The 48,952-nt window shown below is 71.6% G+C and carries 37 protein-coding genes and 1 pseudogene (1 of these 38 running past the window's edge); 14 read left to right on the top strand and 24 right to left on the bottom strand.

The window, feature by feature from the left end:
- A partial coding sequence (locus tag ACFP2T_RS43755) for an arabinofuranosyltransferase (protein WP_377433005.1) occupies positions 1-987 on the top strand: 987 nt, incomplete at its 5' end.
- A gap of 64 nt (positions 988-1,051) precedes the next feature.
- Here ACFP2T_RS43755 and ACFP2T_RS43750 read toward each other — a convergent pair.
- From ACFP2T_RS43750 to ACFP2T_RS43735, 4 genes are all read right to left on the bottom strand, one after another.
- Positions 1,052-1,876 (bottom strand): class I SAM-dependent methyltransferase, encoded by an 825-nt coding sequence (locus ACFP2T_RS43750; RefSeq protein WP_377433004.1) that lies wholly within the window; start codon positions 1,874-1,876, stop codon positions 1,052-1,054.
- 200 nt (positions 1,877-2,076) lie between these two features.
- A complete protein-coding gene (wecB, locus tag ACFP2T_RS43745) occupies positions 2,077-3,168 on the bottom strand; it encodes a non-hydrolyzing UDP-N-acetylglucosamine 2-epimerase (protein ID WP_377433002.1) in 1,092 nt (363 codons plus the stop codon).
- Positions 3,169-3,394: 226 nt separating this feature from the next.
- Positions 3,395-4,225, bottom strand: coding sequence for a hypothetical protein (locus ACFP2T_RS43740; protein WP_377433000.1), 831 nt, complete (start codon positions 4,223-4,225; stop codon positions 3,395-3,397).
- 55 nt (positions 4,226-4,280) lie between these two features.
- A complete protein-coding gene (locus ACFP2T_RS43735; RefSeq protein WP_377432999.1) occupies positions 4,281-4,925 on the bottom strand; it encodes a class I SAM-dependent methyltransferase in 645 nt (214 codons plus the stop codon).
- 245 nt (positions 4,926-5,170) lie between these two features.
- On the opposite strand from ACFP2T_RS43735, the gene ACFP2T_RS43730 reads away from it, so the two are divergent.
- From ACFP2T_RS43730 to ACFP2T_RS43715, 4 genes are all read left to right on the top strand, one after another.
- Positions 5,171-6,424, top strand: coding sequence for a glycosyltransferase family 4 protein (locus tag ACFP2T_RS43730; protein ID WP_377432997.1), 1,254 nt, complete (start codon positions 5,171-5,173; stop codon positions 6,422-6,424).
- Complete coding sequence (locus tag ACFP2T_RS43725) at positions 6,421-7,005, top strand: hypothetical protein (protein WP_377432996.1); 585 nt, start codon at positions 6,421-6,423, stop codon at positions 7,003-7,005. Before ACFP2T_RS43730 ends, ACFP2T_RS43725 begins: the two co-directional genes overlap by 4 nt.
- A 286-nt stretch (positions 7,006-7,291) precedes the next feature.
- Entirely contained in the window at positions 7,292-8,863 is a 1,572-nt protein-coding gene (locus ACFP2T_RS43720; protein ID WP_377432995.1) for a glycosyltransferase family 2 protein, read from the top strand.
- A 5-nt stretch (positions 8,864-8,868) separates the two neighbouring features.
- Positions 8,869-10,152 carry a nucleotide sugar dehydrogenase gene (locus ACFP2T_RS43715; protein ID WP_377432993.1) on the top strand — a complete coding sequence of 428 codons (1,284 nt, stop codon included), beginning with the start codon at positions 8,869-8,871 and terminating at the stop codon, positions 10,150-10,152.
- Positions 10,153-10,242: 90 nt separating this feature from the next.
- Here the strand turns inward: ACFP2T_RS43715 and ACFP2T_RS43710 are convergent, their stop codons facing one another.
- Entirely contained in the window at positions 10,243-10,800 is a 558-nt protein-coding gene (locus tag ACFP2T_RS43710; RefSeq protein WP_377432992.1) for an acyltransferase, read from the bottom strand.
- Positions 10,801-11,177: 377 nt separating this feature from the next.
- The gene (locus ACFP2T_RS43705; protein ID WP_377432991.1) at positions 11,178-14,501 is read right to left on the bottom strand and encodes an AfsR/SARP family transcriptional regulator; all 3,324 of its coding nucleotides are present in this window, start codon (positions 14,499-14,501) and stop codon (positions 11,178-11,180) included.
- Between the two features lie 433 nt (positions 14,502-14,934).
- On the opposite strand from ACFP2T_RS43705, the gene ACFP2T_RS43700 reads away from it, so the two are divergent.
- A complete protein-coding gene (locus ACFP2T_RS43700; RefSeq protein WP_377432989.1) occupies positions 14,935-15,783 on the top strand; it encodes a fumarylacetoacetate hydrolase family protein in 849 nt (282 codons plus the stop codon).
- Positions 15,784-15,831: 48 nt separating this feature from the next.
- Here the strand turns inward: ACFP2T_RS43700 and ACFP2T_RS43695 are convergent, their stop codons facing one another.
- Positions 15,832-17,472: a hypothetical protein gene (locus ACFP2T_RS43695; protein ID WP_377432988.1), complete on the bottom strand. Its 1,641-nt coding sequence runs from the start codon at positions 17,470-17,472 to the stop codon at positions 15,832-15,834.
- 212 nt (positions 17,473-17,684) lie between these two features.
- Between ACFP2T_RS43695 and ACFP2T_RS43690 the strand changes: the two genes are divergently transcribed.
- Complete coding sequence (locus ACFP2T_RS43690; protein ID WP_377432987.1) at positions 17,685-18,740, top strand: App1 family protein; 1,056 nt, start codon at positions 17,685-17,687, stop codon at positions 18,738-18,740.
- A gap of 51 nt (positions 18,741-18,791) precedes the next feature.
- Here the strand turns inward: ACFP2T_RS43690 and ACFP2T_RS43685 are convergent, their stop codons facing one another.
- A complete protein-coding gene (locus ACFP2T_RS43685; RefSeq protein ID WP_377433011.1) occupies positions 18,792-19,145 on the bottom strand; it encodes an ArsR/SmtB family transcription factor in 354 nt (117 codons plus the stop codon).
- Positions 19,146-19,293: 148 nt separating this feature from the next.
- Here ACFP2T_RS43685 and ACFP2T_RS43680 point away from each other — a divergent pair, with 148 nt between their 5' ends.
- Positions 19,294-20,181, top strand: a complete 888-nt coding sequence (locus ACFP2T_RS43680) for a PhzF family phenazine biosynthesis protein (protein ID WP_377432985.1) — start codon at positions 19,294-19,296, stop codon at positions 20,179-20,181.
- 12 nt (positions 20,182-20,193) lie between these two features.
- Here the strand turns inward: ACFP2T_RS43680 and ACFP2T_RS43675 are convergent, their stop codons facing one another.
- The 9 genes from ACFP2T_RS43675 to ACFP2T_RS43635 form a co-directional block, all read right to left on the bottom strand.
- Positions 20,194-21,837, bottom strand: a complete 1,644-nt coding sequence (locus ACFP2T_RS43675; RefSeq protein ID WP_377432983.1) for a thiamine pyrophosphate-binding protein — start codon at positions 21,835-21,837, stop codon at positions 20,194-20,196.
- A 15-nt stretch (positions 21,838-21,852) separates the two neighbouring features.
- Positions 21,853-22,614: a cyclase family protein gene (locus ACFP2T_RS43670; RefSeq protein ID WP_377432981.1), complete on the bottom strand. Its 762-nt coding sequence runs from the start codon at positions 22,612-22,614 to the stop codon at positions 21,853-21,855.
- Between the two features lie 198 nt (positions 22,615-22,812).
- On the bottom strand, positions 22,813-23,394 hold the full coding sequence (locus ACFP2T_RS43665; protein ID WP_377432980.1) for a hypothetical protein: 582 nt from the start codon (positions 23,392-23,394) through the stop codon (positions 22,813-22,815).
- Between the two features lie 198 nt (positions 23,395-23,592).
- On the bottom strand, positions 23,593-25,719 hold the full coding sequence (gene glgB, locus ACFP2T_RS43660; RefSeq protein WP_377432979.1) for a 1,4-alpha-glucan branching protein GlgB: 2,127 nt from the start codon (positions 25,717-25,719) through the stop codon (positions 23,593-23,595).
- Entirely contained in the window at positions 25,707-27,764 is a 2,058-nt protein-coding gene (locus ACFP2T_RS43655) for an alpha-1,4-glucan--maltose-1-phosphate maltosyltransferase (protein WP_377432977.1), read from the bottom strand. Before ACFP2T_RS43655 ends, glgB begins: the two co-directional genes overlap by 13 nt.
- Before the next feature lie 187 nt (positions 27,765-27,951).
- Positions 27,952-28,887: a hypothetical protein gene (locus tag ACFP2T_RS43650; protein WP_377432975.1), complete on the bottom strand. Its 936-nt coding sequence runs from the start codon at positions 28,885-28,887 to the stop codon at positions 27,952-27,954.
- A gap of 187 nt (positions 28,888-29,074) precedes the next feature.
- A complete protein-coding gene (gene glgA, locus ACFP2T_RS43645; RefSeq protein ID WP_377432974.1) occupies positions 29,075-30,307 on the bottom strand; it encodes a glycogen synthase in 1,233 nt (410 codons plus the stop codon).
- Positions 30,308-30,357: 50 nt separating this feature from the next.
- Positions 30,358-31,539 carry an ABC transporter substrate-binding protein gene (locus tag ACFP2T_RS43640; RefSeq protein ID WP_377432972.1) on the bottom strand — a complete coding sequence of 394 codons (1,182 nt, stop codon included), beginning with the start codon at positions 31,537-31,539 and terminating at the stop codon, positions 30,358-30,360.
- Positions 31,540-31,721: 182 nt separating this feature from the next.
- On the bottom strand, positions 31,722-32,330 hold the full coding sequence (locus tag ACFP2T_RS43635) for a LysE/ArgO family amino acid transporter (protein WP_377433010.1): 609 nt from the start codon (positions 32,328-32,330) through the stop codon (positions 31,722-31,724).
- Positions 32,331-32,438: 108 nt separating this feature from the next.
- Here ACFP2T_RS43635 and ACFP2T_RS43630 point away from each other — a divergent pair, with 108 nt between their 5' ends.
- The 3 genes and pseudogenes from ACFP2T_RS43630 (at position 32,439) to pgm (ending at position 36,446) form a co-directional block, all read left to right on the top strand.
- Positions 32,439-33,335 carry a LysR family transcriptional regulator ArgP gene (locus ACFP2T_RS43630; protein ID WP_377432971.1) on the top strand — a complete coding sequence of 299 codons (897 nt, stop codon included), beginning with the start codon at positions 32,439-32,441 and terminating at the stop codon, positions 33,333-33,335.
- A gap of 144 nt (positions 33,336-33,479) precedes the next feature.
- Positions 33,480-34,715: pseudogene (gene glgC / locus ACFP2T_RS43625) on the top strand (glucose-1-phosphate adenylyltransferase); the annotation flags it as partial.
- 84 nt (positions 34,716-34,799) lie between these two features.
- A complete protein-coding gene (pgm, locus tag ACFP2T_RS43620) occupies positions 34,800-36,446 on the top strand; it encodes a phosphoglucomutase (alpha-D-glucose-1,6-bisphosphate-dependent) (RefSeq protein WP_377432970.1) in 1,647 nt (548 codons plus the stop codon).
- Between the two features lie 15 nt (positions 36,447-36,461).
- Here the strand turns inward: pgm and ACFP2T_RS43615 are convergent, their stop codons facing one another.
- The 4 genes from ACFP2T_RS43615 to ACFP2T_RS43600 all read right to left on the bottom strand — a co-directional run bounded on the left by ACFP2T_RS43615 (position 36,462) and on the right by ACFP2T_RS43600 (position 40,232).
- Positions 36,462-36,896 (bottom strand): hypothetical protein, encoded by a 435-nt coding sequence (locus tag ACFP2T_RS43615; RefSeq protein ID WP_377432968.1) that lies wholly within the window; start codon positions 36,894-36,896, stop codon positions 36,462-36,464.
- A gap of 75 nt (positions 36,897-36,971) precedes the next feature.
- Entirely contained in the window at positions 36,972-38,357 is a 1,386-nt protein-coding gene (mycP, locus tag ACFP2T_RS43610; RefSeq protein WP_377432967.1) for a type VII secretion-associated serine protease mycosin, read from the bottom strand.
- Positions 38,354-39,814, bottom strand: coding sequence for a hypothetical protein (locus tag ACFP2T_RS43605; protein WP_377432965.1), 1,461 nt, complete (start codon positions 39,812-39,814; stop codon positions 38,354-38,356). Before ACFP2T_RS43605 ends, mycP begins: the two co-directional genes overlap by 4 nt.
- A complete protein-coding gene (locus tag ACFP2T_RS43600) occupies positions 39,807-40,232 on the bottom strand; it encodes a hypothetical protein (protein ID WP_377432963.1) in 426 nt (141 codons plus the stop codon). The genes ACFP2T_RS43605 and ACFP2T_RS43600 overlap by 8 nt, the downstream gene beginning before the upstream one ends.
- 371 nt (positions 40,233-40,603) lie before the next feature.
- Here ACFP2T_RS43600 and ACFP2T_RS43595 point away from each other — a divergent pair, with 371 nt between their 5' ends.
- A complete protein-coding gene (locus ACFP2T_RS43595; protein WP_377432961.1) occupies positions 40,604-42,658 on the top strand; it encodes a glycerophosphodiester phosphodiesterase family protein in 2,055 nt (684 codons plus the stop codon).
- Positions 42,659-42,711: 53 nt separating this feature from the next.
- Here ACFP2T_RS43595 and ACFP2T_RS43590 read toward each other — a convergent pair whose 3' ends face one another.
- The 3 genes from ACFP2T_RS43590 to ACFP2T_RS43580 form a co-directional block, all read right to left on the bottom strand.
- Positions 42,712-43,836, bottom strand: a complete 1,125-nt coding sequence (locus ACFP2T_RS43590) for a DegT/DnrJ/EryC1/StrS family aminotransferase (protein ID WP_377432960.1) — start codon at positions 43,834-43,836, stop codon at positions 42,712-42,714.
- A 57-nt stretch (positions 43,837-43,893) separates the two neighbouring features.
- Complete coding sequence (locus ACFP2T_RS43585) at positions 43,894-45,009, bottom strand: Gfo/Idh/MocA family protein (RefSeq protein WP_377432959.1); 1,116 nt, start codon at positions 45,007-45,009, stop codon at positions 43,894-43,896.
- A gap of 273 nt (positions 45,010-45,282) precedes the next feature.
- A complete protein-coding gene (locus ACFP2T_RS43580) occupies positions 45,283-47,178 on the bottom strand; it encodes a polysaccharide biosynthesis protein (RefSeq protein WP_377432957.1) in 1,896 nt (631 codons plus the stop codon).
- Positions 47,179-47,442: 264 nt separating this feature from the next.
- Between ACFP2T_RS43580 and ACFP2T_RS43575 the strand changes: the two genes are divergently transcribed.
- On the top strand, positions 47,443-48,375 hold the full coding sequence (locus ACFP2T_RS43575) for an NAD-dependent epimerase/dehydratase family protein (RefSeq protein ID WP_377432955.1): 933 nt from the start codon (positions 47,443-47,445) through the stop codon (positions 48,373-48,375).
- An 87-nt stretch (positions 48,376-48,462) separates the two neighbouring features.
- A protein-coding gene (locus ACFP2T_RS43570; RefSeq protein ID WP_377432953.1) for an oligosaccharide flippase family protein crosses the window boundary here: on the top strand, positions 48,463-48,952 show its 5' portion. The gene runs 899 nt beyond the window's last position; 490 of the gene's 1,389 nt are visible here — the first part of the coding sequence; the start codon lies at positions 48,463-48,465; the stop codon falls past the right edge of the window.

Below are 48,952 nucleotides of genomic sequence, written 5' to 3'. Positions count from 1 at the left end.
CCCTATCTCTACGGCACCTTCACCCTTCACGGTGAACGGGTCAACGACTACTTCATCTCGCCCTCGATCGTCGAGGACCCGCTCGGTGTCTGGTTCCTGACCAGTCCCTTCGGCGCCCCGCTCTACATGGTCGAACTCGTCGGGCTGCTCGGGCTGGTCTGGTACTGGAAGACCCGGTGGTGGGCCCGTCCGATGCTGCTGCTCGTGGCGGGTGTCTACGTGTACCGCTGGGCGCTCGTGCTGATCTTCGTCGGCAACGGCCACACCCTCTACCTGCACTACACCACCCGGCTGATCGGCCTGGTGTTCGCCTCGGCCGGCGTCCTGACCGCCGTCACGGCGGTACCGGCGCTCGCCCGCCGGGTGACCAAACGCTCACTGCGCGGTGTCGCGCTGCTCAGCACGGCGACGCTGCTGGTGGTCGCGGGACTGGCCAGCATGAGCACCTGGATGCCCTCGCCACGGGGGATGAACGACGTCAGGCGGCCGGGGGGCCAGCCCGAGCCGAACCTGGTCACCTTCGCGCACGCGGAGCCGTTGCCGAACGGGAACCGGCCCCGGTACGCGGCGAAGGGGGTCACCGTCCCCTACTTCCCGGTCGAGTCGATCCGCGAGGTGGTCGAGGGGACGCTCGGCAAGGGAGCCCGGCCCTCGACGCTCGCCTACGACGAGCGGATGTTCGCCTACTACCCGTGGGACGGCTACATCGCCGTGGAGCGGCTGGCGTCCAACACCTTCTCGAGGTGGGACGAGCGGTACGCCGAACTCATCCGGATCGCGGCGATCAAGGACCCGGCCGAGTTCGCCCGCGCCTCGGCGGACACCGAGTTCGGCGGCATCGACGTCTTCGTACTTCGTCGGCGCGGGGAGGGCTGGGTGTGGGGTGGCGACGCGGTGTTCGATTCCGCGCAGTTCAGCCCGACCTACTGGCGGGTGGCCGCCGACCTGCCCAGCAACACCGCGGTGGCGGTACGCCTGCCGAACTGACCGGCTGCCCTGACCGAGCGGGGCGGGCGGCGTCGGACCCGACGCCGCCCGCCCCGGTTCAGTTCTACTTGCGGGGCGCCGCCAGCAGCTTGCGGGCCAGGCGGCGCAGCAAGGGCCGCTTCCGGGCGACGGGCGTCGGATCGATGATCGGTGTCGCGAGGTCGGTCCGGACGGGCCGGACCCGGGGTGGGCCGCCCGGCTTCTGGACCCGGAACGAGAACTGTCCGCAGTAGTGCAACTTGCGAAGATTGACCTGGGCGGCGTGCCGCTTGGTCGTGACACCCCACTTGTCGATCTCCATGTTCAGCGGCGAGCGCTTGAACCAGCTCCCGTGCTCGGGCCGACGGCCGAACCACTGGCGCTGCACCAGCGCGATCCCGTCGATGCCGGGCCGCACCTCGGTGAGCTCCAGGCCGGCGTCGGAGACGAGCACCTTGAAGCCGTAGACCGTGTAGTTCCACAGGCTCCAGTGGTGGTACGGCTCGAGCTGGGAGGTGCTGCCGATGAACAGCCCGCCGGGCTGGAGCACCCGGGCGATCTCGCGCAGCAACGGCTCCGGGTGGCGGACGTGCTCGAACACCTGGTTCGAGTAGATCAGCGGTAGCGAGTTGTCGGCGAACGGCAGGTTCACGCCGTCGTAGAAGAGCACCTGCTCGCCCTCGATGGCCTTGGTGGGATCGGACTGCAGGATGTCGATCCCGACCCACAGGACGTCGGACCGCCACTTGCGGGCCCATCCCGCGGAGGCGCCGTTGCCGCATCCGAGGTCGACGACGAGGGACGGCGAGTCCGGCCCGGTCAACTCCTCTTCCAGGTAGTACTGCGAGTGCACCTGGCGGGAATGGTCATCGGGAATGTGCTCGGCCATCAATTCCCACAGCGTTGCCACGACACCGTCCTAGCGATATACATATTCTTCCGGACCCCGGCGGCTGACTGTCCGCTCAGGTTTCCGGGGCGGGGAGCCGCACGATCCAACGAAGACTAGCCGCTGTGACGGTGCCGTGGTGAGCCCCACAACGGGATAAACATTCGCGGCCTGCCGGCCGGGTCGGGTCGACCCGGCCGGTGGAGGCGCCGGCCACAGGGTCAGGACGGCAGTCGTTCCTGGAGGACCTGCACCACCCGGACGGCGGCCCGGCCGTCGCCGTACGGCATGCTCCGCGCGGCGCCCGGCGCCGGCCGGGTGGCCGTCTCCGACCAGCCCGCCGGGCCCAGCCGGCCAGGCTCGGGAACCAGCCGGTTCCAGTCGTCGACGAGCGTCTCCGGCCACTCGGTCTCCGGACGGAGCGTGGTGCAGGGGCGGCCGAGCAGGTACGCCTCCTTCTGCAGCCCGCCGGAGTCGGTGACCACCCCGGCGGCGCGCAGCACCGCGGCGACCATGGCCGCGTACGGCAGTGGGCGCCCGACGTGCAGCGATCCCTGGGCCAGCTTGATGCCGTACTCCTCGGCCCGGGCGAGCAGCCGGGGATGGGCGAGCAGCGCCACCGGCAGGCTCAGTCCGGCCATTGCCTCGACGAGCCCGGCCAGCCGCTCGGGGTCGTCGGTGTTCTCCGCCCGGTGCAGCGTGGCGAGCAGGTAGGGGGCGTCGGCGTCGATCCCCTCGGGCAGGACGGGGGTGGGGTGCTGGCCGGCGAGTACGGCGTCCCGGATCCGCAGGCAGACGTCCACCATCACGTCACCGACGAGCACGGAGCGGCTGGCGAGTCCCTCGGTGGCGAGGTGCCGCATGGCCTCCTCGGTCGGCGCGAGCAACAGGTCGGCGGCGTGGTCGGTGAGGATCCGGTTGTGCTCCTCGGGCATCCGCCGGTTGAAGGAGCGCAGGCCGGCCTCCAGGTGGGCGACCGGGAGGTGCAGCTTGACCGCGGAGAGCGCACCGGCGAGCGTCGAGTTGGTGTCGCCGTAGACCAGCACCCAGTCCGGCCGTTCGGCGGTGAAGACGGAGTCCAGGGCGGCGAGGATGTTGCCGGTCTGCACGCCGTGACTGCCGGAGCCGACGCCGAGGTGGACGGCGGGATCGGGTATTCCGAGGCCGGAGAAGAACACGTCGGAGAGGTCGGCGTCGTAGTGTTGTCCGGTATGCACGATTACGTGGTCGTGCTCGCTGTTCGCGAACGCTGCGGCGATCGGTGCGAGTTTGACCAGTTGGGGACGGGCCCCGACGACACTGACTACCTTCACTGCGGTCTTCTCCTGGCGTGTGCGCTGACCTGGGATAGGTGGGTTTCGCCAGGTTCACGGGCGGGATGGTGCTCGTCGCCCGCACCGACGGTCTCCGCGGCCCCTGGCGCCAACACGCTACGTCACCCGGTCACCGGAGCACGCTCCCCGACTCCTCCGGAGCGTCACCTGGCCACCCGCAACGGTACCCGGCGCCCCCGGCGTGTCGCCCCGGCCGCTCGGCGCGTCAGGCGTCGGTGTCCGGGCGAGGGGAACCGTCCGGGGGAGCGGGCCGGCCGTTCCGGCCCGACTGCGGGAACGGCCACACCCGGGGCATCCGCCGCACGGCGCGCACGGGGCGGCGGATCCCTTTCGCCACCACGGCGCCGACCTGGAAGCTGAGCGACGACTCCAGGGTGGCGACCCGGGCCTGCGACCGGGCAAGCTCGCGCTCCAGCGCGGGTATCCGGGCGTTCCGGTCGGCCAGCTCACGCTCCAGCTCGATCATCCGGCGCCGCAGTGGCCGGGAGACCAGGTCGAGGAAGACGTACTCGTTCGCCATCCGGAGCAGGGCGGGCAGGGGATCGGCGGCCGGGCCGTCGGGTCCGGCGCCGGTCGCGGTGCCCGGGGCGGTGAGGTACGACGGCACCGCCGCCAGCCGTTCCACACACTCGACGGCGATCGCGCTCTGCGCCCCGGGTACCGGAGCACGCTCCACCGGGGCCGCCGCGAGGATCTGGCAGCGGCCGTCCACCAATGGCCCCAGCAGCCGGTGGTAGGGAAGCTCCCCGAGCCGCCAGCCGAGCACCGCGATCATCCGGGCGCCCGGACGCAGTTCGCGCAGCAGCGGTGCCAGCGCGTCGGGGTCGGTGTGTGCCGGCGGAGTGGGACCGGGCGCGCAGAGCAGCAGCGTGCCCCCGCCGAGGTCGGAACCCGTCACCTCGTCGAGTCCGGATCTGGTGTACCGCACCGACTCGGGCAGCCGCAGCGCGTCCCGCAGGTCGATCCGCTCGTCCGTGACGTCGACGACGTGTTCCACCCCGTCGAGGTGGGCGTGCAGCAGTTCGTGGATGCGCATGACCGTGTCTCGTCCCTTCGTAAGGGGTGAACTCCGTCGCGGCCGTGGTGGCCGCTCAGGCGGTACGGGTGAAGACGTAGAAGCCGATCTGGTTGTCCCGGAACCCGTACGGCCGCCAGGCGTCGAACCGCAGGCCGCAGTCCCGGAGCAGCGGCAGGTACCGGTCGCGGCCCCGGACCACCATGTAGTTGCCGTACACCCGGTCCTCGTCGGCGCCCCAGTCGGCGACGACGAGGCGGCCTCCCAACCGGACCAGCGAGGCCAGGTTCCGCAGCGACCGTTCCCACTCCTGGTCGTCGAGGATGTGGAAGACCACGTCGATCGAGAGCACCACGTCGTAGAGCCACGGGCTGCGCCAGCCGGCGAGCGTCGAGGAGAAGTAGCGCGGGCCGCCACCCTCGGCCCGGCACTGCGCCAGCGCGGACGGGCTCGGATCGATGCCGTCGACCGCGTGCCCGAACCGGGCCAGGGCCCGGCTGAACCAGCCCTTGCCGCAGCCGGCGTCCAGCAGGAACAGCGGCGCGACCGGGCTGGAGTGGTGACCGATGACGTCGAGCAGGATGCTGAGCCGCAGCGTGTAGAACATCTGGTTGGTGGCTTCGTCGTACGTCACGTCGCCGCCGGACCGCAGGGCACCCTCCCGCTGGTGCCGGGTGTCCCAGTAGGCGGCGGCCTCCTCGGTGGTGAGCAGATCACCCACGATCGCCACCCTCCTTCCAAGATTGGGAGGATAGGGCCGGTGTGGTAGAAAACCGGCGCAACTGAGCAGGTGACGTTACCAGGGATCGGCGAGATGTCCGTTCGAGGCGCGTTGCCGTACACTCGCCGGGGCCCTCCGCCTCGAGGTGGTCCCGGTCGTCCTCGGCGGCACCGACCCCGGTCCGGGGCGACGACGCCGTACAGCGACTCGCGGGCCAGGCCGACGACCAGGACGAGGAGAATTCGGTGAGGGTCTCCGCCACCCGAGACGTGGCCATCATCACGCCCTGGTACCCGACCAGACAGGTGCCGTTCGGCGGCGCGTTCGTCCGGGCGATGGTCGAGGCGACCGCGACGGTGCGGGACCGGGCCACGGTCTTCCACTGCGACGGGTGGGGTGCCCCGGTCTCGCGGCGCGGGGACAGGGCGATCGTACGGGCACACCGGGAACTGCTGACCCGAGGCGCCCGGGAGACCACCACCGTCACCGGAGCCGGCCTGGTCTACGTTCCGGTCCCGGTGCACTCCGGTCTCTCGTACGCCGAGGCCGCCCGGCGGCACTCGGCGGCGGTCGGGGTCGTGCTCGGCGGGCGACCGATCGACGCTCCGGTCGTGCACGGGCACGTCGGACTGCGGGGCGGCTGGACGGCCCTGGAGAACGCCCGCCCGGACGCCCGGGTCTTCGTGACGGAACACGCGACCTTCCTGCCGGCCGTGCTCCGGCAGCCTGATTCCCGGGCGATGTACGACGAGGTGATCCACCGGTCCGCCGGGTTCTTCGCGGTGGGCGAGGCGGTGCGCTCGGTACTGGTCGCGGCGTTCCCGCACCACGCCGACCGGATCGGGTTCATGCCCAACCCGGTGGACTTCGGCGTCGGCCGGGATCGGCCGGTCACCGCGCTGCGCCGCTGGCTGTACGTCGGATCGCTGAACGAGCGCAAGGGCGTGGCCCTGCTGCTGGAGGCGTTCGCCAGGTGCCGGGCCGAGGATCCGGCCCTGACCCTGACGTTCGTGGGTGACGGGCCGCTGCGGGCCAGCCTGACCGCGCGGGCGGCCGCGCTGGGGATCGCGGACGCGGTCACCTTCGCCGGCTTCGTGCTGCCGACGGCGGCGCTGGAACTCATGCACCAGCACGATCTGCTGGTCCACCCGAGCCGGCTGGAGACCTTCGGCATGACGGTGGTGGAGGCGATCGCCGCCGGCATGCCGGTGCTGGTCACCCGCTGCGGCGGACCGGAGGAGACGCTGGCCGGGATCGAGGACGCCGCGGGTGGGCTGATCGCCGTCGACGACGATCCCGACACCATCGTCGCCGGATACCGGCGGCTCCGCGATCGGTTCCCGCAGCAGGTGGACCTGCGGCACGCCCACGAGGTGCTGGCGGAGCGGTACGGCTACGCGTCCGTCGCCCAGGCGCACCGCCGGGTGTGGTTCCCCGATCCGGTCGGGTCCGGCCCGGCCCCGGTCGCGCCGGAAGCCGCCCTCAACTCGATGGAGTGACGACCGTGCAGGTGTTGTTCTTCGCCCTCGGCGCCCGGCGGATGCGCGCGGTCGCCGACGAATCCGCCCAGGTCGTCGCCGACGGTGGGCAGGCGGTCGTCCTGATCGATCACGCGAAGCTGTGGCGCGACGTCACCTTCGACCCGGCCGTCCGGGTGGTCGAGTTGTCGGGGATCGAGGCCGACCAGTTGCCGATGAGGATCGGTCACGGCCTGCTCTACGACGTCCCCCGGGGGCTGTTCCGGGCGGCGGGTCGGGGACCGCTGCGGCAGCGGGCCCGACGCGCGGCGGCGGCGTACGAGTTCCGGCTGGCGGACCGGGTACACCGCAGGGTGCTCGCGCCGTCGTACCGACTGGTCTGGGGCGAGGTGTCGCAGTCCCTGGTCCAGCGGCACGTCCTGGACGGTGCGTCCTTCGACCTTGTCGTGGTGACGGACTCGCCCTCGATGCCGTACGCGGCCCGGCTCCTGGAACGGTACGGCGCCAGTGGGTGGAATCCGCAGGTCGCCTTCGGGCTCGACTACGCGGCTCCGGACGCGGACTCACCGGCCGGGTCGGCCGACTCCGGCCGCCGAGGGTGAATGCCCGGAAACCGGCCGGTTGTCCTGGACGTCCGGGAGCGACACGGTCGGCCGGTCCGGGAGCGACACGGTCGGCCGGTCCGGGAACGGCATGTTCGGCCCGCGATAGCGGGGTAAAGCGGAACAGATCGGACAGGACGGTGGGCGGTGGGTTGCCGTACACTCGCCCAGGTCCGCTGGGAGAAGCCCCTGTGGGAGAGGCAGAGACACTCATCATGGACGTGAACGGGGCTGCCGGGGCGCGGCGGTCGACGGTGCGGCGGCGGGCCACGGAGGCCACTGCGCGATGAGCGAACCGGACGTCAGCGTGGTGGTCGCGGTCTACAACACCATGCCCTATCTCACCAAGTGTCTGAACTCCCTGCTGCGGCAGAGCATCGGCCGGGACCGGATCGAGGTCATCGCGGTGGACGACGGGTCCACCGACGGCAGCGGCCGGGAGCTGGACCGTTTCGCCCGGCTCTACCCGGACACCGTCAAGGTGATCCACCAGGCCAATTCCGGCGGCCCGGCCGCACCGAGCAACCGGGCCCTGGACCAGGCCACCGGCCGGTACGTCTTCTTCATCGGTGCCGACGACTACCTCGGCGCCGAGGCCCTCGAACGGCTGGTGAAGGCCGCCGACGAGTACGGCTCCGACGTGGTGCTCGGCAAGACCGTCGGGGTGAACAGCCGCAACATCCACCAGGCGGTGTTCGCCCGCAACGAGGTCGAGATCGGCCTCTTCGACTCGGCGCTGCCCTGGTCGCTGTCGAACACCAAACTCTTCCGGCGTGAGCTGGTCGAGCGCCACCACCTGCGCTATCCGGAGGACATGCCGGTCGGCAGCGACCAGCCGTTCACCCTGGAGGCCTGTTTCCGGGCGAAGCGGATCTCCGTGCTGGCGGACTACGAGTTCTACCACGCGGTGCGTCGGCTCAACGCGCACAACATCACCTACCGTTCCCGGCACGTGGAGCGGCTCCGGTGCGCTGAGTCGATCATGACCTTCGTGGCCCAGTTGATCGAGCCGGGCGAGCAGCGGGACGCCGTACTCCTGCGGCATTTCACCTGGGAGGTCGCCCGGCTGATCGAGGACGACTTCCTCCGGCTCGACCGGAGCGTCCAGGAGCAGGTCACGGCCGGGGTCCGGGTGCTGGCCGACGAGTACCTCACCGACCGGATCCGGACCCAGTTGGAGATCGAGCCGCGGCTGCGGATCTCCACCGCCCAGCGCGGCACCGTCGACGACCTCCTCGCGGTCATCAGGCAGGACGCCGAACACGGTGTGCCGCCGACGATCGTGGACGGGGTCCGCTGGTACGCCGGCTACCCCGGTTTCCGGGACCCCCGGCTGGACCTGCCGGACAGTTGGTTCGACGTCTCCGACACCGCCGCGGACTGGCTCGCCAGGCTGGAGGCGATCGCCGTCACCTGGGAGACCTGCCCCGACGGGGAACGGGCGCTGACGGTCACCGCCCGGACCCCGCGTCGGGACCTGGCGTCGCTGACCTCCGGCCCGATCGGGCTGACCGCCGGCGACGTCACCGGCACCACGCTGGAGACCAGCCGGGACAGCGCCGGCAGCACCGTACGCGCCCAGTTCCGGGTGAACCTGCTGCTCGCCGGTGCCGCGGCCGGCGGCGCGCTGCTCGCGGTCCGGTCCCAGTTGACCGCGTTCGGCGGGGTCGGCACCGCAGCGGTGCGGGCACCGACCCGTCCGACCGTGTCACGATTGATGTTCCGCCGGGGGATGCGGTTCTTCGTGATCACCCCGACGACGAGTCACCGAGGCCAGCTCGTGATCGCCATCGCGCCTGTCACGCCCCGTCGGGTCATGGCCCGACTGCGGCGCAAACTGCCCCACGGAGGAAAGTAGTAGGCATGAAGATCTGCGTCGTCGCTCTCGGAAAGATCGGTCTGCCGCTCGCCGTGCAGTTCGCCGACAAGGGGCACTCGGTGGTGGGTGCCGACGTGTCCGAGCGGGTCGTGAGGCTGGTCAACGACGGCGTCGTGCCGTTCCCGGGCGAGGCCGACCTGGACGTCAAGCTCAAGGAGGCGGTGGCGGCGGGCCGGCTCACGGCGACCACCGACACCGCGGCGGCGGTCGCCGGGTCCGAGGCCGTGGTCGTGGTGGTGCCGCTGTTCGTGGACGCCGACGGGGTGCCGGACTTCGGCTGGATGGACGACGCGACCCGGGCGATCGCGGCCGGGCTGAAGCCGGGCACGCTGGTCAGCTACGAGACCACGCTCCCGGTGGGCACCACCCGGAACCGCTGGGCGCCGATGCTGGAGGAGGGTTCCGGTCTCAAGCTGGGCCGCGACTTCACCCTGGTGTTCAGCCCGGAGCGGGTGCTGACCGGCCGGGTCTTCGCCGACCTGCGCCGCTACCCGAAGCTGGTCGGCGGGGTGGACGAGGCCTCGGCCCGGCGCGGCGTCGAGTTCTACGAGGCCGTGCTGGACTTCGACGACCGTCCCGACCTGACCCGGCCCAACGGGGTGTGGGATCTGGGCTCGGCCGAGGCGTCGGAGCTGGCGAAGCTGGCCGAGACGACGTACCGGGATGTCAACATCGGCCTGGCGAACCAGTTCGCCCGGTTCGCCGACACCGTCGGGGTGGACGTCGTCAAGGTCATCGAGGCCTGCAACACGCAGCCGTACAGCCACATCCACTCGCCGGGCATCGCGGTCGGTGGGCACTGCATCCCGATCTACCCCCGGATGTACCTCTGGAACGACCCGGCGGCCACCGTCGTCCGGTCGGCCCGGGAGGCCAACGCGGCGATGCCGGAGTACGCCGTCGACCTGCTCGCCGCGGCGGTCGGTGACCTGACCGGAGTCGACGTGCTGGTGCTGGGCGCGGCCTACCGGGGTGGAGTCAAGGAGACCGCGTTCTCCGGCGTCTTCCCGACCGTCGAGGCGCTGCGTCGCCGGGGCGCCCGGCCGTACGTCTCGGACCCGATGTACACCAACGACGAGCTGACCGCGCTCGGTCTGCCCGCCTACGCGGGTGAATCGGTGACCGCCGCGGTGATCCAGGCCGACCATGCCGAGTACCGCACCCTGGGCTCCGCCGACCTGCCCGAGGTCAAGGTGCTGGTGGACGGCCGTCGGGTGACCGACCCGGCGCGGTGGTCCACGGTCCGCCGGGTGGTGATCGGCGGCTGAACCCGCCGCACGACGACCGCGAGCCCTGGCCGATCCGCGTCGGCCAGGGCTCGCGTCGTCTGTTGTGCCGGTCGGGGGCGCGGCCGAGGATCAGTGCTGCTCGGCGTCGGCGAGGGCCGGCGGGCGCTCGGCGTCCCGCGAGACCACCTCGCCGCGGGCGTTGACCCAGCCCTTCGGCCGGGCCGGGTTGCCGGCCACCAACTGGTAGGGGGCGACGTCCCGGGTCACCACGGAGCCGGCGGCGATCATGGCGTACGAGCCGATCTCGACACCACAGACGATTGTCGCGTTGGCGCCGATCGACGCGCCCTTGCGGATCAGCGTCGGAGTGATCTCCCAGTCGGGATTCTGGGCGCGTGGGCGCAGGTCGTTGGTGAACACCGCGCACGGGCCGACGAAGACCTCGTCCTCGATCGTCACGCCCTGGTAGACGGAGACGTTGTTCTGGATCTTCACCAGGTCGCCGATCACGACGTTCGCGTCCACGTACACGTTCCGCCCGATGACGCAGTCGGCGCCCAGCCGGGCGGAGGAGCGGACGTGGGCGAGATGCCAGATCTTGGTACCGGAACCGATCTGGGCGCCCTGGTCGACCTCGGCCGAGGGGTGTACGAAGACCGTGGCGGGCAGGGAAGAAGGCTCGTTCATCGCTCGATTCACCGGCTCGGAGGAAGGTCTCCGGGCTCGCGGAAGCGCGTCCCGGAGCTGGTCGTGGCTCGCGATTCGCGGAGCCTCGCGGTCGTGGCGAAGCATAGCCGGCGGATCGGGCACTCCCGGCGCTCGGGGCAGCGGGGAGCGGGGCAGCGGGGAGCGGTCGGAAACCGGCACGTCGTCACGCGGGGCGTACCCCCGTTGGCCCACCCAGCGTGACGACGTACTTTCCCGTCGGGTCCGGTGCCCACGTCCCAGCCGGCCCGGTCCCGACGATCGCCGGTTCCGCCGACGCCGCTCCCGAAAGGCCCTGTCCCGGGCCTCCGGGAGCCGGATGGTGCGCCGGCTTCTACCAGTCAGCCTGCCGGTGCCGGCTAACCCGCTTCTTTCCGGAAGCTTTCCCGGGTCCGCGCGGCCGTCGCCTCGTCGTCGAGGGCGGCCAGCGAACCGGCGATCCGGGCCTGCTGCGGGAAGTCCAACTGCCGGTAGATGTCCAGTGCCGCCAGCCAGTACCGCCGGGCCGCCGGGATGTCGCCGAGCGTCCGGTGGACCATCGCCAGCCGGTCGAGCGCCCGGGCCTGCAACAGCGGGACACCCGCCTCCCGCCAGTACGCCAGCGACATCTCCAGGGACTGCCGGGCGGCCACCGGGTCGCCGCACTGCAACTCGGCCAGCCCCAGTGTCGACAGCGCGGATGCCTCGCCGAACAGGTCGCCGCGCCAGCGCAACTCGGCCAGGCACTCCCGCAGCAGTTCGCGGGCGGCCCCGGGATCGTCGAGCGTCAGCATCGTCTCGCCGATGTTGAGCTGGGTGTGCAGCACGCCGATCCGGTCACCGATCGACTCGTACCGCTGCGCGGCGCGGACGAGGTAGCCCCGGCCGGTGGCCGGCTCGCCCCAGTTCCCGTACGCCTTGCCCAGCGTCTCCAGCGTCAGCGCCTCGCCGTACAGGTCCCCGCTGCGCCGGGCCGCCACCAGGGCCCGGGCCAGGTGCTCCCGGGCCTCCTGTCGGGCACCGAGATCACGGTGCAACATGCCGAGGTAACGCAGCACGTACGACCGAATCAGATCGGTCTCCGGACCGGTCAGCAGGCGCAGCGCGGACTCGTGCGTGTCCCGGCACCGCGCCATGTCGCCCCGGACGTGGTGCAGGTAGCCGATCCGGACCAGCACCGATGCCCGGGTCGACGGGTCGTCGCGCGCCGCGAAGTACGTCTCGGCCTCGGCGAGGGCGTCCGCCGCCTCGTCGAAACGGTCCCGGGCGATCATCAGTTCGGCGTGCCCCCACAGCGACATCGCCACGCCCAGGTCGTCGCCCGCGCCTCGGGCGACCCGCAGCGCGGCCTCGGTCGTCCGCTCCCAGTCGTCCCAGTACCCGCAGAGGTAGAAGAACCCGGACAGGCTGGCGGCGAGTCGCCAGGCCAGCTCGGGCAGGTCCTCGGCGGCGGACTGTACGACCATCGTGGACATCGCCGCCCGCTCGGCCTCGAACCAGTCCCTGGCCGCCCGGATCAGCTCCGGCGCCGGCGCCCGCGACTCGTCGTCGAGCCCGGCGTCCTCGTCGACCGGCCGGTGTCCCGGCGGCAGCGGCGGACCCGGGAACCGCCGACCGGCCGGTTCCTCGTCCTCGACCGGCCGGTGTCCCTGCGGCAGCGGCGGACCCGGGAACCAGCGCCGGGCCAGCCAGGCCCGCCGGAGCCACTCCTGCGCGGCCCGGCCGATCGCCGATCGGCGCGCGACCGGATCCTCGCGCTCGCTGGCGAACTCCCGGGCGACCAGCCGGACCAGGTCGTGCATCCGGTACCGGAACTCGCCCGTGACATCCTCGCCGACCGACGTGACCAGGCAGACGTCGACCAGTTCCTCCAGCAGGGCCTCCGCCTCGGCGACCGGCACACCGAGCATCGCGGCCGCGGCCCAGACCGGGAAGTCCGGCACGTCCAGCAGACTCAGCAGCCCGAACAGTCTCCGTTGGGGTGGGTCCAGCGCCGCGACGCTCAATCCGATGCTGGCCCGGACCGCGAGGTCGCCCACGGTGAGTTCGTCGAGCCGGCGACGTTCGTCCGCGAGCAGCCGGGCGAGCCGGTCCAGGCGCCACTGTGGCCGGCTGGCCAGTCGGGCCCCGGCGATGTGGATGGCCAGCGGCAGCCGGGCGCAGTACTCGACGATCCGGTCCGCCTCCGCCCGCTCCGACGCGACCCGGGCCGGGCCGCAGAACCGGGCCAGCAGCGCCAGTGCGTCCCGGCGGTCCAGCATGCCGAGGTCGACCAGTTGTACGCCGGGCAGCGCGGCCGGGATCCGCCGCGAGGTGATCAGCACCGCGCAGCCGGTCCCGGCCGGCAGCAGTGGGCGTACCTGTGCCTCGTTCGCGATGTTGTCCAGCACCAGGAGCAGTCGCCGGCCGGCGGTGCGGCTGCGCAACAGGGCGGCCCGCTCGTCGGGTTCGGCGGGGATCGCGTCGTCCGCGACACCCAGTGCCCGGAGCAGCCGGCCGAGCGCCTCGGCCGGCTCGGCGGGCTGTGGTCGTACGCCGTGCAGGTCGACGAAGAGACGGCCGTCGGGGAACCGGTCCGCGATCCGCCGGGCCACCTCGACCGCCACCGTGGTCTTACCGGCGCCGGCGGGTCCGGTCAGGGCGATCACCGGCAACGCCGTCCGACCGGTGGCCTCCGGCCCGTCGTCGGAACCGGCCGTCAACAGGTCGGCCACCCGGGCGATCAGCTCGTCCCGGCCCACCACGTGGCCGGCACCGATCGGCAACTGCTCCGGTACGACGGGCGTGGTCACCGGCTCGGGTAGCGCCGGCCGGACGCCCGCCGGCACGGTCGTCGCCGGCTCGGCCGTTGCCGGCGTCGTGGTCGTCGTCGGCGTACGCGTCGCCGGCTCGACCGGACCGTCCCGGAGCGCGGCCGGCGGACCGGACCGCTCGTCGCGAAGCACCCTGAGGTACGCCTCGCGCAACTCCGGTGCCGGGTCGACGCCGAGCTCGTTGGCGAGCAGGTCCCGAATCCGCCCGTACGCCACGAGGGCCTGTGCCGGCCGTCCACTGTCGGCCAGGGACTGGATCAGTCCGGCCTGCAGTCGCTCGTCGAACGGGTGCGACTCGGCGAGTTCCTCCAGATGGGCCAGGCCACGGTCGGGCTGACCGGTGGAGCGGGCCGCCTCCGCCAGGGCGAGGACGGCGGCGATGCGCCGCTTGTGCCACGCCTCGGCACCGGCCGCCTCGCGTACCGGGTCGGGCAACCCGGCGAGCAACGGCCCGCGCCAGAGCAGGGTGGCCGTTTCGAGGAGGCGGAGCCGGCGGTCGGCTGGGCAGTCGTCGCGTTCGGACTCCGCGACCAGGTCGGTGAACTCGCTCGCGTCCAGCACGCAGCGCAGCGGATGGACCCGGTATCCGGCCGGTTCCCGGATCACGGCGAGCCCGCCCTGCCCGGTGCCGGCGGCCCAGGAACGCAGCCGCGACACCGCGATGTGCAGCGCCGGGGCCGGGTCCCGTTCGTGCTGGTCCGCCGACCAGGCCGCCTGGAGCAGCACCTGTCGGGACAGCCCGGCCGGACCGGCCGAGAGCAGCATGCCGAGGAGGGAGCGGAGCCGTTCCTGCCGGGGCGTGACGTCCTGACCGCGCAGGCTCACCCGGAGCGGGCCGAGCAACTGCACGTGCAGGGCCTGGGTATCCTCGCCGACGTCGTTACCGACCAACCTTCTCTCCCCCCGTTCCCCTCGGTGAGCTCCGGCAGGCGTGTGATCGGAGGTCCCACCGGGCGGCGGGACGGTACCGGTCCGATGCTGCCCGGAGCGGCGCCGGGTGGACGCCGTACCGGGGGCTGGCCGGTGGCACGGGCCCATTGTGGACGAACCGGCCGACCGGGGGTTGCCCAATTTCGGTGGCTCGCCCCGATCGAAGGCGAATCTTGACGTCCCGTGCGGACCGATCCGGCGGTACGTCGGATCTTTCGCCACCGTATCCCCGTTCGGCCGCCGGTGGGACCCTCGGGACTCCGCCGGCCGAGGTCCCGAGGAGCGGACCGGTACCGCCACCGGATTGTGCGGCCGAAAATGTCTCGGCTACGGTCGGCTGCGGCCGCCCGGACCAAGATCGGGCGGCGTCGACGAGGCGAGGCGAGGACGGCCCATGCGGTTGGCGAATCTGGCGGGACGACTGGTGGTGTTGACCGATGACGGGTCGGCCATCGATGTGGCGGCGGCGAGCGGAGGACGGTTCGGGCCGGATCCGCAGGACGCCTACGACCGCTGGGCGGAGTTCGTCGACTGGACGGTCGGGCTGGACCGGACCACCGGGACGATTCCGGTGCCGGAGGCGGAGCTGGGACCGGTGGTACCCCGGCCACGGCAGATTTTCGCGGTGGGGCTGAACTACCGCGACCACGCGGCCGAGTCGGGGCTGCAACTGCCGGCCCAGCCGATGGTCTTCACGAAGTTCGCGTCCTGCCTGACCGGACCGTTCGGGGACATCCGGCTCTCCGGCGAGCAGGTCGACTGGGAGGTCGAGCTGGTCGTGGTGATCGGCCGTACCGCCAGTGCGGTGGCCCCGGCGCAGGCCTGGGACTGCGTGGCCGGTCTCGCGATCGGCCAGGACCTCTCCGACCGGGCGGTGCAGATGCTCGGTACGCCACCGCAGTTCAGCCTCGGCAAGTCGTTCCCCGGATTCGGCCCGGTGGGCCCGTGGCTCAGCACCCTCGACGAGGTTCCGGACCGGGACGATCTGACGCTCAGCTGCGCCGTCAACGGTGAGACCGTGCAGTCGGGCAGTACCCGGGAGATGGTCTTCGGGATCCCGGAGCTGATCAGCTACCTGTCCGGGGTGTGCCCGCTCCAGCCCGGGGACCTGATCTTCACCGGCACCCCGGCCGGGGTCGGGATGGGCCGGAATCCCGCCCGGTACCTGGCCCCCGGTGACCTGCTGGAGACCCGGATCGACGGGCTCGGGGCGATGCGGCACCGGATCGTCGCGCCGTCCTGAGGCAGGCGGTCGGTCCACCGTCACCGCCGGCCGGCGGAGCGGTCCGGCTCAGCCGGGTGGCTGGATCGGCGTACTCGGCTGGTAGATCCGGTAAGTGCCGATCTCGGTCACCGTCGCGGTGGCGGCCCGGCGCCGCAGCAGGGCCTGGAACGCGGCCTCGGCCGGCCCGCCGACGGCGAAGACGAAGGCGGGCCGGGCCGCCGCGCGCACCCGCTCGGGGTACGGCGGGTAGCGGTTCTGCCCCGGTCGCAGGTTGTCGCCGAGCACCGCGCAGTTCACTCGCTCCCGGGAGTTGAAGACGAGCCGGTTGCAGGTCCAGTACTCGCCGTACACCTGGCGCAGGCCCGCTCGCCGCAACGTCGTCGCCAACTCCCGGAACTGCCGCTCCTCGGTGCGGATGGTCGGAATCTCGCCGATCAGCTGGGCGGTGGCGCCGAGCAGGAAGGCGACCAGCAGGGACAGCACCGTCGCGGCGAGTACCCCGGACGTCCGGGCCAGGGGTTTCGCGCTCACCCGACCGGCCCAGCGGGCGACCAGCCAGAGCGGCCAGAGCACCGCCGGCAGCGAGATCTGCAGGATCGACAGGTAGCGTGCGCTGGCCAGCGGCTGGGTCGCGGCGAGTGCGCTGCGGCCGTACGCGGCCAGGGTCAGCGCGGCGGCGACGAGCAGGGCGAGGTGGGTGACGTACCGGATGCGCTCGGTCCCCGGCGACCGGCCGGCGCCTGCGTCGGTTCGCTGGCCCCGGCGCAGCAGCCCGCGCACCGCCAGGACCACCGCCACCAGCAACAGCGCCAGATACAGCCAACCCCACCACATCTGCCAGGGTTGGCAGCGTTCGGGCGGGCAGAGCCCGGTCGCAAGCGGTACGCCGAGCAGCACCGCGCCGTGTACCCGGTCCGCGGCCGAGGTCACCACCGCGTCGCCCTCGCTGACCTGCATCAGCACCGAGACCGAGTCCTGGCCGGGCGGTGCGGTCAGGTTGTCGACGATCAGGGGTGCGACGCCGAGCAGGAAGCCGCCGACCAGCACGGCGCCGGCCCGACCGAACAGTTCCCGCCAGCAGCCGAACAGCAGCACCCCGAACGCGGTGATCAGGTACGGCAGCACCAGCCAGTCGTCCCAGACGCAGAGCCCGGAGATGACGCCGAGGAATCCGAAGGCCAGCCACCGGCGCCGGATCCGGCGCTGTCCGAGGGCGAGGGCGATCAGCAGCAGGCCGACGACGGCGGGTTTGATCTCCGGACGTCCGCCGACCGCCGTGATCTGGTCCCGGACCACCCGTTCGGAACCGAGCGCCAGCAGACCGACGGTGAACGTGGCCAGCCAGGGGGAGTAGAGGTGACGGGTGAGCCGGTACGTCAGGTAGACGAAGGCCGCGTACAGGAACAGCAGTGGCAGCCGCAGCAGGCTCCAACCGGGGCCGAACAGGACGAACAGCGGGGCGGCGAGGTAGCTTTCCACGGTGCCCATGTAGTGCTGCCCGTACAGGAAGACCGGCAGTTCGCGGCCCTGTGCGATGTGCAGCGCGGCCAGCCCGAAGGTGGCCTCGTCGCTGTTGGATCCCGGCACGGTGAGCAGGATCAGCGCCAACCGGTAGCCGACCCCGAGCAGGCCGAGCCCGAGCGCCACCAGAGCTGGCCGGTCGAGCGATCGGACCAGCCGACCGCCGCGCGGCATCGCCACCGACACGACCAACGCCCCCGTCGTCGTCCCGTTCCGAAGTCTTCCACAGCAGCCCGGCGCGGATGGCCGGATCGGCACAGGCGGGAGCGGTCGTCCGGCGGCGGAGTTGATCTCGTGGAGCGACCGTCCGACTCCACGCGGTCGACCTGTCGATTCGATCGGCACCGACTAGTCGATCTGTCGTGGCCCGGTCCGGAGGTCTGTGGCAGGGTGTCAAGGTGTCGCTGATACCCGCCGGTCCGGCGCCCGTGCCTCGGCTGCACCGGGCGGCCCGGATCGAGGACGCGGTGCACCAGTTCATCGAGCGTCGGCTGGGGCAGGGTGGGTGGGATGTCACGATCGTCCCGTACGCCGGCTACGGCGGGCCGGGCTGGGTCCGCGTACTGGGCCGGGTGCTACTGACCCGGCTTCGTCGCCGTCCCCGCCGCCGGCCCGAGAAGCTGCGCGGTTGGCGTACCTTCGCGACCCTGCCGGTGCAGCACGCGCCGGTGGTGATCGAGGCGGGAGGTCGCCGGCACGAGGCCAGGGCCGACCGCAGCGGGTTCATCGACCTCGTCCTGGACGCCGAGCTGGCTCCGGGCTGGCAGAGCGTACGGCTGAGCAGCCCCGGTGCCGAGCCGGTCGACGCGCCGGTCCGGATCGTCGACCCCGAGCTGAGGATCGGCGTCGTATCGGACATCGACGACACGGTGATGGTCACGGCGCTGCCCCGTCCGCTGCTCGCCGCCTGGAACACCTTCGTGCTGGACGAGCACGCCCGGATGGCGGTGCCGGGGATGGCGGTGCTGTACGAACGCCTGGTGAACGCGCACCCCGGGGCGCCGGTGCTCTATCTGTCCACCGGTGCCTGGAACGTCGCGCCGACCCTGACCCGGTTCCTGTCCCGTCATCTCTATCCGGCCGGTCCGCTGCTGCTGACCAACTGGGGCCCGACGGCCGACCGCTGGTTCCGCAGTGGCCGGGAGCACAAGCGGGCCACCCTGGAGCGGCTGGTCCGGGAGTTTCCCGAGATCCGGTGGTTGCTGATCGGCGACGACGGGCAGCACGACCAGGAGATCTACGCCGAGTTCGCCGCAGAGCATCCGGACAACGTGGCCGGGGTGTTGATCCGCCGGCTCTCACCGACCCAGGCGGTGCTGGCCGGTGGTTTTCCGGCCCCGGTCGAGAACGGCGACGGCGCCACGCCCGCCGCCGGCCTGCTCGGCGAGCGGTGGCTGTGCGCCCCCGACGGCGCCGGACTGTGGCGGCTGCTCCGGGAGGCCAACCTGGTCTGAGCCGGTTCGCCGGTCGGTCAGCTCGCCGTGCCCGACTCGTCCGTGCGGAGGTCAGCTCGCCGTGCCCGAATCGTCGGTGCGGCGGCGTTCGCGGCGGCCCCTCGCGATCTCGGTGCCGAGCGCGTCCAGACGTTGGGTCCAGAATCCCCGGTACCGGTCCAGCCACCGGTCGATCTCGCGCAGCGGGGCCGGGTCCACCGCGTAGAGTCGCCGGGTACCCACCGCCCGTACGGTGGTGAAGCCGTTCTCCCGCAGTACCCGCAGGTGCTGCGAGACCCCGGGTTGCGAGATCCCGAACTCCTCCTGGACCACCGCGCTCACCTCGCCCGCCGGGCGTTCACCGTCGGCGAGCAGTTCCAGGATCCGCCGCCGGACCGGGTCGCCGAGAACGTCGAACGCGTGCACGTACGCCATCCTTTCAGCGCTCACTTATATAAGTAAAGTCTAACCTGCACCCGACCCCGAGGTCGGCCCGGACGACCCTACCGGCCCGGACCGGGTGTGGATCACCACCGGTATGCCACCGGCCGGCCGGTACTGGTAGACAGATGCGATGCGGCTCCGCCTGATCCAGATCGACGCCTTCGCCGACCGGGTGTTCCGGGGCAACCCGGCGGCGGTGATGCCCCTGCCGTCCTGGTTGCCCGACCCCGTCCTGCAGGACATCGCCGAGGAGAACAACCTGTCGGAGACCGCGTTCTACGTCGCCGACCTGCCGTCGGACGCCGGACCGCCGCCGAAGGCGGAACCGCCGCCGGATGCCGAGCCGCCGTCGGCCGACACCCCCGCCTACCACCTGCGTTGGTTCACCCCGGCGGTCGAGGTCGACCTGTGCGGGCATGCGACCCTCGCCACCGCCGGGCAGCTCTTCGAGGACGTACACCCCGAAGCCGGACGGATCCTCTTCTGGACCCGCAGCGGGTGGCTGCCGGTCAGTCGTACCGACCGTGACGGTGAACTCGAACTCGACTTTCCGGCGGGGGACCTGCGGCCCGTTCCGGAATCGGACGAGGTCTCCGCCGCCGCCGTGACCGCCCTCGGCATCGATCCGGAGTTCCGGTTCCAGGACACCGACCTGGTGTACGTGCTCCGGGACGCCGCCGCCGTCCGGGCCGTGGTGCCGGACTTCACCGCGTTGGCCCGGCTGCCGGTGCGGGGCGCCGTGGTCACCGCGCCGAGCGACACCGACGGTGTGGACTTCGTCTCCCGCTGGTTCGGTGCCGGTGCGGGCGCCTTCGAGGACCCGGTCACCGGTTCCGCGCACAGCCAGATCGCACCGTACTGGGCGAAGCGGCTCGGCCGGCCCCGGCTGACCGCCCGGCAACTCTCCGCGCGCGGCGGCACCTTGGGCTGCGAGGTCGACGGCGACCGGGTACGCCTGCGCGGCACCTGGCGCCGCTACCTCGACGGCACCGCCACCATCCCCGAGCCCATCCGGTAGGCCGGAAGCGGCTCAGTGACCCCGGAAGGCCTCCTCCAGCCACCACGAGCCCCGTTCGCTGGTGACCTTGGCGTCGAGCAGCATCGGCCGGTCCCTCGGTCCGGCAAGCCACTCGCCTACCGGGGCGAGGTCCCGGGCGGTCCGTACGGTCACGGCGGCGCAGCCGTAGCCTCGGGCGATGGCGGCCAGATCGGTGTCCGGGAACCGTACGCCGTCGAGCGGGTGGCCGTCCGGGCCGAAGTGGTGCACCTCGGCGCCGTACGCCGCGTCGTTGTAGACCACCATGAGCAGGGGGAGACCGAGTCGGGTCGCCGTGACCAGTTCGGTGGCCGACATCAGGAACCCGCCGTCGCCGAGCGCCGCCACGGTGAGCCGGTCCGGCCTGGCCACCGCGGCACCGAGTGCGCTGGCCAGGCCGAGCCCGATGGACTGGAACGCCTGGGTGAAGCAGAAGCCGGCGACGTCCGGTACGGACAGGAACATCGACGGGTAGCCCATGAAGTTGCCGGAATCCACCGCGACCGTGCGCTGCGCGGGCAGCAGGTCGTCGAGCGCGATGCTCAACGTTCGCGGGTCGATCCGGCCCTCGGCGCCGACGACGCTCTCGTCCGGATAGGGCACGTCCCGCCAGCGGCCCTCCGCCGCGATCCGGCTCCGCAGTTCCGGCGTGCGCTGGCGGCCGGCCGGCCGACCCCGCTCCGGTTCCCGGTCCAGACAACGCGACGTGGCGGCGGCGACACCGCCCACGTCACCCCGGACGTACACGTCGACCCTCGAATGTGGATCGGACCCGACGGGCTCCCGGTCGACCTGGACCACGACGGCCGACGGTGAGATGAGCCGACCGTGCCGGGTCGTCCACATGTTCAGGGTGCTGCCCCAGGCGACGACCAGGTCGGCCCCGGCGATCAGTTCCGCGGCGAGCGGGGTGGCGAACCCGCCGGAGACGTCCAGGTACCAGGGGTCGCCGACGAACAGGCCCTTCGCGGCCGCCGAGACCGCGAGCAGCGCGTCGCACTCGTCGGCGAGCCGGATCAGCGGCTCGCGGGCCGCCCGTGCGCCCCGCCCGGCGATGAACACCGGCCGCCGGGCGGCCCGCAGCGCGGCGACCAGCGGTTCGACGTCGGGCATCGGCTCGGAGTTGGTGCCGTCCGGCGCGATCGGCCCGGACCACGGCGGCACCTCCACGGACTGCACGTCCAGCGGCAGCCCCAGCACCACCGTCGCCCCCTCGGCCGCCGTCCGGTACGCGGAGCCGACGTCCGCGGCCACGTGCTCGGCGCGTACCGTCCGGAACACGGCGCCGAGCGCGACCGTGACCTCCGGCAGGTCGATGAAGAAGTTCGACGTCGGTACGGTCGCCTCCGGCGCCAGGACCAGCATCGGGGTGCGACTCTTGGCCGCCTCGGTGATCCCGGTCAGCGCGTTGGTGATCCCCGGACCCTGGTGCACGGAGAGCACCCCGACCGCACCCGAGGTACGGGCGTACCCGTCCGCCATGCTCGCCGCGCCGCCCTCGTGCGCGGCCGGCACCAGCCGGGCTCCCGCCGCCACCAGCGCATTGGTGACGTGGAAGTTGCCGCTCCCGACGACGGCGAAGACGTGCCGCACCCCGTGCGCGGCGAGGACCCGCCCGACCACCTCGGCGACCCGCATGCCGCTGCGCCCGCCCTACCGTTCGACCAGGGCGAGCACCCGGCACGGGCTGCCCGAGCCGCCGACGATCGGCAGCGGCCCGGCGACCACCACCGCGCCGGTCGGCGGCAGCGAGGCCAGGTTGCGGAGCTGGGTCAGCCCGTACTTGTCGGCACCGAGCAGGAAGGAGTGGCACGGGAACGGTGGGTCGAAGGAGTGCGCTCCGCCCGCGTCGGTGCCGACCGTCTCGACCCCGACACCCTGGACCGGTGACTCCTCGGCCAGCCACTTCGCGCAGGCGGGCGAGATCCCCGGGGTACGGCCGGCGTTGGCGTAGCGCGCGGCGTCGTCCCCGTACGCGTCCCAGCCGGTCCGGTAGAGCAGCCATCCGCCGGTCGGCAGCGGGCCGTGCTCGGCCTCCCAGGCCCGGACGTGCTCGACCTCCAGCAGGAAGTCGGGGTCGGCGGCGGCCTCGGCGGTGTGGTCGAGTACCACCGCCGGGGCGACGAGCCGGTTCGCCGGCACCTGCGACACGTCGTCGCCGTGCTGGCCGCTGACCCAGTGCACCGGGGCGTCGAAGTGGGTACCGGTGTGCTCGCCGGTGGTGATGTTGTTCCAGTACCAGGCCGGTCCGCGCTCGTCGTACCGGCTGATCTCACTCAGCCCGAAGGGTACGGTCTGGCCGAACGGCTCTGGCAGGTTCAGGATCGGCGTCTGCGCCGAGAGCGGGGCGGTGAGGTCGACGACCTCGACCCGGCCGCTGGCGAGCGCGGCAACTAGATCTTGCAGCACGGTCATGGCGAGAACCTACCCGACTTCACGGCCCCGGGGACCGCGCGATCGGTCAGGAGATCCTTCGCGTCGGCCGTTCGACGCGTCCGCTCCCCGGGTAGTCGGATCCGTCACCGGGCAGCCCGGATTCACCGTCCGGTTTGGACCGGGGCCGGGGCGGGCCGCAGCCCGGGCCGCTTGGGCGCGGTCCGCCCCGGCTGTCCGTCACCGCTGCTGCGTGCCCAGCGGTTGCCAGGGAGCCGGAAGGTAGGTCTGTGCCTGGCCGCAGTAGGTGGGTCCCGGGGTCGGTATCGGGCTGTTGTCGAGGGTCGTCCGGCAGACCTGGATGACGACCCGGTCGATGCCGCCCCGGACGAGGTCGGCCTGGAGCCGGAACTCGAACTTCGTCACGTCGTTGTCGACCCGGTACGCCTGCTCGTCGACCAGGACGTCGCGGCTGAACGCGGAGAAGGTGGCATAGCTGTACCGTCCGTCGTCCCGGCAGGGGACGCCCGGGTCGAACGGGACGGGCCGGTCGGTGAGCGTGCCGCCGACCGCCACCACGCCCTGGCTGGGGGGTGCGGTGACCGGGCGCCATTCGAGTCGGCCCTCGGTGTACCCGTACCTGCAGTTGTCGCCGGAGTCTGCGGCGAACGACTGGACGGCGGTGGTGCTTCCGGCGGTCGAGCCGTGCTCGCCGGCGGAGGCGGAACCGGGCGCGGCGGAGGCGGAACCGGGCGCGGCGGTGCCGGCGGCGAGCAGCGCGGCGGCGAGGACGGTCGACGCCCGGTGGAGCGGTCGCTGCATGAGCTTCCCTTTCGGACGGTGGTGGTGACGGGCGTGCATACGACCGGCCATCCGGGCGGATTCCCGTCCACGAACCGGATCGCCGGCCGGGCTGGGCCAGCAGGCAACGACATTGTCACACGTCGATTTATCGAGAGGTAGCCTCCAGTCGGAGGCGACCCTCGAGGCGGGTCAGCCCGGGGCGATTCTCGAGGCGGGTCAGGCCGGGCGGAGCCAGAGCACGCCGAGTGGTGGCACCCGGAGCGCCGCCGAGGCGGGCAGCCCGTGCCAGGGCTGGTCGTCGGCGTACACCGAACCGAGGTTGCCGACGCCGGAGCCGCCGTAGCAGTCCGCGTCGGTGTTCAGCGTCTCGACCCAGGTGCCGGCCAGCGGCAGTCCGATCCGGTAGCCCTCGTGCGGCAGCGCGGCGAAGTTCGCCACGCAGACCAGCGGCGAGGAGTCGGCGGCGATCCGGATGAACGCCAGGGTGTTGTTCGCCGAGTCGTCCGAGACGATCCATCGGAAGCCGGCCGGGGTGGTGTCCTGGGACCAGAGCGCGGGGGAGTCCCGGTAGCCGTGGTTCAGGTCCCGCAGCAGCCGCTGGATTCCGGCCCGGCCGGGATCATCCAACAGCCCCCAGTCCAGCCCCCGGGTCTCGCTCCACTCCCGCTCGTCGCCCAACTCGGAGCCCATGAAGAGGAGCTGCTTGCCCGGATGCGCCCACATATACGCCAGCAACGCCCGTACCCCGGCCAGTTTCCGCCACTGGTCGCCGGGCATCTTGCCGAGCAGCGACCCCTTGCCGTGCACCACCTCGTCGTGGCTGATCGGCAGGACGTAGTTCTCGCTCCAGGCGTACACCAGGGAGAAGGTCAGTTCGTTGTGGTGGTGCTGCCGGTAGATCGGGTCCTTGCCGACATAGGTGAGGGTATCGTGCATCCAGCCCATGTTCCACTTGAAGCCGAACCCCAGCCCGCCGCTGTCGGTCGACCGGGTCACCCCGGGCCAGGCCGTCGACTCCTCGGCGATCATCAGTACGCCCGGATGCTCCCGGTAGACGGTCGCGTCCACCTCCTGGAGCAGCGCGATCGCCTCCAGGTTCTCCCGACCGCCGTGCTGGTTCGGTGCCCACTCGCCGGCCTCGCGGGAGTAGTCCAGGTAGAGCATCGAGGCGACGGCGTCGACCCGCAGCCCGTCGACGTGGTACTCGGCGAACCAGTAGAGCGCGTTCGCGACCAGGAAGTTCCGGACCTCCGGCCGACCGTAGTCGAAGACGTACGTGCCCCAGTCGGGGTGCTCGCCACGACGCGGGTCGGGATGCTCGTAGAGCGGGGTGCCGTCGAACCGGGCCAGCGCCCAGTCGTCCCGGGGGAAGTGGGCCGGCACCCAGTCCAGGATCACCCCGATCCCGGCAGAATGCAGCCGGTCCACCAGGTAACGGAAGTCGTCCGGGTCGCCGAACCGGGCGGTCGGGGCGTAGTAGCCGGTCACCTGGTAGCCCCAGGAGCCGCCGAACGGATGCTCCATCACCGGCAGGAACTCCACGTGGGTGAAGCCCAGGTCCAGCACGTACGCGGTGAGCTGCTCGGCGAGGTCCCGATAGGACAGACCCGGCCGCCAGGAGCCGAGGTGCACCTCGTAGACGCTCATCGGCTCCTGGTGCGGCTGCCGGCGGCTCCGCCGGGACAGCCATTCGGCGTCGGACCATTCGTACCGGGACTCGTGCACCACCGACGCGGTGCTCGGCGGCACCTCGGTACGCCCGGCCATCGGGTCCGCCTTGTCCCGCCACTGTCCGTCCCGGGACAGGATCCGGTACTTGTAGCGGTGTCCGGGCGCCGCCTCGGGAACGACGATCTCCCAGACGCCGCTGCCGCCGAGCGAGCGCATCGGCCAGCCGTCGTGCGCACCCCAGCCGGTGAAGTCGCCGACCACCCGGACGCCCCGGGCATTGGGCGCCCAGACCGCGAACGACACCCCACCGCCGTCCCGGGGTCGGGCGCCGAGCGCCGTCCAGAGCCGCTCGTGCCGCCCCTCCGCGATCAGGTGCAGGTCGAGTTCCCCGACGCTCGGTGGATACCGGTACGGGTCGTCGCGCAGTTCGCCGTCCACCACCATCCGGTAGTCCAGCACCGTGCCGGGAACGTCTGCCTCGAAGACCCCCTCGTCGTGTACCCGCCGCATCGGAACCCGCGTCCCGCCGCCCTCCCGATCCACCCGGTCCAGCACCAGTTCCACCGTTCCGGCACCGCGCCGCAGGGTACGCACGACGGTCCGATCGCCCTCCGGATGCGCGCCGAGTACGGCGTGTGGGTCGTGGGTGGTACCGGCGATCAGCTCGTCCATCGCATGCCTTCCGATCCGGCGGGAGTGTCGGTGCGGTCGGTCCGATCAGCACCGGATCCGGCATCGGAGTCCGGCTCCGCGCCGTACCGCCGCACCGTGAACACGTGGGCGGGCTGGAGGAAGGGGTCGAGCCGGACCGCGTTGTGCTGTCCCCAGTCGTACCGGGCGCCGGTGAGTTCGTCGTGTACGGTGAACCGCTCGTGCCAGTCGAAGCCGAGCGCGGGCATGTCCAGCACGGTGTTGCCCCACTGGACCTGGCCCGGGTCGACGGAGCAGACGACCAGGACGGTGTTGCCGGTCTCCGGGTCCCGTTTGGACCAGCAGAGCATCGCCTGGTTGTCGATGTCGTGGAAACGCAGGTTACGCAGCCAGTGCAGGGCCGGGTTGGCGCGCCGGATCTCGTTGAGCCGGGCGATGAACGAGGCCAGCGACCGGCCCTCCGCCTCGGCCGCCGCCCAGTCCCGGGGCCGCAGTTCGAACTTCTCGTTGTCCAGGTACTCCTCGGCGCCCGGCCGGGGCACGTGCTCGAAGAGTTCGTAGCCGGCGTAGATGCCCCAGGACGGCGAGAGCAGGCTGGCCAGCACCGCGCGGATCTTGAACATCGGCGGGCCGCCGTGCTGGAGGTGCTCGGGCAGGATGTCCGGGGTGTTCGGCCAGAAGTTGGGCCGCATGTAGTCGGCGGCGGCGACCAGTTCCGTGCAGTAGTCGCGCAGCTCGGCCGGGCTGGTCCGCCAGGTGAAGTACGTGTACGACTGGCTGAAGCCGATCTTTCCCAGCCCGTGCATGATCGCCGGTCGGGTGAATGCCTCGGCCAGGAACAGGACGTCCGGGTCGATCCGCTTGACCTCCCAGATCAGCCAGTGCCAGAAGTCGAACGGCTTGGTGTGCGGGTTGTCCACCCGGAAGACCTTGACGCCCTCGCCGACCCAGTGCAGCACCACCCGCAGCACCTCGGCGCGGATTCCCGCCGGGTCGTTGTCGAAGTTGACGGGATAGATGTCCTGGTACTTCTTCGGCGGGTTCTCGGCGTACGCGATCGAGCCGTCCGCCCGGGTGGTGAACCACTCCGGATGCTCGCCGACCCACGGATGGTCCGGTGCGGCCTGTAGCGCGAGATCCATCGCCACCTCCAGCCCGACCTCCCGGGCGGCGGCGACGAACCGCCGGAAGTCCTCGGCAGTACCGAGTTCGGGGTGGATCGCGTCGTGGCCACCCTCGGCCGCCCCGATCGCCCATGGCGACCCGACGTCGTCCGGCTCGGCGACCAGGGTGTTGTTCCGGCCCTTCCGGTTGACCCGGCCGATCGGATGGATCGGCGGCAGGTAGAGCACGTCGAACCCCATCGCGGCGACCCCGGGCAGTCGGTCCAGGGCGGTGCGGAAGGTTCCGGACCGGGCCGGCTGCCCATCCCCGGCGAGCACTGCCCCCTCCGAACGGGGAAAGAACTCGTACCAGGCGGAAAACTGTGCCCGGGGCCGGTCGACCCAGAGCGTCATCGGCGCCGCATCGCTGAGCAGCGCCCGTACCGGGTGGTCCCAGAGCAGTTCGGCCAGCCCCAGGGCCGACGCGACCCGCTCCGGCAGGTCTCGCGTCCCGTCCCGTAACGCGGCGGCGGCGGCCCGGACCCGGTCCCGCGACTCCGCCGGTACGTCCACCGCAGCGGTCTCCAACAGCTCGGCACCCTCGACCAGGTCGTTGGCCAGCTCCGCCGCCCCCTGCCCGGCGTCGACCTTCTTCACCACCGCATCCCGCCAGCTCAGGTACGGATCGTCGAACGCCTGCACGGTGAAGCTCCACTCACCCACCGCGTCCGGCCGAATGCTGCCGTGCCACCGGTCGTCGAAGTCCGGCCCCGGTCGCATCCGCACCACCGGCCGGTCCACGCCATCCGGCCCCCGCCAGGCGACCTGGCAGCCCATTGCGGCATGCCCCTCCCGGTACGACCGCGCGGACACCGGAACCAGCTCGCCCACCACCGCCTTCGCCGCATATCGGCCACAGCTCACGGAGGGCGTCACGTCTTCGATCGGAATCCGTCCGGTCACCCTGCCCAACCTAGTGGGAATGATCCACGGCCGCGCGGTGGAAGTGCCGACAGCAGAGGAGACACGGCAGAAGAGAGCAAAGGCGTGCTGGCAGAAGAGTCCCGCCCCGAGCCACCGCCCGAGGAAAGGGCCAGGATCCATGATCCCGTAACGTCCGGCTTGCCCAGGAAAGCGGAACTCTTCGCGATCATGTGAGGATCCGGCAGATCGGTGCGCAGGGGTGGGGGTGGCCGGGCCAGCCGTTGCGGCGTAGCACGGTGGCGACCTGCCGGGCGGTGGTGCAGGCGTTCTCCGTCGTGTCCGTCCAGCCGTACCGGAGGGTCGTCTCGCCCTCGGCCGCCGCCGCGTTGTCCCGGCGGGCATCCAGCCACCGCCGGTCGGACGGATGTCCGGCCAGACCGTCCAACTCCACGCGGGTGCGGTAGGGGCGGTAGTCGACGTCGTCGTACCAGCGTCCGCCGCGCCGGGCTCGGGCGACCTGCCGAGCCCCGGTCGGTAGCCCGTGGGCCCGTTCGACGTCTCGCAGGTAGCGCAGTTCCAGCAGCGAGTGGCAGCCGTCCGCGACCTCGACGAGGGCCGCCCGCAACTCGGCCCGCCAGCGCAGCTTCGCCCGGCTGGCCATTGACCTGGTGATCCGGTCTGCGGTGGTGAGTCGGCGGCCACAGGCCCGGGCCAGCCAGCCCAGCGCCTCGTCCAGGCTGTCGGCCTGTTGGGTCAGGTCCAGCACCGTCTCCTCGACCCGGGTCTGCGGGGGCAGCCGGGTCGGGTGTCGGGCCCGCTCCGCCCCGGCCCGCAGATGTACCACGACGCCGCTCATCCGGCGTACCCGTCGCTCCCCGGGCACGGTGAGGTGGATGACGGGAGCCGGCTGCTCGGCCAGCCCCTGTACTTCGGCTGCGGTGTGATGGCTGAGCATGGCACCGGACCCGGCCCGGAGCAGGGCGGCCCACAGCACCGCCTCGCGGGGCGGCATTCCGCTGAAGGTGGCGAAGACCCGCCCGACCAGCACCTGCCAGCGGCCGCTGTGGATCCGGTGTTCGACCTGGGCCCTGGTCAGCCCGCAGGCGTACGCCTGTTGTCGGGTGAGTACGCCGTGCTGCCGTCGGACAAGCTCCTCGAACACCCGGCACACCCTGCCGCCGCTGCCCCCTCCCCGCCACCCCACCCACCCCGCCTGTGGACAACCCCTCCACCCTCATCCACAGGCGATGTTTCCGTGATCCCGTAAAGTCCGGCGTGTCCAGGCAAGCAGAACTCTTCGCGATCATGTGAGGAGTCTGGGGGCGGGGCGGGGCGTTGTCGCGGTGTTGTCAGCGGGGGGCTAGGGCCTCGCGGTAGACGGTTAGGGTGCGGTCGGCGATCGAGTCCCAGGAGAAGTGCTCCACCGCCCGCCGCCGCCCGGCTCGACCCAGCTCGACGGCCCGCTTCGGATCGTCCAGCACCTCGTTGATCGCCGCGGCGAGGTCGGCGACGAAACCGTCCGGGTCCAGCGGGGTACCCGTACCGTCGGCGGCCTGCGCGATCGGCACCAGCAGGCCGGTGGCGCCGTCCGCGACCACCTCGGGAATGCCGCCGGTGGCGGTGGCGACCACGGCGGTCTCGCAGGCCATCGCCTCCAGGTTGACGATGCCCATCGGCTCGTAGACCGACGGGCAGACGAAGACCGTGCTGTGGGTGAGGATCTGGATCACCTCGGGCTTGGGCAGCATCTCGGCGACCCAGACCACGCCCTCCCGACTGCTCCGCAGCTCGGCGACCAGCTCCTCGACCTCGGCCGCGATCTCCGCCGTGTCCGGAGCACCGGCCAGCAGCACGAGCTGAGCCTCCGGCGGCAGCAGCCGGGCCGCCCGGAGCAGGTAGGGCAGGCCCTTCTGCCGGGTGATCCGGCCGACGTACGTCACGCTGGGCCGGTCCGGGTCCACGCCGAGCCGGGCCAGCACCTCCGTGCCCGGGTCCGGTGCGTACTGGTGGGTGTCGATCCCGTTGTGCACCACCCGGACCCGGTCCGGGGAGACCGAGGGGTAGGCGGCCAGCAGGTCCCGCATCATCCCGGCGGAGACCGCGATCACCGCGTCGGCGGCCTCCAGCGCGGTGCGCTCGCACCAGGAGGAGAGCGCGTAGCCGCCGCCGAGCTGCTCGGCCTTCCACGGCCGCAGCGGTTCCAGACTGTGCACGGTCACCACGTGCGGTACCCCGTGCAGCAGCTTGGCGACGTGGCCGGCGAGGTTGGCGTACCAGGTGTGGCTGTGTACGACGTCGGTGCCGGCGCAGCCCGCCGCCATCTCCAGGTCCACGCCCATCGTGCGCAGCGCGGCGTTCGTGCCGGCCAGGGGCGCCGGCTCGGCGTACGCGGTGACACCCGGCTCGGCGTACGGAGGCTGCCGGGGTGCTCCGAAGCAGTGCACCCGGGTGTCGGCGCGGGAGCGGAGTTCCCGGGCCAGGTACTCGACGTGCACTCCGGCTCCGCCGTACACCTCCGGGGGGTACTCCCTGGTCAACAGGTCCACCCGGAGCCGCCGGTCGTCGGGCGTCGTTTCGGTCACAGCCGGCACCCTAGTGCAGCCGGAACCGGTCCGCCCGCGACGCGGTTGGCTCACCGGTGCCTTGCGGCGGTGTCGAGGGCCTCGATCACCTGTTCCGGCTTCGCCTTGCCGGCGAACTGTCTGGCGACCGCTTCGTTCAGCGCCTGGCCGACGCTGGTCCGCAACGCGATGTCGAAGTACATCTGTACGTAGCTGGCGCCTGCCCGGAAGTCCAGCAGTGACTTCATCGTCGGGTCGGTGACGGCGCTCTCGGAGCCCTCGGCGACCGGCAGGCCGGTGTTCAGCGCGGCCCACCGCTTCTGCACGTCCAGGCTCGAGATGTACTTCAGGAAGTCGGCGCACACGTCCGGCGCCCGGTAGGAGCAGGCGAACCCGTCGCCTCCGCCGAACGCGGCCTTCGGGTCACCCGCGCCTCCGGAGACGGCCGGGAACGGGAACCAGCCGAGCTTGCCGCCGAGTGCCTTCCGGTCCGGCATCAGGCCCTGCATCACGCTGGGGTTCCAGTGGCCCTGCAACTCCATCGCCGCTCTGCCGTCGGCCAGCAGCCCGGCCGAACTGGTGGCGCCCTGCTGTGCGGGGGTGGCCAGGAAGCCCTTCTGGAACGGCTGGGCGTCGATCAGTTCCTTGGTCTTCTGGCCCGCCTGGACCCAGCACGGGTCGTCGAACCGGTAGTTGGCCACCGAGTCCTCGAGGACCTGCCGCGAGCAGCCGCGCACCGCCAGGTACCCCCCGTAGAGCGCGTCCGGCCAGCGGTCCTTGCCGCCGATGGCGATCGGTGTGAGGCCGGCGGCCTTCAGCCTGCCGATGGTGCCGAGCAGTTCCTTCCAGGTGGCCGGCGGCGCGGTGATGCCGGCCCGGGTGAAGAGGTCCTTGTTGTACCAGAAGCCGACCACGCCCAGGTTGTACGGAACCCCGTACTGCCTACCCTCCACCTGCCAGCCCCGGGCGGCGGCACCCAGCCCGCCGATCCACGGCCCGGTGGCCTCGCTGATGTCCTTGACCCGGCCGGAGCTGACCTGGTCGGCGAGCTGGCCGCCACCCCACGACTGGAACACGTCCGGCGGGTCCTGCGACTGCAACGCGACCGGGATCCTGGTCCGGAACTGCTCGTTCTGCAACGGGACGACGTCGACCGCGACGTGCGGGTTCTTCGCGTGGTACTCGTCCGCGACGGTCCTCCAGAACCCCAGGCCGGGCTCCGCGTTGGCGTTGTGCCACCAGGTCAGGGTCACCGTCCCGCCCGATTCCCCGTCCCCGTCCCCGTCGCCATCGCCGCCGCGACCGCGCGTGTCGCGGAGCGTGCCACGGGTGTTGCCGGAGCGTCAACCGTCCGCACTGCCGATATTCGGCAGGCTCGGGATCCGGAAGCCCCATGGAGCTTTGCGGTCCGATCCCGAAACTATCGGAGCTGCGATCAGTCGTTCGTGACCAGGCTGACGCCGATGGTGACCATGGTGATCGCGATCAGGGCGTCGAGGACCCGCCAGGCCATCGGGCGGGCGAACACCCGCCCGAGCAGGCGGGCGCCGTAGCCGAGCGCGACGAACCAGACGAGGCTGGACAGCGCCGCTCCCGCCCCGAACCACCAGCGGCCGGACCGCCCGTGCGTGTTGGCGATGGAGCCGACCAGCAGCACGGTGTCGAGATAGACGTGCGGGTTGAGCCAGGTCATCGCCAGCATGGTGAGCACGGCGGTCCGCAGCGACGCGGCGCCGCCACCGTTCGCGGCGCCCAGGCTCTGTGCGCCGAAGACCCGGCGGGCCGCGAGGAGCCCGTAACCGACCAGGAAGGCGGCGCCGGCCCAGCGGACGACGGTGAGCGCGACCGGGGCGTGCGCGACGACGGTCCCGATGCCGGTGATGCCGGCCAGGATCAGGACGGCGTCCGAGACCGCGCAGATGGCGACGATCGGTAGTACGTGCTCGGCGCGGATGCCCTGCCGGAGCACGTACGCGTTCTGGGCGCCGATCGCCACGATCAGGGACAGCCCGACACCGAACCCGGTCGCCAGCACGGGAACCAGTTCGGTGGCGGGCGCCAGGCCCGAGGAGAGAGGCACGGACCCGACCATAGAGGGCCGGCTCAGATCACTCCAGCTAATCATTCTTATGATTCGTTAGACTTGCTTATCATGGACGTCCAGTTCGAGCAGCTCCGAACCTTCCTCGCGGTGGTCGACCACGGATCGTTCGAGGCCGCCGCCCGGCAGCTCCACGTCACCCCGTCCGCGGTCAGCCAGCGGATGAAGGCCCTGGAGACCAGCGTGGGCCGGGTCCTGGTCGAGCGGGCCAAGCCGGCCCGGCCGACCCGGTCCGGCCAGGTCGTGCTGCGCCTGGCCCGTCAGGTCGCCCTGCTGGAGACCGACGCGGTCCAGGAACTGGGGTACGACTCCGCCGTCGATCCGGCCGAGTTCACCCGGATCCCGGTCGTGATCAACGGGGACTCCCTGAACACCTGGGTACTGCCCGCGCTGGCAGCGGCAGCCCGGCAGCGGATCTGCGTCGACGTCTACCGCGAGGACCAGGACCACTCGGTGGAACTCCTCCGGCAGGGCAGCGTGATGGCGGCGATCACCTCCGAGGACCGGCCGGTGCAGGGCTGCGCGGTCCGGCCGCTCGGACGGATGCGTTACCGGCCGATGGCCAGCCCCGACTTCGTCCGGACCTGGCTGCCCGGCGGTCCGACGATCGACAACCTGGCCCGGGCGCCGGTGCTCGTCTTCGACCGGCGGGACGACCTCCAGGACCGCTACCTGCGCCAGCGGGCCCGCCGGACCTGGGACCCGCCCCGCAGCTACCTCCCGTCGTCCGGGGACTTCCCGGAGGCGATCCGACTCGGCCTCGGCTGGGGGATGCTGCCGTACCAGCAGACCGACCGCTACGAGGTGGCCGGCCTGCTCGTTCCGGTCGACCCGCAGGCGGCCATCGACGTGCCGCTCTACTGGCAGCAGTGGCGGCTCGACTCCCGGTCCCTCGGCGTACTGGCCGACGCCGTCGTCTCGGCGGCCGGCGAGGCGCTGGAGATGTAGCCGACCGCCGAGGCGCCGGAGCTGTACCCGGACGTACGGGCCGGCCGGAGGCACGGGGCAACCGGACGAAGTGGTCGTTAACGATCTTGGCGGGATGAACACGACGAGGCTCGTGCGGAGCGCTCCCCGCTCCGTTACGGTCGGGACATGTCAGCCAAGGTCCTCGCGATCGTCCTGGCCGGGGGAGAGGGCAAGCGCCTGATGCCCCTCACCGCAGACCGGGCCAAGCCGGCCGTCCCGTTCGGTGGCATGTACCGGATGGTCGATTTCGTGCTGTCCAACCTGGCCAATGGTGGATTCCTGAAGATCGTGGTGCTGACCCAGTACAAGTCGCACTCGCTCGACCGGCACGTCACCAAGACCTGGCGGATGTCGAACCTGCTGGGCAACTACGTGACGCCGGTACCGGCGCAGCAGCGGCGCGGGCCGTGGTGGTTCGCCGGATCGGCGGACGCGATCTACCAGAGCTTCAACCTGATCAACGACGAGCAGCCGGACTACGTCATCGTGTTCGGCGCCGACCACATCTACCGGATGGATCCCCGGCAGATGATGGACGACCACATCGCCTCCGGTGCCGGCGTCACGGTCGCCGGCATCCGCCAGCCGCTCTCCACGGCCGACCAGTTCGGGGTGATCGAGGTGGCCGAGGACGGCCGGCGGATCCGGGCGTTCCGCGAGAAGCCGACCGACGCGCAGGGGCTGCCGGACGCGCCGGACGAGATCTACGCGTCGATGGGTAACTACGTCTTCTCCACCAAGGTGCTCTGCGAGGCGGTCGAGCGCGACGCGGCCGACAAGACCAGCAAACACGACATGGGCGGCAGCATCATTCCGATGCTGGTGGAGCGGGGCGAGGCCAACGTCTACGACTTCCGGGACAACGAGGTGCCGGGCAGCACCGACCGGGACCGGGGGTACTGGCGGGACGTGGGAACGCTGGACTCGTTCTACGAGGCGCACATGGACCTGATCGCGGTCCACCCCGTCTTCAACCTCTACAACTACGACTGGCCGATCTACACCGACCATCCGCCGTGGCCACCGGCCAAATTCGTACACGGCCTGGAGGAGCGGGTCGGCCGGGCGGTCGAGTCGATGATCTCTCCCGGCGTGGTGATCTCAGGATCGCTGGTGGAGAATTCCGTGGTCTCGCCGAATGTCCGGGTGCACTCCTGGGCCCACGTGGAAGGCTCGGTACTGATGGAGGGGGTGCAGATCGGCCGGCACGCGGTGGTCCGCAACGCCATCCTCGACAAGAACGTGGTGGTGCCCGAGGGCGCGGAGATCGGCGTGGACCTGGAGCGGGACCGCGAGCGGTACACGGTGTCCGACCGTGGAATCGTGGTCATCGGCAAGGGTCAGCGCATCGAGCCCTGACCTCGCCGGCCACCACCGGACGATCCGGCGCCCGTGGGTAGGCCGGAGAGCGTGCACCATCCGTGTCAGAAGGAGGCCCCACCGATGTCGGTCCACGCCCGTGCCGGCCAGCCCGCCGAGCCCGAGGACCTGGTCGACGTGCCCCGGCTCGTCACCGCGTACTACGCCGAGCACCCCGATCCCGCCGATCCGGCGCAGCAGGTCGCGTTCGGTACCTCGGGGCACCGGGGGTCGAGCCTGCGGGCCGCGTTCAACTCCGACCACATCCTGGCGATCACCCAGGCGACCTGTGACTACCGCCGGGCGCAGGGGATCGACGGGCCGCTGTTCCTGGCCCGGGACACGCACGCCCTCTCGGAACCCGCCTCGGTGAGCGCGATCGAGGTGCTCGCCGCCAACGAGGTGACGGTGCTGGTCGACAGCCGGGACGGGTACACACCGACCCCGGCGTTGTCACACGCCATCCTCACGCACAACCGGGGTCGTACCGCCGGGCTCGCCGACGGGGTGGTGATCACCCCGTCGCACAACCCACCCTCGGACGGCGGCTACAAGTACAACCCGACGCACGGCGGGCCGGCGGACACCGACGCGACCAGGTGGATCCAGGACCGGGCCAACGCGCTACTGGCCGACGGCCTCCGGGAGGTGCGCCGAATTCCGTACGCCCGGGCGCGGGCCGCCGACACCACCGGCCGGTACGACTTCCTGGCCGCGTACGTCGACGATCTCCCCTCGGCGGTGGACCTGGCGGCGGTCCGGGCGGCCGGGGTGCGGATCGGCGCGGACCCGCTGGGTGGGGCGAGCGTGGCCTACTGGGGAGAGATCGCGTCCCGGCACGGGCTGGACCTGACCGTGGTGAATCCGCTGGTGGACCCGGCGTGGCGGTTCATGACCCTGGACTGGGACGGCAAGATCCGGATGGACTGCTCGTCCCCGCACGCGATGGCCTCGCTGATCGCGCGCCGCTCGGAGTACCAGGTCGCCACCGGCAACGACGCGGACGCCGACCGGCACGGCATCGTCACCCCGGACGGCGGCCTGATGAACCCCAACCACTACCTGGCGGTGGCGATCTCCTACCTGTACCGCAACCGGCCGGATTGGGCCGCCGACGCGGCGATCGGCAAGACGCTGGTGTCGTCCTCGATGATCGACCGGGTGGCCGCCGACCTGGGGCGCCGGCTGCTCGAGGTCCCGGTCGGCTTCAAGTGGTTCGTGCCGGGGCTGCTCGACGGCTCGGTCGGATTCGGTGGCGAGGAGAGCGCCGGGGCGTCGTTCCTGGCCCGTGACGGTCGCACCTGGACTACCGACAAGGACGGCATCCTGCTCAGCCTGTTGGCCGCCGAGATCATCGCGGTGACCGGGCGGTCGCCCAGCGAGCACTACGCCGACCTGGTGGCCCGGTTTGGCGAGCCGGCGTACGCCCGGATCGACGCGCCGGCCAACCGGGACGAGAAGGCGGTGCTCGGACGACTCTCGCCGGACCAGATCACCGCCACCGAGCTGGCCGGGGAACCGATCACGGCGACCCTGACCAACGCGCCGGGCAACGGTGCCGCGATCGGCGGCCTGAAGGTCACCACCGAGTCGGGCTGGTTCGCGGCCCGGCCGTCCGGAACCGAGGACGTCTACAAGATCTATGCCGAGTCCTTCCGGGGGCCGGAGCATCTCGGTCGGCTCCAGGACGAGGCACGGTCACTGGTCACCGGGGTGCTCAAGGGCGCCTGACCGTTCCCGGCCCGGTCATGGCCAGGTGTCGCCCGCTTCGAGCCGCCTGCGGAGCATCGCGTGCAGCGGCATCGACTGGCCGTCCGGTCCGCCCTCGCCGATGACCAGCTTCGGGGACGACGGCTGTGGCGTCGCCCCGGTCAGCCGGGCCCGTAGGCTGGCCGGCACCGTGAGCACGTAGAAGGCCCCGCCTCCGTCGACCGCGTGGATCAGGGCGACGTCGAGGTACCAGCCGGTCAGCGGGGTGCGGTAGCGGCTCCGTCCGTTGTAGGCGACCGCGGTCAGCGGGGTCTGCCGCAGCCCGCGTTCCCGGGCCTCCCGGAGGAACGACACGACGAGTTGCCGGGCCTGCTCCGTCTCCGCGTTCCGGCGGCGCTCGTCGGCCGCCGCGTGCGCGACCACCGCCCGTCGTCGTTGTTCCGCCCAGTCCTCGGGCCCGCCCTCCGCCATGCCTGGACGGTACGCCCACCGGATCGACGCCCGGCCCGTGAACCCGGGTTCCGGCGGTTCCGGCGCTGTCCGCTGCTACCCGCCCGGGTAGGGCGGGCCGGGGTGTGTCGGTGGGCGGGGCTGACCGGACTGGCCGTACCCCGGTGGCGGCTGGTGCGGTGTGGCCGGATAGCCGGGCGGCGGATATCCGGGCTGCGCCGGGTACCCGGACCCGGGCCGTCCAGCCGTCGGCGTCGCCGGATAGCCCTCCGGCGGTGGTGGTGGATGCGGGGGAGTGGTCGATTGGCCGGGCGGACCGCGCCGCCGGCGTCCGGAGCGTACGAGCAGCCAGACGAGTGCGCCGACGCCGGCCAGCACCAGCAGCAGGCAGAGCCCCCCGACGACGTATGCCGCGGGGCTGAGCGTGATGCCGGGCGACTCCCCGGTGTCCGGTGGTGCGGCCGCCGGCTCGGATGGATCCTCCGCCGACGGGCTGGAGCTGTCGGGCGACGGTTGCGACTCGGCGGGCTTGACGTCGGCGGTGAGCGCCTCGACGAGGTTCAGTACGCCGTAGCCGTACTCGGGGTCGCGGCCGGGTGCGCCCTCGTCGGTGGCGGTCGCGGTGAGCCGGTGCACGACCTCGGTCGCGGAGAGGTCCGGATACTTCGCCCGGACCAACGCCGCCGCGCCGGCCACGATCGCCGTGGAGTCGCTCGTTCCGGTGGCGGACTTGTAGTCGCCGGTGCGGCTCGTGGTCGCGATGTCCTCGCCCGGCGCGACGATCCCCACCGCCGCGCCGGTCACGCTGACCGGCGCCAGTTTTCCGTCCCGGCCACTGGCGCCGACCGCCAGCACCCCCGGGTACGACGCCGGGTAGCCGACGAACCGGTCGCCGGGCCGGTTGCCGACGGCTGCCACCAGGACCACGTCGGCGGCGAGCGCCTTGTCCACCGACTCCCGGAGCCGGTCGAAGGCTCCGCTGCTCAGCGACAGCGAGATTACTTTGGCCCCCCGCTGTACCGCCTGGTCGATGGCGGTCGGGAGGTTCTCGGCATTGCCGACCTCCGATTTTGCGTCACGAATGGGGAGGATCTTGGCCTTTGGTGCGATGCCCAGCGCGCCGTCGGCGTTGCCCGGTCCGTGTCCGTGCGCGGCGATCAATCCGGCCATCGAGGTGCCGTGCCCGTGGGCGTCCTGCTGGCCGTTGCCGCCCTCTCCGGTCAGGTCGACTCCGGGCAGGACGTTGCCGACCAGGTCGCGATGACTCGCCCGGACCCCGGTGTCGATCACCGCAACCACCACACCGGCACCCTGGGTGATCCGGTGCGCCTCGGCGACGTTGAGGGCGCGTAGGTGCCACTGCCGGTTTCGCTCCGCGTCCGCGAACGCCGGCGGTGCGCCGACCACCACCGCGAGGACTGCGCAGGCGGCTGCCGCGCACCAGCGCGGCAGCCACGTCCTGTGCGGGCGGCGAACCCTCACCGATCCTTCCCGATGACCCCGGTGCCGGGCTCGTGCCGCCCGACGGTCCGGTTCGGCTCGATCTCGGGGGCGACGCCCTCCTCGACCGCCCACGGATTGTCCGGGTCCCAGTGACGGGTGTCCTGCTCGTCCCCGGTCTGTCGGCCGCGCTGGCTGCCGATCATGCCGGGAGAACCAGATCCGGCGGCCGCGCCCGCGCGGCCGGCACCCGCCCCGCGACCTGCTCCGGCACCACCGGCCGCACCGGCCGCTCCGGGCCGACCCGCGCCCTGGTTGGACTGTCCGATCACGCCACCGACCGGGTTCGCCCGTGGCGCGCCGCCGACTCCGCCCGGCACACCGCCGACGTTTCCGCCTGGTCGGGCGCCGATGACCCCACCCGGCGGTACCCCCGTGCTGAGGGCGGTCGGCCCCAGGCCGATCTTGCCGGTGGGACCGGGGCCCCGGGGAACGCCGCCGGTGCTGATGGGGCCGACCGGCGGCGGTCCTCCGATATACGGGGGGCCGACCGGAGGAGGGACCGGGGTGACGGTGGGCGGTGGTGTGGGCACCGGAGGAGTGGGTGGAAGTGTCGGTCCGGGCAGGGTGGTCGTCGGCGGGGTGACCCCGGTCAGACTCGGACCCTCCGGTGGGTAGGTCGGTGTCGTGATGTTCGGCGGAGGGTGTTCGGTGTGCAGATCCGGCGGCGGCGTGCCTTCGATGTAGCCGGGCTTGTCGTCGTCCTCCGGCTCGGCCCGACGGTGCGGCGGAGGGTTGACCTCGGGGGGAATCCTCGCCCGGCTCCGCTTGGCGGAGCGCTCCGTGCTCTCCTGCTCCTCGACGTTCCTCGGTGGGAGGTACTCCGGCGGGGGCTGGACCCGGTTGCTGCCGTCCCGGGCCGCGCCGTCCACTTCCACCTGCACCGCACGGGCCCGCGCGACCAACGCCGCCTGTTGTGCGTCGCTCACCGGCGGATCGGTGAATGCCTGCATGCCCTTCTCGCCGATGAAGTCGCCCGCAACCCGGCCCAGGGCGTCGAGGCCGAAGCGTGATCCCCCGACGCTGCCGATCGCCCCACCGATGTCGCCGGCCTTCTCGACCTGCTTCTGGTAGTCCGCCAGCAATGCCTGGTTCTTGACGTACTCGTCGTAGATCGGCTTCAACTTGACCCGCGCCTGGTCGATCGCGTCCGCCACGTAGCCGATGTGCGTCGCGTTGTTCTGGGCGGCGGTCGACGTCTGCTGGGCCGCCACGATCAACCGGTCCAACTCGGCCATGTACGCGGCCGAGGCCGCGTTCTGCTCCGGCGGCCACAGGGTGGCGAGCTGATTACGGCATTCCTGGAGTCTCGAGGCGTGGTTGCTGAGCATGCCGGAGGTCCGCTCCCAGGCCGAAACCTGGTCCCGGCTCGGCTGGAGCTTCTGCTGGGCCGCGTCGATCATCTGCCACAGTCGGGGGATGTAGGCCGCGTCAGCCATTGTCGCCGCCTCCCGTCGGGGTGGCCGGGGCGGTCTCCGGTGCCGGCTGCTCGGGCGGCGGCAGAACCTCCTGGACGTCACTCACGGTGGCGTGGGCGAACGCGTCGGAGCCGCGGTAGTTGGCGGCGATCTTGTCGGCGGCCTGGGCCACGGCGTCGGTGCCCTTGTCCAAGTTGTACAGCGAGTCCAGGGTCTTCTGGATGCACTCGTCGTAGCGGTCCTGCAAGTGCTTCCAGTCTTCGCCTTCGATCCGATCGCCGATCGTGGCGCCGGGCTGCATGGCGTCGTGCACCTGGGGTACTTGGGAGCGGTAGCCCTGTTCCAGTTCGTCGCGCATCACCGCCGCCGCGCTCACCAGACCGTCGATCTCGACGTTGATCTGGCCGATCACCGCGGCGGCCGCCGCACCGAGTGCCACGCCGGACTCAGCCGGAATCATCGCAACCCCTCCCCGTGGGTGGTCGTCAGATATGGGCGGGGCTCATTGTAGCCGAGGCACAACACCGGGTACCTGTCAAATCGGCCTATTCGATCATCATCCGAAAGTGGACCCGACCGCCGACCGTCCTTCTTCGACGCTGGCTACCGTACCCCTGCCGGATCGTCTCATCCGATGCCGGCCGTCGACTCCGGTTCACGGCGATGTTGCCCGCCGCACGCCTTCCGGACGCCGACCGCCGTGATGCTGTGCCCGACCGCCGGACCCCAGCCGGCGTGACCTCTGACAACGCACCCGGACGGCCGCCAGGCTGATCCTCCGGGGGCACCACAGTGGAACGGGTGATACCCATGTCCCGACGGCGCCACATCCTCGGCGCGCTGCTGGTGACGGTAACCGTCCTGGCCGGGGTGCCGACCGGCGTCCAGGCCGGCGAGCGGCACCGGCCGGAATCCGCACGCGGCTTCGACCTGCAGGCTCACCGTGGCGGGCTCGGCCTGCGGGTGGAGAACACGCTCGCGTCCTTCGGCAACGCGCTGCAACTCGGGGTCAGCACCCTCGAACTCGACGTGCAGATCACCGAGGATCGGCAGGCGGTGGTCACCCACGACCGCCGGGTCACCGGCACCAAGTGTGTGGACACCGGGCCGGCGACGCCTGGTGACACCGAGTACCCCTACGTCGGCAAGTACGTCAACACCCTGACCCTGGCCCAGGTGCGTACGCTCGACTGCGGCAGCCGGACGCTGGCCGACAAGCCGGGACAGCTCGCCGTACCCGGTGCCCGGATGCCGCTGCTCCGGGAGGTCTTCGCGCTCGTCAAGCGGTACGACGCGGACGACGTGACGCTGAACGTCGAGACCAAGGTGGAGGCCGGCGCGCCGGCCGAGACCGCACCCCGGGAGCAGTTCGTCCAGGTCACCGCGGCCGAGATCCGGGCCGCCGGACTGCTGGACCAGGTCACCATCCAGAGCTTCGACTGGGGCGCGCTGATGCGGATGCGTCAGGTCGAACCCCGGCTGCCACTGGTGGCGCTGACCAACTACGACTTCCTGCAGACCGGTGCGCCGGGTGCCTCACCCTGGCTCGGCGGCCTGGACATCGACGACTTCGGCGGCGACCCGATCAGGGCGATCAGGACCTTCGGCGCCCGCACCTTCTCGCCGGTGCACGGCTTCCCGCAGAACGGCACCGTTACCGACCCCGGCTACCGGCCGTACGTGACGAGGCAGCTGGTCGAGCACGCGCACCGCAACGGCGTCAGGGTCGTGCCGTGGACGGTGGACGACGTACCGACCATGGCCAAGCTGCTGGACGACGGGGTGGACGGCATCATCACCGACTATCCGGACCGGCTGCGTACGCTGCTCGCGCAGCGCCGGATCGCGCTGCCCCGGGGGTACGTGGCGCCGTTCGACATCCAGGCGCACCGGGGCGGCCGGGCGACGAGGCCGGAGAACACCCTGCCGGCGTTCCGGAACGCGCTGGACAACCCGGCGATCTCCACTCTGGAGCTGGACACCGGGGTGACCCGGGACGGCCACCTCGTGGTGCTGCACGACCGGACGATCAACGGTAGCCACTGCGAGGACACCGCACCGGCCAGGCCGGGCGACAGGGCGTTCCCGTACGTCGGGAAGCTGGTCCACGACCTGACGTGGAAGCAGATCAGGACCATCGACTGCGGATCGAAAACGCTGCCGGAGCTGCCGGACCAGGTCGCCGTGCCGGGAGCCCGGATCCCGAGCCTCGACGAGGTGCTCGACCTGGTGCGGGCGAGCGGCCGGCGGGACGTACGGCTGAACATCGAAACGAAGCTCAGCCCGCTGGTGTCGGACACCGAGCCGTACCGCAGCTTCACCGCCAAGCTGGTCCGGGCGATCGAGAAGGCCGGCTTCACCGACCGGGTGACGATCCAGTCCTTCGACTGGCGGACCATCACGTACGCCCGACAGCTCAACCGGAAGATCGAGACCGTGGCCCTGGTCTGGCAGTACGGTCCGAGCGAGTGCGCCAGCCTGGCCGACGAGTGCTCCCTGCGGGCGGTGTACGGCGACCGCTCGGTGCGTAGCCCCTGGACCGCCGGCCTGGACTGGTGGCGGTACCAGGACCTGGGCAAGTTGGTCCGGGCCGCCGGTGCGGAGACGGTCTCCGCGAACTGGCAGGTACACGACCCGGCGCAGGGCACCGTGCGGTCGACCGACTGGTACCTGCGGCAGGACCCGGCCTACTTCCACGGACCGACGGTGCCGGAGCTGCAACGCCGGTACGGACTCAAGGTGGTGCCGTACACGGTGGACGATCCGGCGCTGATGCAGCGGGTCATCGACCTCGGGGTGGACGGCATCATCACCGACCACCCCGACCGGCTGGTGGCGGTGGCAATCCGCAACGGTCTCCGCTGACCTGTTAAGAAGGGCCCCTTCTTATGCAGAAAACGATAAGAAGGGGCCCTTCCTTACACCGCATTGAAGTAGGAGCGGACCTCGGCGACGACTGTTTCGAGATGTTCGTCGGGGAGTTCGGGGTAGATGGGGAGGGACAGGCACTCCCTGGCCCAGGCCTCGGTCACCGGGAGGTCGCCCGGCTGGTAGCCGAGCGAGGCGTACGCGGGTTGCAGGTGCAGGGGGATCGGGTAGTGCACCCCGGCGGCGATGCCCGCGTTCCGCAGGTGGGCCAGCAACCCGTCGCGGTGCCGGGTGCGCACCACGAACAGGTGGTGGACGCCGCGCCGGTTCGGCGGCTCGACCGGCAGGACCAGGTCGCCGACGCCGTCGAGCCGGGATCGGTAGGCGGCGGCCAACTCCCGCCGGCGCTGGTTGCCGTCCGCCAGCGTGGTCAGCTTCACCGCCAGTACCGCCGCCTGTAGCGTGTCGAGCCGCGCCGCGTAGCCGACGGTGAGGTGCTCGTACTTGGTGGTGCGACCGTGGTCGGACAGCCGCCGGATCCGGTCGGCCAGCGCCGGGTCCGAGGTGGTCACGGCTCCGGCGTCGCCGAACGCGCCGAGGTTCTTGCCCGGGTAGAAGGAGAAGCAACCGATCCGGCCGTACGCTCCGGCGCGGACCGTCGAGCCGTCGTCGCGGACGTACTCCGCCCCGTGCGCCTGTGCGGCATCCTCGATCAGCGGCACTCCGGCCGCCGAGGCGAGTGCGCCGATCGCGCTCAGGTTGACCGGTAGCCCGTAGAGGTGCACCGGCAGCACCGCGCGGACCCGGTCGATGACCGCCTTCAGCGCGTCGGGGTCCATGCCCCCGGTCTCCTCGTCCACCTCGACGAAGCGCGGCCGGGCGCCGAGCCAGCTCACCGGCTCGGCGGTGGCGACGAAGGTGTGGGCCGGGACGGCCACCTCGTCACCGGGACCCACGCCGAGGGCGGCCAGGCTCAGGTGGATCGCGGCGGTGCCGGAGGAGACTCCGACGGCGTGGCTGGTGCCGCAGAAGGCGGCGAAGGCCGACTCGAACTCGCCGACGTCCCGGCCGAGGATGAACCGGGTGTCGTCGACGACGGATCGCATGGCCGCGTCGATCGCGTCGCGGTGCCGGTCGTACGCGGCGGCCAGGTCGACCAGGGGGATTCGGGGCATGACGGGCTCCTGTGTGTTCACGGTGCGGACGAGCTGCGCTGTGCGACCTGCGTTTTTTCAGTGCGCGGCGTGGGTGAGGTCGGGGTGTGGGCCGTCGGAGTGCGGCCGTCCGAGCGGTGCCCGGTTGACGGACGGCCGCGCGATGTCCGGCGAACCGGGAATCCGGGGCACCGTCACCGTCACGCCACCGGCCCGGAGCGAGGCGTCGGCCGCCTCCAGTACGGCCACCACGCGCGCGCCGTTCCAGCCGTCCGTCCGGGGCCGGGCGCCGGTGCGTACGCAGTCGAGGAAATGGCCCAGTTCCACCGCCAGCGGTTCCGCCGTGGACAGCACCGGTACGTGCGCCGCGTCGTCGCGCAGCCGGTACCGCCGGATGCCGTGTCCGTCCGGCTCCAGTGGTTCCGCGCCCTTGTCGAAGACGGTGAGCCGGGCGTCGGTGTTCAGGTCGTCGTAGACGAGCATCCGGCGGGTGCCGACAACGGTGGTGCGTCGGGTCTTCGCCGGATCCAGCCAGCTCACGTGCATGTGTGCCACCACGTCGTCCGGATAGCCGACGGTGACGAACATGACGTCCTCGACGCCGTCGTGCAGGTACCGGCCGCCCTGTGCGGCGACCCAGCGTGGCTCGGCGCCGAGCAGGTAGTTGGCGATGGAGACGTCGTGCGGCCCGATGGACCAGAACGTGTGCAGGTCACTCTGGATCCGGCCGAGGTTGAGGCGCTGGGAGTGCAGGTAGAGGACGTCACCGATCTCGCCGGCCTGGATGAACTCGCGCATCCGTTCCACCGCCGGGACGTACTCGAAGGTGTGGCCCACCATCAGCACCAGGCCCTGGCGGTCGGCCGTCTCGGTCAGCGTGACCGCGTCGGCGACGGACATCGCCAGCGGCTTCTCGACGAAGACGTGCTTGCCGGCCGCCAGCGCCCGGCGGGCCAGTGGTGCGTGGCTCGGCGCCGGGGTGGCGATCAGGACGGCGGTGACCTCGTCGTCGTCGAGGACCTCGTCCAGGTCGTCGGTGGCCCGCACCTGCGGGTACAGCTCCGTCGCGGCGTGGCGTCGCTCGGGACTGGCGTCCACCAGATAGCGCCACCGCGACTGCGCCAGTTGGTCGAGGATCCGGGCGAGATTGGTACCCCAGTAGCCAAAGCCGATCAGGCCGAACTTCTCGGTCACGATACTGTCTCCAATGGATCGGGGACGGTGATGGGTCGCCGGAAATGCCGCCGTGGTTCGCGCGCGTTACGTGAATTCCATTCGCCGATGAGCGCTCGCGATCGGATGTCGTTAATCGTCGGGACGGCACATGTCCCGACCAGTCGACGCCGCCCGGTCGGAAGGTCGAAAGGCGGGGCCAATGGCTTCGTTGATAATGCGATGACAATTCACCGGGGATCCTGCTATGGCGCCCCCGCGACCCGCCAGACCGCTGTCCAGTTCCCGACCTCGTCAGGTCGATCGGAACGAGGAAGGGCGAGCGTTTCGCGTATTCGGCACCAGTGCCGAGGCGCGGAGGGTCTGGTCCGGGTGGTCGCATAGCCAGGCGAGGCGTTCGATCACCTTCTCCGGATCGTCGTACGGATCCAGCCCGGTCACCTCGGTGGGATTCAACGCCGGAACCGAGACGTGCGAGATCAGCGGATGCAACGGTCGGACGTCGAACTCACCCTCGCCGAGCAGATCCTCGTGCAGCTTCTCGCCCGGCCGCAGACCGGTGTAGACGATCCGTGGCTCGCCGGGCGCCTGGGCGGCGAGCTGCCGGGCCAGGTCCTCGATGCGTACGGGGCTGCCCATGTCGAGCACCAGCGCCTCGCCGTCCCGCCCCAGCGCCGCGGCCTGGAGCACGAGCTGCACCGCCTCCTGCACGCTCATCAGATAGCGGGTCACGTCCGGGTGCGTGACCGTGATCGGCAGTCCGGCGTCGATCTGCGCCCGGAAGGCGGTGACCACCGATCCCCGGCTGCTGAGCACGTTGCCGAACCGTACGCTGAGGAACGTGCCGGGCTCGTTGGCGCCGGCGTACGCGGTCAGCCGCTCGGTGATCCGCTTGGAGTAGCCGAGAACGCTTATCGGGTTCGCCGCCTTGTCCGTGGAGATGTTCACGAACCGGGCCACGTCGCGAGCGGCGTTCAGGACGGACAGGGTGCCCCAGATGTTGGTCTTGACCGCCTCTCCGGGATGCCGCTGCAACAGGGTGAGGTGCTTGAGCGCGGCGGCGTGGAAGATGATGTCGGGCCGCCGCTCCCGGATCGTCCGCGCGATGCCCTCGCCGTCGCGCAGATCGGCCAGGATCAGTTCGGGCCCGTCCAGCATCGCCCGGCCGGACAGCGACAACTGGAGGCCGTGCAGGGCCGACTCGTCCCGGTCGAGCATCATCAGCTCGCCCGGGTCGGCCCGGAGGATCTGCCGGCACAACTCGGAGCCGATCGATCCGCCGGCCCCGGTGACCAGCACCCGCCGGCCGGTCAGGGCGGAGTCCGCGCTGCCGAGGTCGGCGACGACCTGACGCCGGCCGAGCAGGTCGTCGATCTGCGCGTCCCGCACGTCGGCGACGCTGATCCGGTGGTCGACCAGTTCGCGTACGGGTGGCAGCACCTTGAACTCGGCGCCGGCGGCCAGTGTGGCGGCCCGGACCGCGCGGATCAGTTCCGCGTCCGCGTTGGCGACCGAGAAGATCACTGCGCTGGCGCCGGTCTGGGCCACCGCCTCGCGGATCTCGCGTCGGCCACCGAGCACCCGTACGTCGTCGATCCGCAGATGCCGCTTGTCCGGGTCGTCGTCGAGGAGGCCGACCGGCAGATATCCGCCCCGGGGATCGCTGACCATGGCCCGCAGCAGCGCCTGGCCGGCCGAACCCAGGCCGAAGAGCAGCACCGGGATCGCCGAGCGGGTGTTCGGGCGCAGTGCGCGGTCGCGCCGGTGGCGGTAGGCGGACCGGACGCAGAGCATCAGGAGCAGGGCCACCGCCGCGCCGACCGGCGGGGTGCTGGCCGGGATCGGACGGTCCGCCGTGGCGAGGACGGCGAGCAGCATGATCGCCGCGCTCGCCGCCACCGTCACGGCCAGGGCCCGGATCTCCTGCAGGCTGCCGAGCGGGTGCCGTCCCCAGTATCTGCGCTGCACCGAGGCGAGGGTGGGATGCAGGGCGGCGGCGATCAGTCCGGCGCCGACCACCTGGACCAGTTGACCGGTGGTGAGGTCGAACTCGTATCTGGTCCACGCTGCTGCGGTGAAGCCGCCGATCCACGCGACGGCATCGCCGGCGACCAGAGCCGCGGCGCGGGCCTGGGCCTTCCGGCGACGACTGGCGCTGTGGAGGGGGGGCGCATCTGCGCTGAGCGACATGTACGACTCCTGGTGCGGCTCTGTCTCGTTGGGACCTGGCGGAACGCGTGGTCCTATTCGTCGGGTGATAAACACTTACCCGACTGATAAGCGGGCCGAGGGCTTTTCCCAAGTTTTCCGCTCATGCGCGCTCTGCGCGTTACCCGACGACTCCTCCGTCGTTGACGGGTCGGGCGGATCAGGTCGGTGGTACTGGCGCCCCGTACCGATACGAATGATGAAAAAGCTACGCCTAGGTGAATAGGGAAATCATTGAAGATCGTCGTGACTGGCGGGGCTGGCTTCATCGGCTCCAATGTGGTACGCGCGCTCGCGGACGCCCCACGGGTCAATGAGATCGTCGTTGTCGACGATTTCTCGACCGGGAGACTCGAAAATCTCGTGGAGCTGCCAGCACGATTGCTGCCCGGCACGATTCTCGCCCCCGCGACCCTCGACGAGGCATTCGCGGGGGCGTCGAGCGTGATCCACCTGGCCGCCATACCCTCGGTCCAGCGATCCGTGGACGATCCGATGCGCAGTCACCAGGCCAACGCGACCGGCACCCTGATGGTGCTGGAGGCGGCGCGGCGGCACCGGGTACCGCACGTCGTCCTCGCCTCCTCCTCGTCGGTGTACGGCGGCAACCTGACCCTGCCGAAGGAGGAGACGCTGCGGCCGATGCCGCTGAGCCCCTACGCGGTGTCGAAACTGGCGACCGAGGCGTACGCCCTGGCGTACTCGTCCTGCTTCCGCCTTCCGGTGCTGCCGTTCCGGTTCTTCAACGTGTTCGGTCCCGGCCAGGCCGCCGGGCACGCCTACGCGGCGGTGGTGCCCGCGTTCGTCTCGGCGGCGCTCGAAGGCCGACCGCTGCGGGTGTTCGGCGACGGACGGCAGACCCGGGACTTCACCTTCGTCGGCAGCGTCGCCTCGGTGATCGTCGACGCGGTGCTCCGCCGGGTGTCGGCGCCGGACGCGGTGAACCTCGCCTTCGGGTCGCGGGTCTCCCTGCTCGGCCTCGTCGCCGAGCTGGAGGCGGTGCTGGGGCGGAGCCTCGAAGTCGTCCACGAGCCGCCCCGGCCGGGCGACGTGCGGGACTCGCAGGCCGACCGCACGCGACTGACCTCACTGTTCCCGTCGGTGCGGCCACATCCCCTGCGGGTGGGGCTGGCGGCCACCGTCGACTGGATGTCCGGCCGCGTCCTCGCCGGCCGCTAGCTCCCGCCGGGCATGCGTGCGGTGAGGCGGGACGTCGTCGAGCACGACAGGCCGGCCGACCGGCGGTCGGGCGAGGATACTGCGGCGGTGGGTGGGCTCGGCCGGGACCGGAGCCGCCGGCTGGTCTCCGGCATCGCCACCGCGGCGCTGAGCCGGGGGACCGGGGTGGTGGTCCCGCTCGTCCTGATCCCGGTCACGCTGTCGTACCTCGGTGCGGACAGGTACGGCCTCTGGATGGCGGTGACGGCGCTCACCGGAATGGCCGCCTTCACCGACCTGGGGCTCGGCAACGGGCTGATGACCAAGCTCGCGCCCTGCTACTCCAGCGGGGACGCGGCGAAGGCCCGTGGCTACGTCTCCAGCGCGTACCTGGTGCTGACGGTGATCTCGGTCGGGACCTGCACCCTCCTCTGGGTCCTCTCCGGCGTCATCCCGTGGGCGTCGCTGCTCAACGTCTCCGGCACGGCGACACCGTCGGATGCCCGGGCCGTCACCCTGGTCTGCCTGACCGCCTTCGTCCTGAACATTCCGCTCTCGCTGGTCATCCGCGTCCAGTACGCGTACCAGCAGGTCGGCA

It is taken from the genome of Plantactinospora solaniradicis (genome assembly GCF_042658085.1).
Classification (GTDB): domain Bacteria; phylum Actinomycetota; class Actinomycetes; order Mycobacteriales; family Micromonosporaceae; genus Plantactinospora; species Plantactinospora solaniradicis.
Note: the sequence above shows the minus strand (reverse complement) of the source record. Positions and strands in the feature narration are given on the sequence as shown.

Bases quoted from the DNA above. Each gene is read 5' to 3' on its own strand.
- ACFP2T_RS43740 (WP_377433000.1), bottom strand. From the start codon at position 4,225: ATGCGCATCCACGAACTGCTGCACGCCCACCTCGACGGGGTGGAACAC.
- ACFP2T_RS43720 (WP_377432995.1), top strand. From the start codon at position 7,292: ATGAGCGAACCGGACGTCAGCGTGGTGGTCGCGGTCTACAACACCATG.
- ACFP2T_RS43715 (WP_377432993.1), top strand. From the start codon at position 8,869: ATGAAGATCTGCGTCGTCGCTCTCGGAAAGATCGGTCTGCCGCTCGCC.
- ACFP2T_RS43710 (WP_377432992.1), bottom strand. From the start codon at position 10,800: ATGAACGAGCCTTCTTCCCTGCCCGCCACGGTCTTCGTACACCCCTCG.
- ACFP2T_RS43700 (WP_377432989.1), top strand. From the start codon at position 14,935: ATGCGGTTGGCGAATCTGGCGGGACGACTGGTGGTGTTGACCGATGAC.
- ACFP2T_RS43680 (WP_377432985.1), top strand. From the start codon at position 19,294: ATGCGGCTCCGCCTGATCCAGATCGACGCCTTCGCCGACCGGGTGTTC.
- ACFP2T_RS43675 (WP_377432983.1), bottom strand. From the start codon at position 21,837: ATGCGGGTCGCCGAGGTGGTCGGGCGGGTCCTCGCCGCGCACGGGGTG.
- ACFP2T_RS43670 (WP_377432981.1), bottom strand. From the start codon at position 22,614: ATGACCGTGCTGCAAGATCTAGTTGCCGCGCTCGCCAGCGGCCGGGTC.
- ACFP2T_RS43665 (WP_377432980.1), bottom strand. From the start codon at position 23,394: ATGCAGCGACCGCTCCACCGGGCGTCGACCGTCCTCGCCGCCGCGCTG.
- glgB (WP_377432979.1), bottom strand. From the start codon at position 25,719: ATGGACGAGCTGATCGCCGGTACCACCCACGACCCACACGCCGTACTC.
- ACFP2T_RS43630 (WP_377432971.1), top strand. From the start codon at position 32,439: ATGGACGTCCAGTTCGAGCAGCTCCGAACCTTCCTCGCGGTGGTCGAC.
- pgm (WP_377432970.1), top strand. From the start codon at position 34,800: ATGTCGGTCCACGCCCGTGCCGGCCAGCCCGCCGAGCCCGAGGACCTG.
- ACFP2T_RS43615 (WP_377432968.1), bottom strand. From the start codon at position 36,896: ATGGCGGAGGGCGGGCCCGAGGACTGGGCGGAACAACGACGACGGGCG.
- ACFP2T_RS43605 (WP_377432965.1), bottom strand. From the start codon at position 39,814: ATGGCTGACGCGGCCTACATCCCCCGACTGTGGCAGATGATCGACGCG.
- ACFP2T_RS43595 (WP_377432961.1), top strand. From the start codon at position 40,604: ATGTCCCGACGGCGCCACATCCTCGGCGCGCTGCTGGTGACGGTAACC.
- ACFP2T_RS43590 (WP_377432960.1), bottom strand. From the start codon at position 43,836: ATGCCCCGAATCCCCCTGGTCGACCTGGCCGCCGCGTACGACCGGCAC.
- ACFP2T_RS43580 (WP_377432957.1), bottom strand. From the start codon at position 47,178: ATGTCGCTCAGCGCAGATGCGCCCCCCCTCCACAGCGCCAGTCGTCGC.